Raw genomic sequence first — 55,892 nt, forward strand, 5'->3', positions numbered from 1 at the left:
GGGGTCAGCTCGGCGACGAGCAGGCGGATGGAGTTGGTCCCACAGTCGATCGCGGCAACACGAGGCATGCCGCCAGCGTAGTCAATGCGATCAAGGCGTCTTGGTGCCGCTGGTCGACGACGGCACCGTCGTCGTCGTTGTGGTCGTCGTCGGCGAAGAGCAGGTCGGCGCGGGAGTCGGTGTCGTGGTCGTCGGACTCGTGCTCGTGGTCGAAGTCGGTTGCGTCTCCGTCTCGGTGACCGTCGGGCACGGCGGCAGCTTCGGGGTCGTCGACGGCGATTTCGACGACGAGCCCGAATTGCTCGGCGGCAGCGAGCTCGACGGCGGCGGCGTCACCGAACCGGGTGGCGTCGACGGCACCGGAGGCGGCGGCACCGACACGGGCGGCGGCGCGGCACCGGCGTTCGGGGCGCCGATGGGCACCTTGCTGTCCGGCGTCGGCAGCACCCCCGTGCGGTAGGCCTCGGCCCAGATCAGCACGGTGTTCACGTAGGTGTCCGAGTTGTTGTAGCGGAACACGGCCGCGCGCAGCTGATCCGGCTTCGACAGATCGAGGCCGCCGGAGCACAGGTACCGGCCCGTACCCAGCGCCGCGTCGAAGATGTTGTTCGGATTGGACTCGCCGTCGCCGTTACCGTCGGAGGCGTAACGGGCCCAGGTCGACGGGATGAACTGCGTCGGGCCGACGGCGCGGTCCCAGACCGTGTCGCCGTCGAACTTCCCGCCGTCGGTGTCCGGGATGGCCGCGAACGGCCCGGCTCCGTTGAGCTGCGGGCCGAGGATCGGCTCCAGGGTGTTGCCCTTCGCGTCGACGTAGCCGCCGCGCGCGTGGTTGGACTCGATGCGGCCGATACTCGCGATCAGCGCCCAGTCGATGTGGCAGCCGGGCTGTTCGGCGATGAGGATGTCGGCCGCGTTGCGGTACGCGGCGAGCGCCGTGACCGGGATGCCGAGCGGTCCGTTGGGGAGTTCGTCCGCGGGGAGCGGGAGCGGGGTCGGCGCGTTCGGCAGGCTGCCGTCGACACCGATCTGCTGGACGAGCGGGTTCTTCGGGTCGTAGCCGCCGACGAGGGCGACGTTGTCGGTATGGATCGTGCTCGCCGTCGCGGCCCAGCTGCCGGCACCGACGACCGCGGCACCGGCCGGGACGATGGCGAGGACACCTCCGGTCACCGCGGCGATCGTGCGGTGCCGGAGACAGAGTCTCCGGACATGACCGGAGACCGCGCCTGGCACCTGCCTCACGCGCATACCTCTGAACCCTCCCGGCGGATCACGACTCGGCGATCCGGTACCCCCACCCCGACAACCCACGACTGGTACACAGCCTGCCGCATGCGGTGACCGGTTTCACCCCATTGAGGACGACCAGTTGGTCGACATCGGGTGAATTAACCCGCCTGGAGGAACTATCTGTACACCAGCGGCCGGTGTTACCCCTGGCAGTCGCCCGACGGCCACCCGTTCGACTTGAGCAACGCGAGGGTTTCGTCGCCGAACGGGTTCACCCCGGGACCGACCGCGAGCGTATGCGCGAGGTGGACGTGCAGGCATTTGACGCGGCCGGGCATCCCGCCCGCGCTGACCTCGTGGCCGAGCGAGTCGATGGCGTCGCGTTCGGCGAGGTAGCTCTCGTGGGTCCGCTGGTAGGCGGCCGCCAGCTCGGGATCCTCCGCGAGCCGGTCGGTCATCTCCTTCATCAGCCCGGACGCTTCGAGCGTGCCGACCATCGAAGTCAGCTTCGGGCAGGTCAAGTAGTAGAGCGTGGGGAACGGCGTGCCGTCGTCGAGGCGGGGGCTGGTCTGCACGACCGACGGGTGGCCGCTCGGGCAGCGCGCGGCGACGGCGCGCAGCGCACGGGGTGCCCGGCCGAGCTGTTCCGCGATGATCTCGCGGTCGGCGTCGGTCACAGGCTCGAATGAAGACTTTTCCGTGCTGTTCACACCCATAAGGCTAAAGGGAGCGCTTCAGCCGCCCGCGACCTGATCCCACAGCTTCTCGTACCAGGAGCCCGCGGGCACTGGCTGCTGACCTTGCGGCTGTCCCTGCTCGGGCGCCTTGTCCTCGGGGAGCTGCACGATGTACGGCGTCTCGCCGGGCTTCACGAAACCGAACCGCTTACGGGCCTCGGCCTCGATCTGCGCCGGGTCGCTCAGCTCGGCCTTGCGGCCTTCCAGCTGGGTGACACTGCGCTGTAGTTCGGACTGCAGCTGCTGCTGTTCGTTCACCTCGGACTTCTGGCTGAGGTACGTGCGCAGCGGGACGGCGATGGTGAACGCGAGCGCGCACACCACGATCGCCACCACCGCGGCCCGGCGGGTGGTGGACATGCCGAGCACCTTCGCGGCACCCGATGCCCGTTTCGCCGCCAGGCTGCGGCGCAGCCGGGTTCGGGCGCGGACCTCCGTCGTCGTCGTGCGACGGGCACGCTCCGGTCGGCGGCCCCTGCTGGAGCCGCCACCGCTCGCGCGCCCGCCGCTACGACGGGTCGTCGTCCGCGCCCTCCCCCGGTCCGCCATCATCTTTATCGCGCCGACCGCGATCGCGCTGCCGGGGCGCGGCGTTCCGCCTTGAAGCCCGCTGAGCACGTGAAGGGCGCCCCGCCATCGCGATAGCGGGGCCTTGCGGCCAAAAGGCGCGACTTCAAAAGATCAAAAGACACTTCCGGCTCACCCCTCCGGGCTGAACCGCGGGAACGCGAGGTCGCCGGCGTAGCGTGCCGCGTCGGCGAGGGTCTCCTCGATGCGGAGCAGCTGGTTGTACTTGGCGATCCGCTCACCGCGCGCCGGGGCGCCGGTCTTGATCTGGCCGACACCGGTCGCGACGGCGAGGTCGGCGATGAAGGTGTCCTCGGTCTCGCCGGACCGGTGGCTCATCATCGACTTGTAGCCGTAGGAGGTGGCCAGCGAGATCGCGTCGAGGGTCTCCGACAGGGTGCCGATCTGGTTGACCTTCACCAGCAGCGCGTTGGCGGCGCGACGGGTGATGCCCTCTTCGAGGCGATCCGGGTTGGTGACGAACAGGTCGTCGCCGACCAGCTGGACCTTCTCGCCGATCTCGGTGGTCAGCTGGACCCAGCCGTCCCAGTCGTCCTCGCTCAGCGGGTCCTCGATGGACACCAGCGGGTAGTCGCGGACGAGCTCGCCGTAGTAGGCGGACATCTGCTCGGCGCTCTTCTTCGCGCCTTCGAAGGTGTACGCGCCATCGGAGAAGAACTCCGTCGCGGCGACGTCGAGCGCGAGCGCGACGTCACGGCCCGGGGCGTACCCGGCCTTCTCGATCGCCTGAAGGATCAGGTCGAGCGCTTCGCGGTTGTTCTTCAGGCTGGGCGCGAAGCCGCCTTCGTCGCCGAGGCCGGTCGCCAGGCCGCGGCCCTTCAGGACCGACTTCAGCGAGTGGTAGACCTCGGTGCCCCAGCGCAGGGCCTCGCGGAACGACTCGGCGCCGATCGGCGCGATCATGAATTCCTGGATGTCGACATCGGTGTCGGCGTGCGCGCCGCCGTTGAGGATGTTCAGCATCGGCACCGGCAGCACGTGCGCGTTCGGCCCGCCGAGGTAGCGGAACAGCTCCAGCTCGGCCGACTCCGCGGCGGCCTTCGCGACGGCGAGCGAAACGCCGAGGATGGCGTTCGCGCCGAGGCGGGACTTCGCCGGCGTGCCGTCGAGGTCGACCAGCTTCTGGTCGACGATGCGCTGGTCGACGGCGTCGGTGCCGACCAGGTCCGGGCCGATCTCGTCCAGGACGGCCGCGACCGCGCGCTCGACACCCTTGCCGTTGTACCGGCCGGTGTCGCCGTCACGCAGCTCGACGGCTTCGTGTTCGCCGGTGGACGCACCCGAGGGGACCGCGGCCCGCGCCAGCGTGCCGTCGTCGAGAGCCACCTCCACTTCGACCGTCGGGTTGCCTCGCGAGTCCAGAATCTCGCGAGCGCCTACCTGCTCGATGAGCGCCACGCCATGCTCCTCATGTGGGTTGTGCCTGCGGTGACCGGGCCCAGCCTAGCCGTCACCGCAGTTCACCCGTTGGAGGCACGCGCCACACCACGCCCTGACCAGACCTTTCCGACCTTCCTCCCCACCACCACCCTCAACCGAGGAGCTGCGCTCCGCAGTACCTATTCGGTTGCTGGTTCGTCCGCCCGGACTTCCTTCCAGCCCGACGGAAGCTCGACCGTGTCGGAGAACTGCTGCCAGAAGGTCCAGCTGTTGCCGCCGATGTCGGAGACGGTGAACACGCGGGCTCCGTACGGCTGATCCTGGGGCGCGTCGATGTCGGCGTCGTCGCCCAGCGCGGCGCGGACCCGCTCGTACTGCGCGTCGACGTCGGGGACGTAAACGATGTTCAGCTGCCCGACCGGACCGTCGACGCCCTTGGCCTGCCAGTACTCGGGGCCGACCCCGGCGAGCTGGATCTTGGCCGGACCGGCGCACAGGGTGGCCTGGAACACCTCTCCCGAGCCGTCGGCGAAGCGCACTTCTTCGGTGAACCCGAACACTCTGACCAGCCACGCGACCGCCTCGGTGGCGTCGGCGTAGTAAAGGTATGGCGCGAGCCCGAGGTATCCGGGCTCGTTTTCGGGCCTATCCGCTTCGGCACTGCTCATGGCAGGACAGTCCACCATGACCGTTTCAGCAGTCGAGATCGGCCCTGCCCAGGCGTATCGTGGAGCGGACCATGATGGATGCCGAACCCGCCCCAGAACCCGGTCCGGACTCGTCCGGCGAGTCACGGTTCCGCGCCTTCCGACAGGCGGAGGCGCTGGTCGAAAGCCGCAGGCCGCTCGACGCGCTCAAGGCCCTCGAGCCCTTGCTGGAGCACGAAACCGACAAACCGAGTGTTCAGTTGCTGGCGGGCCGTGCGTACTTCCACTCCGCACAGTTGCGGCGGGCGGAGCGCGCCTTCACCCGGGTGCTGGAGCTGGACCCCACCGATCATTACGCGCGGTTCGTACTCGGACGGACCCTCCAGCGCCTCGGCCGGTTGACCGAGGCGCTCGCACAGATGCGGATCGCGTCGGCGATGCACCCGATCCCGGAGTATCTGGAAGCGATCAGCGAGGTCAACGCGCGGATCGCGTTGCGAGATTGATCGAGCGCCTCACTTGGACCTGGCCCGCAGGTGGGCGCGCTCACCCTGTTTGCCGAACAGCACCAGCAGCTCCACCGGCCCGGGCCCCGCACTGCCGAACCAGTGCGGCACCCGCGTGTCGAATTCCGCGGCCTCGCCGGGGCCCATCGTGAAATCGCGATCGCCGAGCAACGCCCGCAACCGTCCACTGAGGACGTACATCCATTCGTAGCCCTCGTGAGTGCGCTGCACCGGCTCGATGTCCTCGACCGGGATCAGCAGTTTGAACGCCTGCGGCTGGCCAGGCTGCGCGGTCAGCGCCCACGCGGTGAACCGGCCGAACTTCTGCGCCTTCATCCGGACCCGCGGATCGGCGGGTTCGGGTTCGCCGACCAGTTCGTCGAGCGGGACCTGGTGTGCCGCCGACAGCGTGAGCAACAGCTCCAGCGTGGCCTTCCGCGTGCCCGATTCGAGCCGCGAGAGCGTGCTGGCGGAGATCCCCGTCGCCTCCGAAAGCGCGGAGAGGGTGGTGCCGCGCTCCTTGCGAAGGGCCTTGAGCTTCGGGCCGACCTCGGCGAGCCGCCGTTCGATGTCCTCCATGCCCCCAGTTTGCCAAATCGGCAATGAACTTTGCCAGCTTTCGAAGAAGTCCGGATGCTCGGGACCATGAACGACGAATTCGACGTGGTGATCATCGGTGGCGGCGTCGCGGGTCTCAGCGCGGCCTTGGTACTGGGCAGGGCGCGGCGCAAGGTGGTCGTGATCGACGGCGGCACCCCGCGCAACGCGCCCGCCGCGCACGCCCACGGTTTCCTGACCAGGGACGGCATCCCACCCAAAGAACTACTGGAAATAGGCCGTGACGAAGTCCGCGCGTACGGCGTCGAGATCATCGACGACGTCGTCCACCGGCTGCGGCACGACAAGGCGGTGGAACTGGCGAGCGGGCGGGTCGTCAGCGGCCGCCGGATCGTGGTGACGACCGGGCTGGCCGACGAACTGCCGGACGTCCCCGGTGTCGCGGAGCGCTTCGGCGCCGACGTGCTGCACTGCCCGTACTGCCACGGCTGGGAGGTGCGCGATCAGCGGTTCGGCGTGCTCGCCACGTCCGACAAGTCGGTCCACCAGGCGCTGATCGTCTGGCAGTGGAGCAAGGACCTGACCTTCTTCACGCATACACAGCAGCTCTCGGCCGAAGACCGGGCGAAGCTGACCGGGCTGGGCATCCGGATCGTCGACGGGAAGGTGTCCGAACTCGCGGTCGAAAACGACCGGCTCACCGGCGTCCGGCTCGTCGACGGCGAATTCGTCGAACGTGACGTCGTGTTCGTCGGCCCGAAGTTCGTCCCGCACGACCGGCTGCTCGCCCAGGTCGGCTGCGCTCGCACCGAAAGCGGCTCGATCGCGGTGGACGCGCAGGGCCGCACGAACGTGGCCGGTGTCTGGGCGGCGGGGAACGTCGTCGATCCGATGGCGCAGCTCGTCGTCGCGGCAGGCGACGCCTACCGGATGGCGGCGGCGCTCAACTTCGATCTGGTGCTCGAAGATCAGGGCGCGACGCTGGCGTCCGCGTAGGTGTCGGCCGCGCTGAAGACTTCCTGGACGTAGGGCACCGCGGGGTTGAAGACCCGCATCGACTTCCACCAGCCGTCCGGGGTGGCGACGTCGTCGCCGGCGGCGCACAAGTAGCGAGCGGTGGCGAAGGCGGCATCGTCGAGGTCCTTCGGATCCGGCTGCTTGCCGTCGCTCCTGGCCCTGGCGGAGTGCTTGGCCCAGATTTCGGGCGCGAGCGTGATCGGGCCGGGCCTGCCCTGCGCCGTCTCGACGTGGGAGATGCCGGCGAGGGTCGCCCACGAGAGATGACAGCCCGGCTTCTGCCGCCGGAGCCACATCTCGGCCCGGCCGTAGGCGGACAGATCGGCGACGGAGAGCCGGGTCTTGGCGGCCACCCGTTTCGCCCAGGTCTCCAATTCGGCCGCGTCGGAAACGGTGGGCCGGTCGGGCGGCGCGGCGAGCCCGGCCCGCGGCGTCGCCACCCCCGGCTGCGGCTTCTGGTCGGGAACCGCGAGCGCGGGCTGGGGTTGAGGTGCCGGAGGCGGTTCCTCCCCGGCGGGCCGGTTCACCCCGACCGTCATGATCAGCACCACGCCCGTGAGCACGAGCCCGCCCGCGAAGGCGAGCCTGGGGACGTACGGCGGCAGAGGGCGCGCTGGATGCTCCGGGGCGTCGGTGCTCTGGGCGGTTTCGGCCACCCGGACAGGTTACTTCGCCACACTTCCGGGCGATGACCCATTCGGCTTACGAAGCCAACTGAGGGTAAAGCGAATCGGTAACCGGTCTTCGGCGGCCGATTCGTTATGTGCACCACCAAGGTCGCACTGACCTGGGGATGCTCACGAACCGCGCGTCCGATCAAGGTCCCTTCAAGCGTTTCGTCCATTTCGGGACCACGTCACTCCCCCTGGACTTTCAGGGAAGCCTTACCTAAAACCAGGAGGTTCAGTCGGCACGACCAGGGAGAACGACGTGTGGTTCGCGAGTGCGCTCATCGGCCTGCGTGAAGGCCTCGAAGCGGCCCTCGTCGTCAGCATCCTCGTCGCGTTCCTGGTCAAGACCAAGCGACGGCACGCGCTGCGCTGGGTCTGGCTCGGGGTCGGCGTCGCGGTCGTGCTGTCGGTCGGGGTCGGCGCGATCCTCACCTACTCCACCGCCCAGCTGACCTTCGAACAGCAGGAGCTGCTCGGCGGCACCCTGTCGATCGTCGCCGTCGGCTTCGTGACGGCGATGATCTTCTGGATGCGCAAGGCGTCGAGGACGATCGCCGCGGAGCTGCGCGGGAAGCTCGACGAAGCGCTCGACGTCGGTCCGGTCGCGGTCCTCGTCCTGTCGTTCTTCGCCGTCGGCCGCGAAGGCCTGGAGACGGCGGTGTTCTTCTATTCCACCGTGCAGACCGCGCAGGGCGGCACGACCGAGCCGTTGATCGGGTTCAGCGCCGGCATCCTCGTCGCGGTCGTGCTGGCGTACCTGATCTACCGCGGCGCCGTCCGGTTCGACCTCGGCAAGTTCTTCACGATCACCGGTGTCCTGCTGGTGTTCGTCGCGGCGGGCGTCCTCGGCTACGGCCTGCACGACCTGCAGGAGGCCGCCTTCCTGCCCGGGCTGACCACCCTCGCGTTCGACGCGTCGGCCGTCCTCCCGGAGGACAGCTGGTACGGCGCGCTGCTCAAGGGGATCTTCAACTACTCGCAGCAGACGACGGTCTTGCAGGCCGTCGCCTGGGTCGCGTACGTCGCGATCGTGCTGCCGCTGTTCCTCATGCCCAAGAAGAAGGCCACGGCGCCCGCCGCGGCCGCGATCAAGGAGTGACCTCGTGTCTCGTCGATTCCCGCTCGTCGCGCTCGCCGGCGTCGGCGCCATCGTGCTCACCGCCTGCGGTGGCGGCGAGGAAACGCCCACCGGGGCCGGCGGCCCGATCAAGGTCGAAGCCTCCGACACGGCCTGCGCGGTCTCGGTGACCACCGCGAACGCGGGCAACGTGACCTTCGAGATCACCAACAAGGGCAGCAAGGTCACCGAGTTCTACCTCTACGCCGAGGGCGACCGGATCATGGGCGAGGTCGAGAACATCGCGCCGGGGCTGAACCGGCGGCTCATCGTCGAGGTCGCCGAAGCGGGCAAGTACCAGACCGCGTGCAAACCCGGCATGACCGGCACCGGCATCCGCGGTGATTTCACCGTCACCGGCGGCGGCGCGAAGCAGAACGACCCGAACTCGCAGAAGGCCCAGGCGGTCAAGAGCTACGCGGAGTACGTCGCGAACAACACCAAGGCACTCGACGAGGAGACCACCAAGTTCGTCGCGCTGGTGAAGGCGGGCAAGGTCGACGAAGCGAAGGCCGCGTACGCCCGCACTCGCGTCTACTTCGAGCGGGTCGAGCCGGTGGCCGAGAAGTTCGGCGACCTCGACCCGAAGATCGACGCGCGCGAGGCCGACCTCGAACCGGGCCAGAAGTTCACCGGATTCCACCGGCTGGAGAAGGACCTGTGGGTGACCGGTCCGCAGGCCGACTCGCCGCAGATCGCCGATCAGCTGGCCGCCGACGTCAAGGAACTGGTGACCAAGTCGGCGTCGATCGAACTGAACGCGCTCGACCTGGCCAACGGTGCCAAGGAGCTCCTCGACGAGATCGCCACCGGCAAGATCACCGGCGAGGAGGAGGCGTTCTCGCACACCGACCTCTCGGACTTCCAGGGCAACCTCGACGGCTCGAAGGCCGCGATCGCCTCGCTGCGCCCGCTGCTGCAGGCGAAGGACCCGGCCCTGGTGTCCACTTTGGACAAGGAGTTCGGCAATGTGCAGGCACTGCTGGACAAGCAGCGTGAAGGCGACGGCTTCAAGCTGTACACCACGCTGAGCCAGGACCAGGTCAAGGAATTCGCGTCGGCGGTGGACGCGCTGAGCGAACCGCTGAGCAAGGTCGCCGAGGTGGCGGCGCAATGACCGGGGCGGAGCACACCCCGGTCACGCGCCGGAAGCTGTTCGGCATGGCGGGCGCGGGCGCCGCGCTGGTCGGGACCGGCGCCGCGGCGGGCTTCGGCGCGACACAGCTGCTCGGCGGGGACAGCCCGGCGCAGGCGGCGCAGAGCGTCGTCGAGTTCCATGGTGAACACCAGGCCGGGATCGTGACTCCCGTGCAGGAGAACCTGCATTTCGTCGCGCTGGACGTGACGACGAAGGATCGCGAAAAACTGGTCAAACTGCTGCGTACGTGGACGGACGCGGCGCGGCGGATGACCGCGGGCCAGGAGGTCGGGACGGGAGGCGCCGTCGGTGGCGCCCCCGCCGCCCCGCCGAGTGACACCGGCGAGGCACTCGACCTGGCGGCGTCCTCACTGACGCTGACGATCGGTTTCGGCCCTTCGCTGTTCGACGACCGGTTCGGGCTCGCCTCGAAACGGCCCGCCGCGCTGATCGATCTCCCCCTGTTCCCGCAGGACAAACTCGATCCCGCGCGCAGCGGTGGCGACATCTGCGTCCAGGCGTGCGCGGACGATCCTCAGGTGGCGGTGCACGCCATCCGGAACCTGGTACGGCTGGGTTTCGGCGTCACCGCGGTGCGCTGGTCGCAGCTCGGGTTCGGCCGCAGCTCGTCGACGTCGCGGGCGCAGTCCACGCCGCGGAACCTGTTCGGCTTCAAGGACGGGACGCGCAACATCAAGGCCGAGGAGACCGACGTCCTGCGCGACCAGGTGTGGGCGACGGCCGAAGACGGGCAACCCTGGATGGCGGGCGGGTCGTACCTGGTGGCCAGGCGGATCCGGATGCACATCGAGACCTGGGACCGGGAATCGTTGAAGGGCCAGGAAGGGATCGTCGGCCGGTCGAAGGGCGCGGGCGCGCCGCTGGGCCAGGCCGCCGAATTCGACACCCCCGATTTCGAGGTCGGCGGCGCCGGCGGCGAGAAGCTGATCCCGGAGGACTCCCACGTCCGGCTGGCCTCGCACGAGAACCTCAACGGGGCGCGGATCCTGCGTCGTGGCTACAACTTCGTCGACGGTTCCGACGGTGTCGGGCATCTCGAGGCAGGACTGTTCTTCCTCGCCTTCAACCGGGACACGCGCAAGCAGTTCGTGCCGATGCAGCAGGCGCTGTCGTCGAAAGACGCGATGATGGAGTATCTGCAGCACACCGGATCCGCTCATTTCGCCGTGCCGCCGGGTGTACGCGAAGGCGGTTTTTGGGGCGAGGGTCTGTTCTCTTGACCTCCAGTTAAGTGGAGGTCGCACACTGGGTTCCATGTTCAGTGAAGCGGAACTCGACTACCTCGCCACCCAAGGGCTCGGACGGCTCGCGACGGCTCAGCCGGACGGCACGCTGCAGGTCAGCCCCGTCGGCTACGCCTACAACACCGAGACCAAGACGATCGACATCACCGGCTACGAACTGGCGAAGAGCAAGAAGTTCCGGAACGTGGCCGCCAACGGGCAGGCCGCGTTCGTGGTGGACGACATGCCTTCACAGGACCCGCCGAGGATCCGGTGCCTGGAGATCCGCGGCCGGGCCGAGGCGCTGACCGGTGCCCGCACGCCCGACGGCCATCTCGACGGCGCGGTGATCCGGATCCACCCGTCGCGGATCATCAGCCTCGGCGTCGACGACCCGGACCACGACCCGCTCGATCTCGTGCCGCACAACCGGAACGTCTGAGTCCTCGGCTGCCAGGAAAGGGTCGTTCCTGACGGAAAACGTCAGGAACGACCCTTTCATGACACTTCAGCGGCGGTTACCGAAGACCGCGTAGATCCCGAGGCCCGCCACGGCCAGCACCACCGCGGTCCACGTCGCTTCCGCGACACCGGCGGGCTGGAAGAGCCAAGTGATCACCAGGTGCGCGCTCTCCGTGCTCGACGTGGTGGCCCAGACCACGAACGAGACCGCGAACCCGAGCAGCGGCAACGTCCACCCGAAAGCTCCACCGAACAGCACCGCGGCGATCCCGGCGAGACCGAGCAGCCCACCCGCGTTCCGCACGATGAACTCCACCGGGGCCCGCTCCACTTCCCACAGCCGCGGCAGCAGCGCCGCACCGAGGCCGAGTCCGCCGATCAGCAGGAGATGGAGGACACGGCGCGGCGCCCAGCGGATCGCGGCGGTCCGGTCGAGATCGGTGTCCTGCCCGCTGAGGCCGATGGCGGTCACCGCGATCGCCACCAGGAGCGCCAGGGAGACCGGGATCTCCGACCAGCGGTCCCGCGCCAGGAACCAGATCACGGCCATGCTCACCGCCAGCCCCGCGAAGGACGCGGGCATGGCACGGGAGCGGGCATACAGCACCGCCCATCTCATCGGGCGCCTCCGAGCAGGATGCCGAGCTGACTGCCCTGGCAGGTCAAGCCGGCCCGCCGCTGCGCGACGATCCGCTCTCGCTGCACATCGGGCGGAAGGGCACGGAAGGTCTCCCACTTCCGCGCGACCTCGTTCCTCGTGTCATCGCTCAGCCAGGAAGCCCCGGACACCTTCCACTCACCGAGGAACCAGCTCGCCGAGATCGACCGCGCGGTGAGTTCGTCCAAAAAGGACCGGTTGACGCCCTGGAGGGTGTAACAGGTCGGCGTCCCGGCGCCGGCGACCAGCGTCCGTGTCATGTCGTCCGAGTTCAAGACCGAACGGATGGACCAATCCACCAGGTCCACGTAGACGGTGTCGGCGGCACGCGGTGGCACCTCGTCGTAGCCCAGCCGACGGTCCAGTACCGCGACCTTGACCGGCGCGTCCGGCAAGGTTCCCAGCAGCCGCAACGCTTCCTTGCCCGGCCCGGCGAGGCGAGGCAGTTCGGCTTCGAGCATGCGGGGGACGCAGACCGGGCCGTCGCAGACCATCTCCGTCGCGGCCGGGTCGGACACCTCGGCTTCGGCCGTGCTGCCGGGAAGAACGGGCAAGGCGATCACGACCGCCACCAGCGCGGGGACGACGGCGAACCCCTTCGCCCGCTTGGAGCGAGCCGCCAGCAAGAGGAATCCGGTCAAGGCCAGTCCGGCGAGCCAGACCCCCTGCCCGAGATCCATCGAGCCCGCGGTGGTGTTGAACGGATCCCTGACGACGTCCATCGCGGGAGAGAGCAAGGAGAACCGGAACGGCACGATCCCGGCCAGCGCGCTGCCCTCCGCCCCGGCGAACTGGAACAGGAGCACGACCACGAACGCGGCGACGGCCACCGCGGGCGCGGTCAACGGATGGGGCAGCAACCGGCCGATCCCGAGGCCGATCCAGGCGCCCGCGAGCATCGCGAGCACACCGACCACGACGATCGGCAGCCAGCCGAAGGTGAAGAACCCGCCGTTGAAAGCGGCTTGGACGGCACCGACGGCGAAGATCAGCAGGAAGCCCAACGCCAGGAGGCCGCCCAGCGCCCCGGCGAGTTTCGCGGCCCGGTGCCAGCCGGGACGCGGCATGGTGGTCATGAGTTCGACCGTGCCGGACCGCTTGTCGCGCATGCCTTGGATGACACCGGCGCCGATCGCGATCGGCCACAGGAACACCAGCAGGAACCGGCTCCACTCCGCGGCGTGCGTCCAGTGCTCGTCCCAGGCGAGCGGCGCCTTCGTCCACGGACCGCTGAACGAATAGAGGAAACCGAACGCGACGACGAGGATCGCGAGCGTGGCCCAAGGGGCGATGGAACGGCGGACTTCGGCCCGCAGGACGCGTGTGTTCACCAGTTCCCCTTCCCCGGCTCGTGCCCCAGCAGCGCCGAATAGCCGCGCTCGATCGGGCTGTCGCCGACGTGTTCCTCGCTCCCGGCCGCGGCCAGTTCGTCCGGAGTGCCCTGGAAGACGAGCTTCCCGTTCTCGAACAGGACGACGTCGGTGCAGGCCGTCGCGACGTCCTCGACGAGATGCGTCGAGACGACGACACAGGCGTCCCGGCCCAGTTCCTGCATGAGCTCGCGGAAGCGCACCCGTTGCGCCGGATCGAGTCCGGCGGTCGGCTCGTCCAGCAGGAGGATGTCCGGATCGTTCACGATCGCCTGGGCGATCCCGGCCCGCCGCACCATGCCGCCGGACAAGGTCTTCATCTTCTCGTCGGCGCGATCGGCGAGGCCGACCCGTTCGATCGACCGCTGCACCGCTCCGGGGATGTCCTCTTTGGACATTTCCTTGAGCCACGCGATGTACTCGACGAACTCTCGGACGGTGAATCGCTTGTAGAAACCGAAATTCTGCGGCAGATAGCCGATACGGCGGCGCAGGCGACGCTGATCGGTGAACCCCCCGACGGATTCACCGAGCAGCGCCAGCCCTCCCTCCGCCGGCCGGAGCACCGTCGCCAGTGCCCGGATCAGCGTGGTCTTCCCCGCCCCGTTCGGGCCGAGCAGACCGTGCACCCCCGTGCCCAGTTCCAGGTCGAGCCCGTTCACGGCGAACTTGCGTTTGCCGACCCGGACCTTCAGTCCCTCCGCCTTGATCTGCCACGCGTAGGTCGTCGGCGCGACCTCCGCGGCCCCGACAGCACGCATCATGATCTCCCCTTCGTTCATCGTTCGGATCCGGTGAGCAGGCCGAAGACGCTCCGCCGGAGCACCACCACGACCGCGGTCAGCGCGAAGATCGCGCCCCACACCGGGAGCAGCCGGGGTTCGAGCGCGGTGGCACGCCCTTGCGAAGCCACCGCGGGCGCCAAGATCACCGCCATCCAGACCCCGGCGAGGACATAGGCCGCCCGCACCACCCCGATCAGCCCGCCGAGCGCGAGCGTCCCGGTGGTGAAGGCCAGGCTCGGCAGGAGACCGAGGCCGAATCCGCCGCCGCCGAGCCAGCTCGAGAGACCCTGGACCGGCAAGACGACGGCGAGGACCGCCGTCGTCCGGCGAAGCAGCAGGTAGAGCCCCGCCCTCGGCGTCGAAGTGACGAGTTCGTACGCGGGATCGAGCCCCTTCGCCCACGACACCGCCACCCCGAGCACCGGCAGTACCGGTGAGAAGAGCTGGACGAACGAGTAGCCCTTGCTCCCGGTGAACCCGACCTCATCCAGCAGGAAGCCGATGGCCGGGATCAAGAGGATCATCACCAGCCACGGCAGCATCACCGGCGTCACCCAGGTGTGCAGCCGTCCGGCCCACCGCCTCCGCATCGGACTCGGCCCCGCTTCGGCGAGTTTCGGTCCCAGCCCGGCCCAGACGTCGTCCACCAGCGCCGACACCGACGGCAGGCTGAGGGCGGACAGCCTCCCCCGGCATTCAGCGCACGATTCGAGATGGGCTTCGACCGCCCAGACCTCGTCACCGGCCAAGCCGTCGTCGCCGAGGACGTAACCGGCGAGGAGCTGTTCGGACACGTGTTCCTTGTTCACGACAGCGCCTCCCGCATCGCGATCCGAGCCCGCCTGGCGCGGGTTTTGACGGTTCCTTCCGGCACGCCGAGCAGGACCGCGGTCTCGCGGACGGTCAGCCCGTCGAGCACCATGGCCTGCAGGACCTGACGGAGTTCGGGAGCGAGCCGTCGCAGCGCGTCACCGACATGGTCACCGACCGCACCGGCCAGCGCCTCGTCTTCGGCCGCGGGTGAACTGGCCGTTTCCGCGACGGGCAGCGGCTGCGCGAATTTCGCCCGGCGGCGGAAGGCGTCGACCAGCCGCCTCGCGGCGATCGTCCACAGCCAGCCGACGGCGCTTCCGCCGACGGCCGAACCGGCGAACGCGCCGGCCGCACGCCAGACCGCGAGGTAGGTCTCCTGCATCACCTCGGCGACGATCTGTTCGTCGGCGCAGCGACGGCGCAGGCGTACGGCCAGCCACGGCGACGTGCGGCGGTAGAGCTCCTCGAACGCCGCGCGGTCACCTTTGGCCGTGCGGCGGACGAGCTGCTCTTCGTCCGGTTCCGTTCCCTTCACATCCGGCAAGACGCCGAGATCATCGAAACGGTTCTCACCCGATTGTGTTCCGCGTCACAAGGCATCCGGAGACGATGTCGCGAAAGCCACTTTCGGGACATCAGGCGTCTCGAAAGTGGCTTTCGCGACGCCCGCCGGCGTCCTTCAAGCGCTCGGCCAGAACTTGCGCCAGCCGTCGGCTTCGAGCGTCGTCGGTTCCAGACCGGCGTCCCGCGCGGCCTGTTCGGCGTCCCGGATGTCGCGCGCGAACCGCTTCGCGACGGCGCGGAGCTCACCTTCGGGATCGATCCCCGCCCGGCGCGCGGCCGCGGCCACCCGGAACAACTGGGCCGCCGCCTCGGCGCCGTCGGGGAACAGATCGAGCGGGATCCCGGCCCGGCCGCTGCGCTGACCGAGCTTCCCGGCCAGGGCCACGGCGGGCTGCCCGAGCGCGACACCATCCACAATGGACTGACGGCTCTTCTCGGCCTGCTTCAGTTCTTCCCATTTGAGGTTCTGGTCGCTGACGGTCTCGACCCGGGGAGCGTCGGCGAAGACGTGCGGATGACGTCCGACGAGTTTCGCGACCAGATCGGACGCGACCTCGTCGATCCCGAACGGATCGGCCGCGTCCTCAGCGGCGACGCGCGCGTGGAACAGCACCTGGAGCAGGACGTCGCCGAGTTCCTCGCGCAAGGCGCCCCTGTCGCCCTCCTCGATCGCGTCGAGCAGCTCGTAGGTCTCCTCGACCAGATACTGGCGCAGCGACTCATGCGTCTGGACGGCGTCCCACGGACACCCACCCGGCGACCGCAGGCGGTCCATCACCTCGGCGGCCTCGACCAACGGCGGAACGGGCGCTTCGATCACTCGCGCACCCGACCTGATCAGCGCCGCGGCCTTGGCTTCCCGGCGCGAATCCGCGATGAGCACGAGGTCGCGCACCTGCGTGTCACCGAGCGCGGGCACCCCGAAAACCTCGGGATCGACATCGGAAGCCGCGTACACGGCGGCGCTGCTTCGCAGGATCGGGAGTGCCGCGGCGGGCAGTGTCGCCCCGCGGGCGATCACGACGACGGCAGCGGTCACGGGTTTTGCGGAGCGGCACCGTGCACAGGCAGCACGATGCCCTTCTTCGAAGCTTCGTTGGGCGCGAGGTCCATGCCCACAACATCCCACACGCCGTAGCGCGGGTTCACCTTGAGGTCGACCTGGTCGAGGTACGGCTGGAGGAGCCGGATACCCACCCCTGCCAGCTGCTGAGCGCTCGGCTGCGCGGCCTGATCCGACGCGACGGGCTTGTCGGCGGCCCGCTCACGCACCACGACGACGACCCAAAGCGGCTGCTGCGGTGTCGGCTGGAAAGCGGCGACGGTGTTGGGTTCGAGGCCGAACAGGACGGTGGCCGCGGTCGCGGGCGACTGCATCGCCGGCAGCTTCTGGCCGGTGCCCGCCTGCGTGTCGGCGGTCTGCTGGTCCTGCGCGATCAGCTCGGCGGCCGCGTTCGGCGACGCGGCGAACTTCTTGGCCTTCTCGATGGCCTGCTCGCGCAGCTTGTCCGCGTCGGAACCGGTGGCGTCGGTCGAGGAGACCGAGCTGAAATCGAACGTGACGGTGAGCTTGTCCAGGTACTTCATCGCGAGCTGGGTCTGCAGCGCCGCGTCGACCAGGGCATCGCGATGGTCCCGCACCCGCGCCACGAGCTGCTGGACACTCAGCGCGGGGTCGTTCTGCGGGTTGGCCTCCATCGGCTTGGCCAGCGGGTCGTTCTGCAGCGCGTTCACGACGAGGGACTCGTCGACCCGGACGCCTTCCCGCTGAGCGGCACGCTCGGTGAGGTCGTGCAGGATCTCCTGCCGGACGATCTCTCGGCCGACGAGGTCGAGCTTGTGCTCGCTGGCGAGCTGCTGCCCGTACGGGTGTTCGCGGACGGCCTTGTCGATCAGCTGCTGCACGCGATCCACCGAAACGGTCTTGCCGTCGATGATCACCGCGGCACCGACCTGTCCGGGACCGGCGTTGCATCCGGCGAGAAGGAGAGAACCGGCAAGAACCCCGACCAGCGCGCGACGGCGCCCCATGATCCGCATCACAGGGCCTACCCTCTCATACCGGCCCCGGCGAGAGAACCAGGTCATAAGTCGCGATTCGGCTTCTCGCGAGCCGAAGCCGGGACATTGTGCCGGTTCCCTGCCCAGGAAAGCCGGATCACGCGTGATTGGAGCCGGATCACGCGTGATCAGGGGCGGAACTCCCACGGTGCGAGAGTTCCGCCTCCAATCACGCGAGTTCCGTCTTCGATCACGCGAGTTCGCCTGTCCCGCACACCGCCTACGCGACGGGCGCCGGCGACTTCATCAGATTCGTCAGCAGCTTCGCGCACCAGTCCAGCAGCTCCTCGTCACGCAGCGCAGGAGCGCCCATGCGACCACCCGCCGGGCCCTCCGTCGGCTTCGGCACGGAAACCGTGTTCGTCACCGCCTTGTAGAGAGCCTTGGGGTACAAGCGCTTCAGCCGCACCATTTGCGAATCCGCCAGCGGCAGCGGCGCGAACCGGATCGACGTGCCCTGGACGGCGACCTCGGTGACCCCCGCCGCCCGGCAGGTGTGCCGGAACGCGGCGACCGCGAGCAGCCTCCGCACCGGGGCGGGCGGCTGACCGTAGCGGTCGATCAGTTCCTCGCGGACGGCGTCGAGCCCGGCCTGGTCGGGAGCGGCCGCGATCTTGCGGTACGCCTCCAGCCGCAGCCGCTCGCCCGGCACGTAGTCGTGCGGGATATGCGCGTCCACCGGGAGATCCACGCGGACCTCGGCGAGCTCCTCCTCTTCGGAGGTTTCCGCGCCCGCGTGCCGGCGGAACGCGTCGACCGCTTCGCCGACAAGCCGCACGTACAGATCGAACCCGACTCCCGCGATGTGCCCGGACTGCTCCGCGCCGAGGATGTTGCCCGCGCCGCGGATCTCCAGGTCCTTCATCGCGACGGCCATACCCGCGCCCAGTTCGGTGTTCTGGGCGATGGTCGCGAGCCGGTCGTGCGCCGTCTCGGTGAGCGGTGCCTCCGGCGGATACAGGAAGTACGCGTACCCGCGCTCCCGCCCGCGCCCGACCCGGCCGCGCAACTGGTGCAGCTGCGCGAGCCCCAGCAGGTCACCGCGTTCCACCAGCAGCGTGTTGGCGTTCGAGATGTCCAGCCCGGTCTCGACGATCGTGGTGCAGACGAGCACGTCGTACTCGTTCTCCCAGAAACCCTGGATGATCTTCTCGAGTTTCTCCTCGTTCATCTGCCCGTGCGCGGTGACCACCCGCGCCTCCGGCACCAGCTCGCGAATGCGCTTCGCGGCCTTCTCGATCGAAGAAACCCTGTTGTGCACGTAGAAGACCTGGCCGTCACGCAGCAGCTCGCGCCGGATCGCGGCGCCGACCTGCTTGTCGTCGTACGCGCCGACGTAGGTCAGGATCGGGTGCCTGTCCTCCGGCGGGGTCAGGATCGTGGACATCTCGCGGATGCCGGCGAGCGACATCTCCAGCGTCCGCGGGATCGGCGTCGCCGACATGGTCAGCACGTCGACGTGCGTCCGCAGCGCCTTGATGTGCTCCTTGTGCTCGACACCGAACCGCTGCTCCTCGTCGACGATCACCAGGCCGAGATCCTTGTACCGGATCCCGGTCTGCAGCAGACGATGCGTGCCGATCACGATGTCGACGTCACCCGCGGCCAGCTGCTCCAGGATCGCGTCGGACTCGGCCTTGTTCGTGAACCGGGACAGCCCCTTGATCTTCACCGGGAACGAGCTCATCCGTTCGGTGAAGGTGTTGAGGTGCTGCTGGGCGAGCAGCGTCGTCGGCACCAGCACCGCGACCTGCTTGCCGTCCTGCACGGCCTTGAACGCCGCGCGCACCGCGATCTCGGTCTTGCCGTAGCCCACGTCGCCGCAGATGACGCGGTCCATCGGGACGCCGCGTTCCATGTCGGACTTGACCTCGTCGATCGCGGCGAGCTGGTCGTTGGTCTCGGTGAACGGGAAGGCGTCCTCGAGTTCGCCCTGCCACGGCGTGTCCTGCGCGAACGCGTGCCCCGGCGCGGCCTGCCGCGCGGCATAGAGCTGCACGAGTTCGGCGGCGATCTCCTTGACCGCCTTCTTCGCCTTGGCCTTGGTGTTCTTCCAGTCCGATCCGCCGAGCTTGTTCAGCGTGGGCAGCTCGCCGCCGACGTAACGCGAAACCTCGTCGAGCTGGTCGGTCGGGACGAACAGCCGGTCCCCCGGATGCCCGCGTTTGGAGGAGGCGTACTCCAGCAGCAGATATTCGCGAGTCGCGCCCGCGACGGTGCGCTGCACCATCTCGACGAACCGGCCGATTCCGTGCTGGTCGTGCACGACGTAGTCGCCGGCCTTGAGGGCGAGCGGGTCGACGGCGTTGCGGCGCCGCGACGGCATCTTGGTGCTGAAGTCCTTTGTGGACGTTCCGGCGCCGGAGCCGCGGCCGGTGAGGTCCGATTCGGACAGCACCACGAGGGCGCGCTCCGGCGAGACGAAACCGTCCGACAGGCCGCCGCACGTCACCGTCACGACGCCCGGCGTCAGCGGACCGGTGATGCCTTCGGCGAGCGAGGCGGGCACGTCTCCCGCCGACAGCTGCTCGACGGCCCGGGCCGCGGTGCCGTGCCCGGCGACGACGAGCACGGCCGTCCCGCCCGCGGCCGTGTGGGCGCGCAGATCGGTCGTCGCGCGCTCGACCTCGCCGCGGTAGTTCGGCGCGGCCTCGATCGCGACGCGGTAGACGTCGGGATCGTCGCTGGCCAGCTGTGTCAGCGTCCACCAAGGACGCTTCGTCTCCTGAGCGTGCTTCGCGATCTCCGCGAGGTCCCGGTACGCGGACGCGCCGAGGTCGATCGGTGCCTGACCGCCCGCGGCGGCCGTGGTCCAGGACGCTTCGAGGAATTCCTGCCCGGTGCGGACCAGGTCGGCCGCGCGGGCGCGGATCTTCTCCGGATCGGCCAGCAGTACGTGCGTGCCCTGGGGCATCGCGTCGGTCAGCAGGTCCAGCTCGCCCTCGCACAGCACGGGGATGAGCGCCTCCATGCCCTCGACGGGGACCCCGCCGGAGAGTTTGGTGAGCATCTCGGTGAGCTGCGCGTCCGCCTCGTACGTCGTCGCCAGCTCGGCGGCCTTCGCACGGACCGGCTCGGTGAGCAGCAGCTCACGGCACGGCGGTGCGCTCACGTGCTGGATCTCCCCCGGCAGCGACCGCTGGTCGGACACCGCGAACGCGCGGATCTCGCTGACCTCGTCGCCCCAGAACTCGACCCGCACCGGATGCTGCGCCGTCGGCCCGAACAGGTCGAGGATGCCGCCGCGCACGGCGAACTCGCCGCGCTTCTCGACCATGTCCACCCGCGTGTACGCGAGCTCGACCAGCCGCTCCAGCAGCCCTTCGAAACTCTGCTCCTCGCCGACCACCAGGTCGATCGGCGCGAGCGAACCGAGCCCGGGCGCCATCGGCTGGATCAGGCTGCGAACGGTCGCGACGACGACGCGCAGCCCGTCCGAGCCCGTCTTGAGCCGGTGCAGCACCTCCAGCCGCCGCCCGACGGTGTCCGCCCGCGGAGACAGCCGCTCGTGCGGCAGCGTCTCCCAGGACGGGAAGTCGACGACGGCGCCTTCGCCGAGGAACGACTTCAGGGAAGCGGTCAATTCGTCCGCCTCGCGGCCGGTGGCGGTCACCGCGAGCACGGGGCGGCCGGCGCCCTCGTCCGCGGCGAGGGCACCGGCGACCAGCTGGCGGGTGGCGATCGCGCCCTGGAGTTCGAGCACCGGGGCACCGGCCCGCTCTACGACCCCGCGAAGGGCCGGATCGGGAAGGATGGAATGAAGGAGTCCGGACAATGGAGCGTTTGTCACCGTCCCAGCCTACGTGGGGGCACCGACAGTCCGCCGCGCGATTACCTGGGCAGGGCGTCGAAGACCTTCGGGAGCTGCTCGTCGAACTCGGCGGGCTCCTGTGTCGCGATGCGGATCAGCACGTGTTCCGCGCCCGCGTCCTGGTATTCGCGCAACCTGGCGGCGACCTGCTCCGGGCTGCCCGCGATCAGCATCTGGATCTTCTCGACGAAGTCCAGCGGAACGCCGTAGTTCCGCCGCGCGTAGTCCTCCAGCCGCTCGCGTGCCCTGATCGGGTCATCCTCGATGAGCACTGTCGCGAACAACGCCGGTGTCACAGGGCGTACGGCCGCTTCGCGAATCTTCGCGAGTCCGTCGACGTAGTCCGCGACGTCGGGCGGGTACGGCAGCCAGCCGTCATACAGCCGTCCCGCACGCTTCAGCGCGCCCGGGGTGAAGGCGGCCAGCCACACCGGCGGGCCACCGGGACGGTGCGGTTCCGGGTACTCCGGCAGGGTGTCGTAGCGCAGCACGTCGCCGTGGAACGGACCGCTCTTCCCGCTCCAGACGTGCCGCCACAACGCGACGATGTCGTCGAGACGGGCACGGCGGCGTTCCCACGGGACCCGGGTGAAAGCGAACTCGGGTTCGCTGCGCCCCGCGAATCCCGCACCGACGGCGAGGGTGACGCGGCCTCGGCTGAGCAGGTCGAGCGAGAGGATCGCGTTCGCGGAAAGGAGCGGATCCCGCAACGCGGGCAGCAGCGCGGCGGTGCCGAGGGTGACCCGCTCGGTTCTGGCGGCGAACGCGCCGAGCAACGTCAAGGAATCGATGGGTGCCTTCGCGAGAGTGTCCCCGACCCAGACCGAATCGAAGCCGAGGCGTTCGGCTTCGACGGCGATGGCGACCATTTCCGGCGCGGTGCGCCCGGCGTCGAGGATGGACCGATAAGTGGGGACGACCAGACCGAATTTCATGCCGGAAGCATCTCCGCGGCAGGGAATCGTCTCAATTCCTTCGAGGGAATGGCGACGCCGGCGGCGTCTCGGCCAAGATGACGACCATGGTTTCCGGATTCGGCCCCGCGCTCCGGGGCTGGCGCGAACGACGGCGGCTTTCCCAGCTGGAACTGGCGCTCCGGGCCGGGACCACCCAACGGCACGTGAGCTTCCTGGAAGGCGGCCGGTCGATCCCCGGCCGCGGCCTGGTGCTGCGCGTCGCCGAATCGCTCGAACTGCCCCTGCGTGAACGCAACGGCCTGCTGCTCGCCGCCGGGTTCGCCCCCGGTTTCCCCGAGACGGAACTGGACGATCCGAGTCTGCGGCCGGTCCTCGACGGCATGCGGCGGCTGCTCGACGGGCACCGCCCGTATCCGGCCATCGTGGTCGACCGCTACGGCGTGCTCGTCGCCCGCAACGACGCGCTCGACCTGCTGTTCGAGGACGTGGCACCGGAACTGCTGGAGGAACCGGTCAACACCCTGCGGCTCGCGCTGCACCCGAAGGGGATGGCGCCGAGGGTGCGCAACCTCGCGGACTGGGCAAGGCACATCCTGGAACGGTTGACGCAGGAGATCGCGCACGCGCCCGACGAGCGGCTCACCGCGCTGCTGGCCGAACTCGAAGGTTACGTTCCGGCGCCCGGCCCGCCCGGGCCCGATCACCTCGGTTTCGCGGTGCCGATGCGCTTGTCCACTTCGGCGGGCGAACTGCGGCTGATCACGGCCATCACGACGTTCGCGACCGCGGCCGACGTCACGGTTTCGGAATTGAAACTGGAGACGTTCCTCCCCGCCGACGCCGAGACGGCGGCGATCCTCACCCGTTAACCCAGTGCGGCGCCCGCGTGGCCCAGGAACAGCTCGGCGCAGGCCCACACCACGGCCGCGCAGACGCTACCGGGCACGAACCGCCGGTACGGCATCTCGGCCGCTCCCGCGATCCGCGGCACCACGGTCCGCACCCCGGCGAGGCAGCGGCCGGCGATCACGGCCGGGACGCCGTACCGGGCGACGGCCCGCTCCACCCGCTCCCACCGATCCCGGCCGAATCGCCGCCCGAACCGCGTGGTCCGCAGCCGCGGGCCCAGCCTCCGCCCCTCCAGGAAGGCGATCTGGTCGCCGGCCACGGCGGCACCGATCGCGACCGTCAACGCCAGTGGCAGGTCGAGCGTGCCTCGTCCGGCGAGGAACCCCATCAGCAGCAGGCTGGACAACGTCGGCAGCACGATTCCCGGCAGCAGCGCGGTTTCCAGGAAGATCAGGGCGCCGCAGACGAGGTAGACGAGTACGGGCGGCGCCTCAAGAAGCGGCCGTAACAGGCTGTCCAAGACGCCTCCCCGTCTTCTGCGGCAAAGCCGCGCGGTGCACGAAGGCGGGCGGCAGGTTCGGCCAGACCAACGGGGTCCGGCCGGTCACCGCGAACCGGTCCCGCAGCGCCGCGGCGAACCGGCGGGCAGGCGTCGTCCAGGCCGCGTGCGCGTAGGCGAACGTCGTGAACCGTCCGTGCGGGGCGAGGATCTCCGTCACCTGGTCGAGGATCCGCAGCCGCCGTTCGCCGGGCATGACCGTCCACGGCAGCCCGGAGACCACGACGTCGGCGGCTCCGTCCACGTACGAGAGCAGATCCTCGGCGGAGCCCTCGACGACCTCGACGTCCCTGTGCCGGGACCGCAGTTCCCGCGCCAGCCGCGGATTGATCTCGACCGCGATCAGCCGCGCGCCCGGTGGCAGGCGGCGGACGACGGCGCCGGTGAACACACCGGTCCCGGGGCCGAGCTCGACGACGAGCCTGGCGCTTTCCAGCCCGAGGCCCGCGGTCATGGCCTCCGCGAGTTTCGGGGAGCTGGCCGCGACAGCTCCGGTCAGGACGGGATGGCGGAGGAATTCCCTGGTGATCGACATGTTCCCGACGCTAGGAACGGGCTTTGTGGCTCCGCGTCGGCCACGTCGGCCGGTCTCGTCCTCCTGTGGGAGGACCCCGGGAGTACCCCAGGACGACGCGCTCCCGTGCCGGGCGGCGTTACGTTCGAACGGTGCCAATGCTGCTCGACCGGCTCCGCGCCCACCCGTGGGTGACCGACCTTCCCCTCTACGCGTGGTTCGTCTTCCTCGCGCCGACCGGATCGTCGTCCGTCCCCAAGGCCGTCCTGCTGGTGCCGTACCTCTTCCTCGTCCCGCTGCTCTGGCGGCGCCGCCACCCCGAGCTCGTCGCGGTGCTGATCGTCGCCGGGGTGACCGCGCAGTACTCCACGGAACTCTGGGCCTACGACCGCGGCCGGGGCGAACTGGCGATGGCCGTCGCGCTCTACACGCTGGTCCGCGCGGGAAACCGCCGCTTCGCCGCGCTGATCGCCGTCGCGATCGTCGCACTGGACATCACGTGGGGTCTCGCCTGGGGAGGCGCCACCGAACAGGGCACCTGGCTCGCCATCGGCGCGACGCTCCCGCTGCATGTCGCGGCTTGGGCGCTCGGCGAGTTCTTCCGTGCGAGGCAACGGCTTTCCGCGGAGGAAGAGACGAAGGCGGAGCTGGCCGCATCCGAACAGGAGGCCCGTGCCCGGGCCGCCGTCGCCGAGGAACGCACCCGCATCGCCCGCGAACTGCACGACGTCCTCGCACACAGTGTGAGCGTCATCGTGATCAACGCCGAAGGCGCGAAACTCATGCGCGACAAGGATCCCGACGTCGTCGACCGGACACTCGACACGATCGGCAAGGCGGGCCGCGACGCGCTCGCCGAGCTACGCCGTCTGCTGGAAGTCCTCCATGCCGGCGAAACGGCCCGAAGCCCGCAGCCGACCGTCGCGGAGCTTCGTGACCTGGTCGCGCAGGTCAGCGCGAGCGGACGGGACGTGGATCTCCAGGTCACCGGGGACGCCGAGGGGTTGCCGCCGAGCGCCGCGCTGCAGGCGTACCGCATCGTCCAGGAATCGCTGACCAACATGATCAAACACGCACCGGGAGACGCGAGCGGCCAGGTCGAGATCGATTTCGGCCATGGTGGTCAACGCCGGAACGTACGGATCGAGGTGACGAACACGGGCGGGAGCGAACCGATCGCGCCGCGGCTCCCGTCGTCCGGCAGGGGGATCGCCGGCATGACCCAGCGCGTCGAGATGTTCCACGGCACCCTCGACACCGGACCGACACGTGACGGCGGCTACCGGGTCGCCGCGAACCTGGTGGTGGAGGCGGGATGACGGCCGTGAAGGTGCTGATCTGCGACGATCAGGAACTGGTCCGGGTCGGGATGGGGATGATCGTCACCAGCCAGGACGACCTGACCGTCGCGGGCGAAGCCACCAACGGCGCGGAAGCGATCGAAGCCGCCGAGAAACTGCGGCCGGATCTGGTCCTGATGGACGTCCGGATGCCCGTGCTCGACGGAGTCGCGGCGACCGAGCGGATCTGCCGGTCGCTTCCGGACACCCGGGTCCTCATGATCACCACGTTCGACCTCGACGAATACGCGTATGCCGCGTTGCGTGCCGGTGCCAGCGGCTTCCTCGTCAAGGACGCGCCCGCCGACGAAATCCTCGTGGCGATCCGGGGCGTCCTCCGCGGCGACTCGATGGTCTCCCCCTCGGTGACGAAACGGCTGCTCGACCGCTACCTGGCCGACGAACGGGACTCCGGTGAGAGCGCGCGGCTCGAGACGCTGACCGAACGCGAGAAGGACGTCCTCTCCCTTATCGCGCGCGGTCTGGCGAACGCCGAAATCGCCGCGAAGCTCTACATCGGGGAAACGACCGTGAAGACCCACGTCGGCCGGATCCTCGCGAAGCTCTCGCTGCGCGACCGTGTGCACGCGGTCGTGTTCGCCTACGAAAGCGGTTTGGTTCGCGCGGGCGGTTGAGCACGGTGGCATGCTGATGTCATGCGCACTTCCGCCGTCGTCGCGTTCGCTTCCCTGTCCTTGCTGGTCACGGCCTGTTCCGGAGCGTCGAGCGAGACGGTGCAGAGCGCGCCGCCGGTCACCTCGAAGCCCGCGGTGTCGAAGCTGAAGGTCGAGCAGGTGACGGCCGGGCTCGAGCACGGCTGGGATGTCGGTTTCCTGCCGGACGGGAAGTTCCTCGTCACCCAGCGCCCCGGGAAGCTGGCCCTGATCGACGGCGGCGCCAAGCGTGACGTCGCCGCCGACTTCTCCGACGTCCACGTACGCGGCGAAGGCGGCCTGATGGGGATGGTGGTCAGCAAGGACTTCGCGACGTCGCGCGAATTCATCACCTGCCAGACCCACAAGGAAGGCGACAAGGCCGTCGACATCCGGCTGGTCACCTGGCGGCTTTCGGAAGACGGCGCGAACGCCACGAAGGTCAAGGACCTGCTGACCGGGCTGCCGGTGAACCCCAGCGGCAGGCATTCCGGCTGCCGTCCCGCGTTCGGCGCGGACGGCGCGCTCCTCGTCGGCACCGGCGACACCGCCCGCCCGCAGCACCCGCAGGACCGGACGAGCCTCGGTGGCAAGGTGCTGCGCGTCGACGCGAAGACCGGGAACGCGTTGCCGGACAACCCGTTCGCGAAATCCGCGAACCCGAACGAACAACGCGTGTTCACCTACGGGCACCGCAACGTCCAAGGCGTCACGGTCCGCCCGGGCACCGGGCAGGTGTTCACCGCGGAGCACGGGCCGACCATCGACGACGAGGTCAACCTGGAGACCTCAGGCGGGAACTACGGCTGGGACCCGTCCAAGGGCGGCACCGAGACCAGCTACGACGAAAGCGTCCCGATGACCGACAAGCAGCGCTTCCCGGACGCCGTAAGTCCTTTGTGGACGACCGGCGAGATCACCGAGGCGATCTGCGGCGCCGAGTTCCTCACCGGATCGCACTGGGGCGCGCTGGAAGGTTCGCTCGCCGTGACCGCGTTGAAGGGACAGAAACTCCTGCTGTTCCGCCTCGACGACGCCGGCAAGGTCACCGAAGTGACGCTGCCGCCCGAGTTCGACGACAAGTTCGGCAGGCTGCGCGCCGTCCGCAGCGGTCCGGACGGCGCCCTCTACATCACGACTTCGGAAGGCCAGGACGACAAACTGCTGAAGGTCACGCCCGAGGCTCAATGACCGAGGTGCGCGCCGCCACCGCGTAGCCGATTCCCGTTCCGCCGCCGGTGACCACTACTTCCCTGTGCTGCCCCATGTCCGCAGCATAGGGCCACTAGGCTTCCCCCATGACGAAGATCGACCCGGCGACGACGGCGCTCGTCCTGATCGACCTCCAGACCCGGATCGTCTCGCTGGAGACCGTCCCGATCGAAGGCACCGAAGTGGTGTCGAACGCCGTCCTGCTGCGAGACGCCTTCAGCGCGGCCGGCTCGCCGATCGTCCACGTGCGCGCGCATCGGCCGAACGTCGACGAGCAGCCGCCCGGCAGTGAACTGGTCGCCGAACTGACACCTCGCGAAGGCGAGCACTTGATCACCAAGAACACGATCGGCGCGTTCTACGGCACCGGACTCGACGAACTCCTGCGCGGGCTCGGCGTGAAGACGCTGGTGCTCGCCGGGATCGCCACGGAGTACGGCGTCGAATCGACGCTGCGGGCCGCGATCGACCACGGCTACGAGAGCATCGCCGTTTCGGACGCGATGGCGGGCATCGCCGCGATCTCCCACGAATCGGCGATCACGCAGGTGTTCCCGCGGCTGGGCGAAGTGCTCACGACCGCCGAGACCGCCGCGGCGCTGGGCTGAACCATGATCGACAAGATCGCTTGGCTGCACCTGGTCGACGGCCGGATCCTCAGCACCCGCTCACGTGGCAAATCCGTGTTCTATCTGCCCGGTGGCAAACGCGAACCAGGTGAAACCGACGCCGAGACCCTGGTACGGGAGATCCGCGAGGAACTGACCGTCGAGATCGATCCGGCGGACATCGCACCCGCCGGAGTCTTCGAAGCGCAGGCCGACGGGCACGTGTCCGGGCTTCTGGTCCGGATGACCTGCTACACGGCCGGATTCAGCGGAACACTCGCGGCCAGCAGCGAAATCGAGGAAGTCGCGTGGCTGGGCTATCAGGACAGGGACCGGGTCTCCGCGGTGGACAAGATCATCTTCGACCACTTGCGGGAGACCTGCCTCCTACGCTGACCGCTATTTCAGCTCATCGAGGCACAGCACCCGTTCGCGCGGGATCAGCCCGCCGTCACCCTTCGTGTCCGTCGACGGCACCGCGGCGCACGCCGGGTCGGCGAGCTCGGCATGCCTTTCGATCGCGAGCACCTTGTAGTGCGCTCCCGCGCAGTCCACCTTCTCGATCTTCTTCGCCGCGAAGACGTCCCCGGGCAGGCAATCTCCGACGGCAGGCAACCGTGCGCCCGGATTCTTGAGGTTTTCCAGACAGAGCAGGGTGCCGTCGGCAGCCGTCTGCTTCCCCTGGAAGTAGTACAGGTCGGCAGTGGGGTACTCGTCGCATTCGGACGCACCCGAAAGCAGTACCCCGACTTCCGACTTTCCACCCTGTTTCCCGACGACCTTGAAGTTCGCTTCCGGCGTCCCGCACTCGACGTTCTTGATACTTTCCGCGTTGTCGACGTTGCCCTTGAGACAGGCGCCGACCTCGGTACGCGACGCCGTCAACGGATTCTCGGCGAAGATCCCGAGCAGGACGATGGCACCGAAGACTCCCACGATGATGACCGGCTTCAGCCACGGTCTCTTCTTCTGCGGCGCCATCTGCCCGACGGCAAGCGCGGAAAAGTTCTCCACGGTGTTCCCCCAGTTTGATGATCTCTTTGGGGAACCCAGCGCTCATCGGCCGGGAAACGTTACTACCGCGCGACGCTATCAGTGCAGCCGCAGCTTGGGCTTGTGCTCCAAATTGGACAGACCGTTCCACGCCAGGTTGACCAGATGCGCGGCGACCTCGTCGCGTTTCGGCTTCCGGGCGTCGAGCCACCACTGTCCGGTGAGCGCCACCATCCCGACGAGCGCCTGCGCGTACAGCGCGGCCAGCTTCTCGTCGTAGCCCCGGGCGGCGAACTGCTGCGCGAGGATGTGCTCGACCTGGCTGGCGATGTCGTTCAGCACCGTCGAGAACGTGCCCGTCGAACTCGCGACGGGCGAATCCCGCACCAGGATGCGGAAGCCGTCGTGCGAATCCTCGACGTAGGAGAGCAACGCGATCGCCGCCTGCTCCAGCATCACCCTCGGATGTCCACCGTGGAGGGTGGAGACCATCCGGTCGAGCAGCAGCTGCGTCTCACGGTCGACGACGACGGCGTAGATGCCTTCCTTGCCGCCGAAGTGCTCGTACACCACCGGTTTGGAGACGTTCGCGCGGTGCGCGATCTCCTCGATGGACGTTCCTTCGAAACCCTTCTCCGCGAAAAGGGCCCTGGCGACGTTGAGCAGCTGCTGCCTGCGCTCAGTCCCCGTCATCCGCACCCTGGCCACCGGAGCGACAGGACGCGCCCCGGTGACCGCTTCACGCTTGGTCCGCCTTCTCCCCGCCATCGCAGAAGACTAACGCGACCTCGCTATTTGCTTTCAGCGGCGATGCGCGCGAGGCGCTGCGGGGTCGGCCAGCGCACGTCGTAGGCCCAGCCGAACTTCTCGAAGATCCAAATGAGCCGCGCGGAAAGGTCGATCTGACCGCGCTGCACACCGTGCCGCGCCGAGGTCGGGTCGGCGTGGTGCAGGTTGTGCCACGACTCGCCGAAGGAGAAGATCGCCAGCGGCCAGAAGTTGGCCGACTTGTCGCGGGCGGCGAACGGGCGCTCGCCGATCATGTGGCAGACCGAGTTGACCGACCAGGTCACGTGGTGCAGCACGCAGACCCGCACCAGCCCGGCCCAGAAGAACGCGGTCACCGCGCCCCAGAACGACCAGGTGATCAGTCCGCCCAGGATCGCGGGCAGCACCAGGGTGAGCAGGCTCCACAGCCAGAACAGGTCGTCGACCTTCTTGATGGCCGGATCCTTCACCAGGTCCGGCGCGAAACGCTCCGCGTTGGTCTGATCGCGCTCGAACAGCCAGCCCATGTGCGCGTGCCAGAACCCCTTGGCGATGGCGAGCGGCGAGGTGCCGAACAGCCACGGCGAATGCGGGTCGCCGTCGCGGTCGGAGAAGGCGTGGTGGCGCCGGTGGTCGGCGACCCAGGTGATGACGGGGCCCTGGACGGCCATGCTGCCGGCGATCGCCATCGCGACGCGCAGCCACGGCTTGGCCTTGAACGAGCCGTGCGTGAAGTAGCGGTGATAAGAGACGGTGATCCCGAGGCCGCTGATCGCGTAGAAGACCACGAACAGGCCGACGTCGACCCAGGTCAGTCCCCAGCCCCAGGCGAACGGGACGGCCGCGAGCAGCGCGGCGAGCGGGAAGACGACCCCGAGGTAGACCGAGAGCTGCACGGCGCCCGATCGTTGTCCGTCGATTACCGGTTTGGGGCCCTTCGCGGGCTTCTGGGAACGGTCGAGGGTAGCCGTCATGCAGTCACTTCTTTTCTACGCGCAACCCTGAGGGTTTCCCTAAGGGTGACCTTACCTACGATGCCGTAAGTTACGGTACAGGAGGTTTCGTCCCCTGTGGAGTGCCCGCGACGGTGAGGCCACCCCCGGGCGCACGAGGACGTCCCCGACATGGCTATCCTGACCAGGATCGATCCGCCGTAGTGTAATCGGCAGCACTTCAGATTTTGGTTCTGACAGTTCAGGTTCGAATCCTGGCGGCGGAGCAGACGAACAGATGACCAGCGGCGTTTTCAACGGTGGGGGTGTGTGCGGCTGACCGAGGACGCGACGACCAGTGGCAGGCGGCCGGCGCTTGCGGAGATGTCCGACGCCTGGCTACACGGTCGCGCGCGCGAACTCGGGGCGGCCATCCAACGCGTCAGCTTCGCCGAGCAGCTGGACATCGTCACCAGTCTCGACGAACTCCTCGACGAGACGCAGCGCCGCGGCGAACCGCTGCTGGTCGCCCAGCTGCTGCGGTACTCCGCGATGGCCAGGCTGGTCACCCGCGGGCTCGCCGCCGAAGCCGAACCCAGGCTCGACGAGATGCTCGCGCACACCCGGCGGCACGGTCTCGCGCTGATGCGGGCCGACGCGCACGCCATGCGCGGCCGACGGCTGGTGATCGCCAAACAGGAGGACGCCGCCCTCACCGAGATCGCCAGGGCACTGGCCATCCTCGACGATTCCGCGGTCCCGGACCGGCAGGTCGGCAGGCGCAACTGGGACCGGATGCTGTCCACGACCCTGGTCGACTGCTGGCTGGTGCTGAACCAGCTGGGTGTCTACGAGGCGGCCGAGGAGGCCATCGCCCGCGCCGCGCAGGCGATCCGCGACAGCGCGAGCCCGCACGAGATCGCGCTCCAGCTGATCAACCGGGTCAAGATGCTGCTGGGCTGGGGCCTGCGCCTCGAACGCATCGAACGGTACGACGAGGGAGCGGACAAGTTCCGCACCGCGGCGTCGATGGCCCAGGCCGCCGAGGGCCCGTTCACCGAATCGCTGTTCCCGCGCAAGGCGGGCGTGCCCGCGATCGACCAGGTCGGCGTACTCGCCGCCGCGGCCGCGCTGGCGTCGCCCGATTCGTCGCATATCGACCGGCTGACCTCACTGCTGCATCCGGAGCTGGTGTTCCCGCACGAACGCGAGATCATCGCCATCGCGCTGGCCCGCTGCCTGGACAACGACGGCCGCCGCGAGGACGCGCTGCAGGTCCTCAAAGAGGTCCGCGAGGACAACGAAGAGGGCTCGCTGCCGTCGATGCGGCTGAACCTCGCCCGCGAGCTGGCCAGGCTCGACACCACGCCGGACTACGCGTCCGGGGCGAGCCAGTCGCTGATCGACTACGCGACCATCCTGGAAACGGAGATGTGGTCGCTGCGGGAATCGCAGATCGCCACGCTCAACGCGCGGCGGGAGCACGAACGGCTCTCCGCCGAGCACGGCGCCATCACCCAGCAGGCGTTGCAGGACCCGCTCACCGGGCTGCCGAACCGGCGCGCGCTCGACGAAAAGCTGCGTTCGCTGGCGTCGTCCGCCGATGCCCAGCCGCTCGCGGTCGCACTGGTCGACCTCGACGGATTCAAGGACGTCAACGACAAGCAGTCGCACGCCGAAGGTGACAACGTGCTCCGTGTCATCGCGAGCACGCTGCGCGACGCCCTGCGCGGCGACGACGTCGTCGCCCGTTACGGCGGAGACGAGTTCATCGTGCTTCTACCTGGGGCTCCGGCGTCCGCGGCGAAGCAGGCGCTGGGTCGTTCTGTGAATGCCGTCGCATCTCTGCCGCACCATCTTTCGCACGGCGTCACGCTCTCCGTCGGCCTTGTCTCGCTCCGCCCGCAGGAACGGGCCGAGCAGGTCCTCGCGCGTGCCGATGCGGCCATGTACCAGGCGAAACGCGGCGGCGGGAACCAGGTTTCGTCGGTGAACTCGATGGCCATCGATCCGGTGACCGGATGGCCCGGCGAGGATGCTCCGACCGACCCCGCGTGGGACGCCGAGCAGCCCACGTAGGATCAATGCCCGACAACCACCGTTGGTGAAATGTTGGGAGTGCCGTGACCGGCCCGCTGAGCACGTTGATCCTCGCCGCGGGTGAGGGCACCCGCATGCGCTCGTCCACCCCGAAGGTGCTGCACCCGATCGCCGGCCGCCCGTTGGTCGAGCACGCGGTGCGGGCCGCCGCGGGACTGAACCCGGAGCACCTGGTCGTGGTCATCGGCCACGGCCGCGACTCGGTCGGCGCCCGGCTGGCGAAGGTCGGCGAGGCGCTCGGCCGCGAGGTCGTCACGGCCGTCCAGGAGGAGCAGAAGGGCACCGGGCACGCCGTCTCGTGCGCGCTCTCGGCGCTGCCCGCCGGACTGACCGGCACCGTCGTCGTCAGCTACGGCGACGTTCCGCTGCTCGACACCGAAACGCTCGCTTCCCTGGTCGCCGAGCACACCTCCACCGGTAACGCGGTCACCGTGCTGACCGCGGTCGTCGAGAACCCGACCGGCTACGGCCGGATCATCCGCGACGGAAACGGCGTCGTCACCTCGATCGTCGAGCAGAAGGACGCCACCCCCGAACAGCACGAAATCGCCGAAATCAATTCCGGCGTCTACGCCTTCGACGCCTCGGTCCTGGTCGACGGGCTTTCGAAGCTTTCGACCGACAACGCGCAGGGCGAGCTCTACCTCACCGACGTCCTCGGCATCGCCCGCGGCGACGGCAAGGGCGTCGGCGCGCTGGTCATCGACGACCCGTGGGTGACCGAAGGCGTCAACGACCGCGTCCAGCTCTCCGTCCTCGGCGCCGAGCTGAACCGCCGGATCGTGCGCGGCTGGCAGCGGGCGGGTGTCACCGTCGTCGACCCGGCGAGCACCTGGATCGACGCGGGCGTGACCTTGTCGCGCGACGTCGTCATCGAACCCGGCGTTCAGCTGAAGGGCTCGACGTCGATCGGCGAGGGCTCGCAGATCGGCCCGGACAGCACCCTGGAGAACGTCTCCGTCGGCGCGGGCGCGTCGGTGGTGCGGACGCACGGTTCCGATTCGGAATTGGGCGACGGCGTGAAGGTCGGCCCGTTCACCTACCTCCGTCCCGGCTCCAAACTGGGGACCAAGGGCAAACTCGGCGCTTTCGTCGAGACGAAGAACGCCGACATCGGCGCCGGGACGAAGGTTCCGCACCTGACCTACGTCGGCGACGCGACCATCGGCGAGAACAGCAACATCGGGTGTTCCAGCGTCTTCGTCAACTACGACGGCGTGAACAAGCACCACACCACGATCGGCTCCCATGTGCGGCTCGGCGCGGACAACACGTTCGTCGCCCCGGTGACCATCGGCGATGGCGCCTACAGTGGGGCAGGCACCGTGATCAGGCAAGACGTGCCCCCGGGCGCGCTCGCCGTGTCCACCGGGCCGCAGCGCAACATCGAAGACTGGGTGTCCCGGCGCAGGCCGGGCACACCCGCGGCGGAAGCAGCTTCCGCCGCGAAGCAGGACACCACCGCCGTGTCCGATTCAAATAAGGGAAACGACGGGGAGTCGCCAGCATGAGCTCGAAGTCCGGAACACCGAAGAAGAACCTGATGCTGTTCTCCGGGCGCGCACACCCGGAACTCGCCGAAGAGGTCGCCAAGCACCTCAACATCGCGATCGTTCCGCAGACCGCGCACAACTTCGCCAACGGAGAGATCTTCGTCCGGTTCAACGAGTCGGTGCGAGGGGCCGACGCGTTCGTGATCCAGAGCCACCCGGCGCCCATCAACGAATGGGTGATGGAGCAGCTGATCATGGTGGACGCGCTCAAGCGCGCGAGCGCCAAGCGGATCACCGTGATCATGCCGTTCTACCCGTACGCGCGGCAGGACAAGAAGCACAAGGGCCGCGAGCCGATCTCCGCGCGCCTGATCGCGGACCTGTTCAAGACCGCCGGCGCCGACCGGATCATGACGGTCGACCTGCACACCGCGCAGATCCAGGGCTTCTTCGACGGCCCCGTCGACCACCTGCTCGCGCAGAACGTGCTGGCCGCGCACATCAACAAGACCTACCAGGACGAGAACATCACCGTCGTCTCGCCGGACTCGGGCCGGGTGCGGCTCGCCGAGAAGTGGGCGGCGCAGCTGGGTGACCGGCCGATCGCCTTCATCCACAAGACCCGCGACCCGGACAAGCCGAACCAGGCCGTCGCCAACCGCGTCGTCGGCAAGGTCCGCGGTCAGCTGTGCGTGCTGATCGACGACATGATCGACACCGGCGGCACGATCGTGAAGGCCACCGAGGCCCTGCTCGACGAAGGCGCGGCCGACGTCGTCATCGCCTCGACGCACGGCATCCTGTCCGACCCCGCCACCGAGCGGCTGTCGAACTGCAAGGCGCGCGAGGTGATCGTCACCAACACGCTGCCGATCCCGGAGGAGAAGCGATTCCCCGGGCTGACCGTGCTGTCCATCGCGCCGCTGCTGGCGCAGGCGATCCAGCAGGTCTTCGAGGACGGGTCGGTCACGTCCCTCTTCGACGGCAACGCCTGATCCCCAAGGAAGCAGGGGACCTTTGCTACCACTCTCCGACGAGAGCGGTAGCAAAGGTCCCCTGCTTCGTTTTCGGCTCCTCGCGAAACGGCGCGCGCCCGGCCTCCCCACCTGGCTAGGTTTCCGGCATGGGGAAATTCAAGTTCGGCGTGAACCTGTGGGGCGCCGAGAACCGCGAAAACTGGGTCGCGAAGTGCCGCCGCGTCGAGGCCCTCGGATACGACGTCATCTCTGTGCCGGATCACCTCGGCTCAGGACGGAACGCGCCTTTCCCGGCACTGACCATGGCCGCCGCGGTGACCCAGCGGCCCCGCCTCGGCACTCTCGTCTCCAACGTGCCTTTTTACAACTTCGCGCTCTTCGCGCGCGACGTCGTCACGACGGTGAAGATGACCGGCGACCGGCTGGACCTCGGTCTCGGCTCCGGTCACATGAAATCGGAATTCGACGATGCCGGCCTGCCGTGGATCCCGGCCAAGGAACGTATCGAGTACCTCACCGAGGGCCTTGACCACCTGCGCGAACACTTCGCCGCCGAAGGGATAACGCCCCCGCCGCTGCTCCTCGCGGGCAACAGCGACGGCGTACTCTCCCTCGCCGCCCGCGAAGCCGACATCGCCGGCTTCGCGGGCCTTCGTCAAGCACCGGGAAAGTCGCCGGGCACCTTCCGGCTCGACGATGCGGAACGCATGGACGAACGCGTCGCCTTCTTCCGCTCACACGCGGATGGCCGGGATCCCGAACTGAACATGCTCGTCCAGCGGGTCGTGGTCACGGACGACCGGCGCGCGGCCGCCGAGTCCTGGCGCGAAGAGCTGAAGGACCAGGACAGCCTCGACGTCGACGCTCTGCTCGAAACGCCCCAATTGCTGTTCGGGACCACCGGCGAGATGGTCCGGCAGCTTCAGGAGCGTCGCGAACGGTACGGCTTCTCCTACATCACGGTGTTCGAGCCGATGCTGGAAACGTTCGCGCCGGTCGTGAAGGAACTGTCCGGTCAGTAAGCGACGCAGAAACGCTGACGGCGGCGCTCCGGCTTGTCGATCTCGTCGACGAACGCGATCGCGTAGTCGGCGCCGCTGATCTTCGATCCACCGTTCTCGTCGGTCAGGAGCACGTCTCCGCCGAGCCGGAACTCACCGGTCCGCTCGCCCTCGGCCCACGCGCCGAACTCCGCGGCCGGGCTGAGGTAGAACCAGTCGACGTCCTCGGGAAGCTTCCGGAACGCCTCCAGCACCTCGGCGTGCGCACCCGCCTCGCCCTTGTACTCGTCCGGGAACTCGGGGGTGTCGATCAGGCGCGGCCCACCCTCGGCGACGTTCAGGCTGCCCGCCCCGCCGACGACCCCGATCCGCGCACCGTTGTCCTTCGCGACCTGGGCGATCGAGGGCACCGCTTCGAGCAGACCGCTCTGCCCGTGAACCGCGATGACCAGAACGTCCGCACCCTTGGCGACGTCGGCCAGGAAGGCCTCGTCGTAGAGCGAGCCCGCCCTGGTCCCCTCGCCTTCCGCGTTCCTCGACACCGCCAGAACCTCGTGACCGCGGCCGCGCGCCTCCGCGGCGATCTTTCCGCCCGCGTACCCGGTTCCTCCGAACACAACCAACTTCGCCATCGCGTTTCTCCTTTTTCATCGGCGACCACGCCGATGCTAAGAACGCAAGATCGGCTACTTCAACGTATGCAACGCACCCCGAGGTGTGTGTGCAGGTCAGCCACCCAGCGCGGCGAACTCGGACTTGAGCTTCTCTCGGACGACGTTGACGTCGACCGCGGCCCGGACCTCGCCGCGCGCCGAAGGCTTCGCCTGCACCTGATAGCTGGCGTTCCGATTCGGCAGCTTGAACTTGACCTCACAGGTCATGCTCGTCGTGGCGCCGGGTGCCGCGTCGGCGCCGGCGGTGCAGCTCTGCGCGCCGAGGGACTGCGCGGTGAAATCGACGGTCAGCGTCAGACGCACGGGCGCCCCGCTCACGCCGCCGATGACGGTGTTGGCGACGTCGATGGTCGCCCGGCAGGTTCCGACGAAGTCCGTGCAGTCCAGCTTGTCGTTGACGACGCTGACGCTCACCTGGGTGAGCGCGTCGAACGGCTGCCCGATTCCTCCGACCGCGCCGTCCAGATCGGTCTGGAGCTTCTTGAGCGCGTCCCCGGTGAGCGGTTCGACCCGCATCTCGGCACCGAGCGTCTTACCGCCCGCCGCGGCGACGAGGGAAGGCGCGAAACTGACGACGCGATGCGGCGCGGCGGTGGTCACGCGTAGTGCTCCGAGCCCACCGCCGACGTCGTAGACCTCGGTCCCGTCGGGCAACTTCGACCGGACCGGATCGGTCAGCGGGTTCATCGCGGCCACCGCGGTCCTCAGAGTCGACGCGGCCTTGCGCGGGCTGAGCACCTCGACGGCGTTCACCGGCAGGTCGGAGCCGTCCGTACGGACCCAGCTGGTGCCGTACTGCTCGCTGTTACCGAGCCCATGCGCCTTCCAGTACTCCGGCGTCGCCGAGAGGTACAGCTGGTTGTCCGCGGCCACGATCTGGACGGCCTGGCCGTCGACCGGCAACGCGCCATGCGCGCTGCCGCTGCGGGTGATCCGGAACTGCAGTTCGGCGGGTTTGCCGGAAGCGTCCTTGATTGTCGACTTGTAGACAACGGCTGGAGCCTGCTCAAGCGCCTTCAGCGCACTTTCGACCGCGCCGCGCTGCTCGGCGCGCCGGTCCACCCGCTGCTGCTCGGCGGGCGAGATCCCCGCCGCCCCGTCGATCGCGACGTCGCAACCGGCCACGAGGCAGCACAATGCGGCGATCGCGCCGATCCTCGACCGTCGTGCCGCCATTCCGCCCCCTCTGGTCTCGTGTGCGAGGAGATCACACCTTAGAAAAGGGGTCGCGCACCACCGCATTCGCGGGTTCCCGAAGCAGCTGTCACCGACTTGTCACCTGAACGAGCCACCCGGCGGGACCCCGGCACGACCGCTTGGTCTACACTTTCCCGGTCTCGGCGAGGCGGGTTCCGTGAGCACCTGGTGCCCGACGTGATCGACGCGGCGGCTTGAGTGGCCACACGCGGTCGAGCACGCCTGTGGAATTCGCCGCCGAACACCCGAACCGCCCGAACCATCCCCACCTCAGCATGCTTTCGCTGAACATGTTGGTGAATTGAAGGAGTGCTACACCGTGTCCGAGGTAAGCCTGTCCGTCGAGCCCCGCACCGAATTCGGCAAGGGTGCCGCGCGTCGCACGCGTCGTGCCGGCAAGATCCCCGCGGTGCTGTACGGGCACGGCTCGGACCCGCGCCACTACGCCCTGCCCGCCCTCGAGTTCGCCCGCGTCGTGCGTGAGAACGGCAGCAACGCCGTCATCACCCTCGAGCTCGAAGGCAAGAGCGAGCTGGCGCTGACGAAGACCATCGTCGTCCACCCGCTGAAGAACTACATCGAGCACGTCGACCTGCTGGTCGTCCGCCGCGGCGAGAAGGTCACCGTCGACGTCCCGGTCGTCGTCACCGGCACCGCGGGCCCGGGCACCCTGGTCACCACCGACCTCGACACCCTTCAGATCGAGGTCGAGGCGCTGCACATCCCCGAGCAGGTCGAGGTCTCGGTCGAGGGCGTCGAAGCCGGCACCCAGATCCTCGCCTCGCAGGTCACCCTGCCGCAGGGCGCCACCCTGGTCACCGACGCCGAGGCGCTGGTCGTCGCCGTGAACGAGGCGCCGTCCGAGTCGTCGCTCGAGGGCGAAGAGGCCGAGGCTGCGGCCGCCCCCGCCGAGGACGCCGAATAAAGTCACCGGTGTGACCGAAGCAGTACTTCCCGGGGCCGGCGAGCAGATCCTGCTCGTCGGCCTCGGCAATCCCGGCCCCCAATACGCGGGCAACAGGCACAACGTCGGCTTCATGGTGCTCGACGAACTGGCCGGCCGCGTCGGCGGCAAGTTCAAAGCACACAAGAGCGGCGCCGAGATCCTCGAAGGCAGGCTGGCGGGCCTGCGCGTGGTCTTGGCCAAGCCGCGTTCGTACATGAACCTCTCGGGCGGCCCTGTCGTGGGCGCGGCCCGGTTCTACAAGATCCCCCCGGCCGGTGTCGTGGTCGTCCACGACGAGCTGGACGTCGACTTCGGCGCGCTCAAGATGAAGCTGGGCGGCGGCGACAACGGCCACAACGGTCTCCGCTCGATCACCAAATCCCTGGGCACGAAGGACTACTACCGTGTCCGTTTCGGCGTCGGGCGCCCTCCGGGGCGGCAAGATCCGGCTGATTTCGTGCTGAAAGACTTCTCGACGGTCGAACGCAAAGAGCTCGCTTTCGAGATCGATCGTTGCGCCGACGCAGTTGAAGCGCTTATCAGCACCGGTCTCGCGGCTGCCCAGAACACCTTCCACGCTGGGTGAATCCGCTCACATGGCGGTGCGTTACACCCCGTCACTCGAAGGCGTTTCACCACGCCCCTGATCGAGTCGTGGAATAGCGCGAGCCTTCCGGGGAACTCTCAAAACCGTTAGGACGGAATGCGGAGATCGCATTCCCCACCGAAACCGGAGAGAGTTTCATGTCGTTTACGGCCGAAGACATCACCGGCGCCACTTTTCCGAACGCCCCGATCGGGCGGCGCGGATACGCCAAACACGAGGTCGACGCGTTCCTGGAACGGATCGCGGACACGATCTCGGATCGGGACGACCTGACGGCCGCCGAGGTCCACCACGTCATGTTCTCGCGTCCGTTGATCGGGAAGCGCGGCTACGACGAACGCGAAGTCGACGATTTCCTCGACAAGGTCGAGGGGCAACTCGCCCAGCGGACCGGCCAGCACGCACTCCGCGTGCCCGGTGCCCGTGAAGAGGACGAGGCCACCGCCGAACGCGCCGTTCCGGACCGCGGTCCCGCCGAGTCCCTGCGGGAGCGCTAGTGCCCGTCACCGCGTTCGAGGCCAGAACCCGGCAGTTCGACAGGGCACCGATCGGCGCCCGTGGCTACCACGAACCCGCCGTCGACGCCTTCCTCGAACGGGTCGCGGCGACTCTCGACGGCGACGACGACCTGTCGGTTTCGGACGTCCACAACGTGGCGTTCGCCAAAGCGCCGCTCTCGAAACGAGGCTACGACCCGGCAGCCGTCGACGCGTTCCTGCGAGACGTCGAGGGCACGCTCGCCGGGTTGTCCCAGTCCTCCGGCTACTACATTGCGCCTGCTCTGGAGCACACCCATAGCCGCAAGCCGCTGTGGCGACGCCGCTGACCAACGGGAGGTGCCGCGAAAGGGCCGGGGCCGCGCTACTCGCGGCCCCGGCCCTTTCGTGTCAGCTGGTCGCCGCGTTCTTGGCGATCTTGTCCGCGAACTGGACGGCGGTCGCGGCCCGCTTCACCTTGCCCGAGGGCGTCTTCGGCAGGCTCCCCGCGGGGAGCACCACAACGGCGAAGGGCCGCATGTCGACGGCGCCACGTACCTTGGCCGCGACCTCCTTCGCCAGAGCCTTCTCCGTTTCCGGGTCACCGGCGAGTTTCGATTCGACGACGACGGCGAACCGCTCCCGTCGGCTGCCGGCGTCGAGCCGCACGGCCACGGCGTTCCCCGCCCGCACCCCTTCGACCGAGGTCGCCGCCCGTTCGATGTCGGTCGGGTACAGGTTCCGCCCGCCCATGATGATGACGTCCTTGCGACGGCCGCAGATCACGATCATGCCGTCGACCAGGTAACCGAGGTCGCCGGTGAGCAGCCAGCCGTCCTCGTCCTGTGTCGCGAGCGGACCTTCCATGGTCAGGTACCCCGGCGTCACGGCCTCGCCACGCAGGCGGATCTCCCCGACCTCGCGTTCCCCGAGCACGGTTCCCTTGTCGTCGACGATCTCGGCCTCGAGCCCGTCGAGCGGCGGGCCGAGCACCGCGAAGGACCGGACCGCGTCGGTTCCGCGGCGCGGATCGCTTTCAGGGACCGGCACCGCACGGTTGTCCACCTCGAGCGCTTCGGCTTCGACGACGTCCAGCGTCAAGCCGGTGAACAACGGCGCGAACGAAACCGCGAGAGTCGCCTCCGCCATGCCGTACGCCGGGAAGACGCATTCGGCGGGCATCTTGAAGCGTGCCCCGGCATCGACGAACGTCTGCACGGCCGTTTCGTCGATCGGCTCGGCGCCGTTCAACGCGATCCGAAGCTTCGAGAGGTCGTACGCGTTGTCGTCCTCGACACGGGCCATCCGCCTGCCCACGATCGCGTACGCGAAGTTCGGGGCGGCCGTGGTCGTCCCGTTGTACTTGCTGATCAGCTGCGGCCAGATCAACGGTCCCGACAGGAACTCGAGCGGCGTGATCTTGACGAGTTCGACACCGAACGTCATCGGGACCGTCAGGAAGCCGACCATCCCCATGTCGTGGAAGGTGGGCAGCCACGAGACCATCACGTCGACATCGAAGTCGAACTCGGCCCGATCGACCATCGCCTTGACGTTCGAATACAGGTTTCCGTAGGTGATCCGAACGGCCTTCGGGTCGGCCGTCGACCCGCTGGTCAGTTGCAGGAGCGCCGTATCCGATTCGGCCGTCGGCACGGACTCCGCCAGCGGCTCCGCCTCGAGCAGCTCGGTGATGACCTGGAAGTCGATGCCGTGCTCGGTGAGCACCGGCGCCAGCTGGTCGAACGGCTCGCCGAGCAGCACCAGGCCGGAACCGATCATCCGCAGCACGCGAACGGTGTCCTCGGCCCACTCCGCGAGGTCGGTGCGCTGCGTCGGCTGGTGCAGCATCGTCACGCTGCCGCCGGCGAGCCAAACCGCCTGAACCGTCGGCGCGATCAGCGACGGCGCCGCCGCCAGGACCGCGACCGCTTTGCCGGGCTCCAGCCCAGCCGCCACCAGACCCCCGGCGACCCGTTTGGCCTGCTCGTGGATCTCGGCCCATGTCCGCCGAACCGGCTCCTTGGGCTCCCCGGTGACCATTCCCCGCTGCTGACCTCGCCCCGCCGCGGTGGCGACGAGCGTGTCCACGAACCGACTCATGCGCGTCACACTACTGTCCGAGCTGGAAGACCCGCGCGCCGTCAAGTGAACTCATTCGATCGCTTCGGAGGTCTCGAGCCACTGAGCTTCGACCTCCTCTTTCTCCGTTTCGACGGCTTTCAGTTCGGTGTTCAGCTCGATGAGCTTCGTCGGATCGGTCGCCGCGGCGAGCAGCGCCGCATGCAGCTTCTCTTCCTTCGTGTGCAGCTGGTCGAGCTTGCGTTCGAGACGCGACAGCTCCTTCTGCGCCGCCCGTTGTTCCGCGGCGCTCTTCTTGGGCGCGGAGGCCTGCGCGTTGCCCGTCTTCCGGTCAATGCCGGCTTTTTCGAGGCTCTTGGCGCGCCGGTCCAGGTACTCCTCGATCCCGCCAGGCAAGTGGGTCACCTGCCCGTCCCCGAACAAGGCCACGATCGTGTCGCAGACGCGTTCCACCAGGTACCGGTCGTGCGAGACGACGACGAGGCTGCCCGGCCAGGAATCCAGCAGGTCTTCGAGCTGCTGCAAGGTATCGATATCGAGATCGTTCGTCGGCTCGTCGAGCAACAGCACGTTGGGCTCGGCCATCAGAAGGCGGCACAGCTGCAGGCGGCGCCGTTCGCCACCGGAAAGGTCTTCGACCGGCGTCCATTGCCTCGCCGCGGGGAACCCCAGCTTTTCGGCGAGCTGGGAAGCGGTGAGCTCCTGCTTGCCGAACACGACCCGGCCGGACACCTCTTCGATCGCCTGCAGCACGCGCAGATCACCCGGCAGGTCGTCGAGCTCCTGCCGCAGGTGCGCGAGGCTGACCGTCTTGCCCTGGATGCGTCGCCCCGTCTCGGGCTCCTTGTCGCCACCGAGCAGCTTGAGGAGCGTCGTCTTACCCGACCCGTTGACGCCGACCAGACCGACCCGGTCACCGGGCCCGATCCGCCAAGTGACGTGATCGAGCAGGGTGCGGTCGCCGACGGTCAACGTGGCGTCTTCGATCTCCAGGACGGTCTTCCCCAGCCGCCGACGCGCGAACGCCTGCAGCTCGACCGAATCACGCGGCTCCGGTACATCGGAGATCAGGGCCTCCGCCGCCTCTACGCGGTAGCGCGGCTTCGAGGTCCTGGCCTGCGGCCCACGGCGCAGCCACGCGAGCTCTTTACGCGCCAGGTTCTGCCGCTTTTCCTCGGCCGTCGCCGCCAGCCGCGCCCGTTCGGCCCGCGCGAAGATCCAGTCCGCGTACCCACCTTCGTACTGCTCGACGCGACCGTTGGTGACCTCCCAGGTCAGGCTCGCGACCGTGTCGAGGAACCACCGGTCGTGAGTGACGACCACGACCGCGATCTTGCGGTTCAGCAGGTGATCCGCGAGCCAGCGCACGCCTTCGACGTCCAGGTGGTTGGTCGGCTCGTCGAGGACCACGAGGTCCAGTTCGCCGGTGAGAGCGGCCGCCAGCGCCACCCGGCGGCGTTCGCCACCGGACAGGTTCGCCGTTTCCTTCTCGACGCCGAGAGCGGTGATCCCCAGACCGTCCATAATGGACCGGACTCGAGCGTCAGCGGCCCACTCGTGCTCCGCGCCGTAGCGCTCCAGCACGACATCTCCGACCGTGCTGCCGACCGGGAGCTCGGTCCGCTGGGTGACCACGGCCATCCGCAGGTCACGGACCTGACTGACCCGACCCGTATCCGGCTCGCTGATCCCCGCCAGAACCTCCAGCAGCGTCGTCTTCCCGCCCCCGTTGAGACCGACGACACCGATACGCTGCCCCTCCGCCACACCGAGCGAAACACCGTCGAGCAGCGGGCGCACCCCGAAGGACTTGCTCACCGACTCCAGGTTGACCAAGTTGGCCATGCCTCAGCCGATCCTTTCCGAAAAGCTTGCACCACAACGAATTAGTCGGTGTCCATTTCGGACACCCTTACGCGTGCACCCGCGGCGGCGACGGCCGCGGCGCGTCGTCGCCGCCGACCAGCCGGGCCCCGGGCACCGGCCCGTGCGCGACGCGCACCGTGCGGCAGACACCCGCTCCGGACAGCTCCGCGGCGACCTCGACGGCCGACTGGGCATCCGCGCACAGAAAGGCACAGGTCGGTCCGGATCCGGAGACGGTGCCGGCGAGCGCACCCGCGTTGACCCCCGCACGCAGTGTGCGACGCAATCCCGGCCGCAACGAGACGGCGGCCGCCTGCAGGTCATTGCCGAGAAGCAGCGCCAACTGCCGCGGGTCACCGGACGCGAGCGCCTCGACCACCGGAGTGTGCGAACCGATCCGAGGCGGGCTGCCCTCTTCACGCAACTTGTCCAGTTCGCCGAACACCCTAGGAGTCGAAAGACCACGCTGGTCGAAGGCCAGAACCCAATGGAAGGTGTGCCGCGACAAGACCGGCACCAGCTGCTCACCTCGGCCGGTGCCCAACGCGGTCCCACCGTAGAGCGCGAACGGGACATCACTGCCGAGCTTCGCGGCGATACCCGCCAGTTCGTCTCGGGAGATGTCGAGCTTCCACAGCGACGCGAGCCCCACCAGGGTCGCGGCCGCGTCGGCACTGCCTCCGGCCATCCCGCCCGCTACCGGAATGCCCTTGCGCAGCACCACCCTGACCTTGGACTCACCGTCCGCCTTGCCGACGTGGGCTGCCAGCGCCTGCGCCGCCTTCCAGGCGAGGTTGTTGGCCCCAGTAGGCACGGTGCCTTCGCCTTCGCCGTAGACCTCGACGCCGGGCTCCTCGGTGACCGCGACGGTCACCTCGTCCGTCAAGGAAAGCGCCTGGAACACGGTCACCAGCTCGTGGTAACCGTCCGGGCGTACGTCACCGACCGACAGGTGCAGGTTGACCTTGGCGGGAACCCTGACGGTTACTGGGGGCGGTACGACGGCGAGCACCCGTCAAGCCTACGTGGCCGCTCCGCTTGCGCCGTCACCAGGAGAAAGAGAACAGGACGAGTCGGACACGAACGGGCCGCCCCGGACGGATTTCGTCCTGAACGGCCCGTTCGCGGAGGAATCAGGCAGCGACACCCTGCGGTCCGCGGACCGGGTGGGTCACGTGGCCGCCACGTTCGGAGATCCAGGCGAGCGCCGCGTCCGCGCGCTCACCGCGCACACCGAGACGGAAACGGCCGACCGGCGTGTCGCCGATCCGGGTCAGGCCGCCGCCGATCGTGGCGAGTTCGACGTCGAAACGACCGGCGGCCTCCGGGAGCAGCGCACCGACCGAGGCGAAGCCGACGAGCACGACGTCCACCGCGCGGTCGTATTTCGAGGCCTGCGCCCGCCCGGTCTCGATCGCGGGAAGCAGCGCCTGCGCGGTACGGCTGTTCGGGTCGGAGACCAGGTCGAGCACGGTTCCGCGTTCGACGATCGCGCCGGCCTCCAGAACCGCGACGTCGTCGCAGACACGGCGAACGACGCTGGCGTCGGGAGTGGTGAGCAGCACGGTGACGCCAAGCTCGGCACGTGCCCGGTCGAGCACGGTCAGGACCGCGCCGGACTCCTCGGACTGCACGCCCGCGGTCGGGTCGTCGGCCAAGAGCACGGACGGCCCGGCGGCCAGCGCCTTGGCGATGGCCACTCGGCGCAGCTGCCCTTCGGAGAGGTCGCCCGGTCGCTGCCCCGCCCGAGGGGTGAGGCCGACCAGGTCGAGCAGATTGCCGACCCGGTTGCGACGCTGCGGCCCGTCGAGACCGAGCTGTTCGAGCGGCGAAGCGATGTTGCCGGCGATGGTGCGCTCGGCGAGCAGCTCCGGTTTGGTGCTCACGACACCGACCTGCCGCCGGATTTCGCGCAGACGGCGTCCGTCGAGGGTCCCCGTGTTGAGGCCGTCGAGGCGGACGACGCCACGGTCGGGCCGCTCCTGAAGGCCGATGCAACGAGCGAGGGTCGACTTGCCGGAGCCGGTCGGGCCGACGACTCCGAACAGCGAGCCCGCCTGGATGTCCACGCTCACATCGCGCAACGCGACGACGGGATTTCCGTTGAGAGGAAAGGATTTGGACAGATTTTCGACAGTGATCACGAGAGGCTCCATGCAAATGGGGCGCTGCTTCTTTCGAGCGCGCCGACCGTCACCGAGTGACCGTCCGTGAACGGACGGTCTTCAGAGGTAAGGGAGAAAGGACTCAGGCAGTAACGGTGGAGCGTCGACACGCACTTACCGTGCGGCGACCTTCATCGACGACACGTCGCCTGGTCAGCAGGAGCGGGTGGGTGACCCTGTTCATTAGGCACAGCCTCCATCGGTCCTGGCTGTAGCACCTGCCCTGTGGAGGGTGGTTGCTGCGACTTCGGCGAGCCAGGTCTCTCAGTCGCTCGGGATGGCTCACTGAGTAAAACCGATCCCACTGGATGAAAGCAAGCACGTAGGCGCAGATCACACGTCTGGTCGCGTCCATTATACAGGATCAGCGGTCCATATAATGGAACAAGGCGCGCGCCTCCGACTTGCGTCAGGCGCACTACCTGCTAAGACAACGCAGGCTCACACAGATCGAGAAGAAGCCTTACGCACTCGTGCTGACCTGGCCCGGCGGGCGTCCGAGCGTTGCCGGTCACACCTGAAGCAGGCGGTCAGCCGACGGCCGCGGCGATCCGCGCGAACTGGTGAACGTCCAGCTGCTCACCGCGGGTCTTGGGGTCGATACCCGCCTTCTCGAGCAGTTCCCCCGCGCGTTCGGCGGAACCGGCCCATGACGCCAACGCGGCACGCAAAGTCTTCCGCCGCTGGGAGAAGGCGGCGTCGACCACCGCGAACAATCGCTCCCGGTCCACGGACCACACCACATCGCCCCGCTCGAAAGCGACCAGCGCGGAGTCCACGTTCGGAACGGGCCAGAACACCGCGCGAGGCACCGCGGCGACCTTACGCGCCTTTCCGTACCACGCGAGCTTGACGCTTGGCACGCCATAAGTCCGGCTCCCCGGGCCGGCCGCCATCCGGTCCGCGACCTCGGTCTGGACCATCACGAGGCCACTGGTCAGCGACGGCAGTTCGGCAAGCAGGTGAAGCACGACCGGAACCGCGACGTTGTACGGCAGATTCGCGACGAGCGCCGTCGGACGCGCGGGCAGGTCGTCCGCCGTGATCCGCAACGCGTCCGCACCGACGACCGTCAGTCGTTCGGCCCCGCCCCGTTCGGCCACAGTGTCAGGCAATCGTCCCGCCAGGACGGGATCGATTTCGACCGCGACGACCTCGGCGCCGGTCGCGAGCAGTCCGAGGGTCAACGAGCCGAGGCCCGGCCCGACCTCCAGCACGACGTCGCCTTCGCCGACCCCCGAAAGGTCGACGATACGTCGCACCGTGTTCGGATCGTGCACGAAGTTCTGGCCGAGCTTCTTGGTCGGACGTACGTCCAGCTCGGCCGCCAGCGCCCTGATCTCCGCAGGACCGAGCAGTTCAGTCACCCGACGATCGTAGCCAGCCCCGGTAGGCCACGATTGGCCGGTGGACGACGTCGTACTCGAAGGCGAAAAAGTCCGGCTGCGCGACTGGAGGCCGGACGACCTCCGACCGCTTCGCGACCTACTCGATCCCATGCGGCCTTGGCACGAAACGAACGGCCCCTACTTCGGCACCCCGAGCGCGGCGGTCGCCGACTCGGCGGCACGCGAACTCACCACCACCAAGGCCGAGCCCTCCGATCCCCGCACCAGTCTCGCCGTATGCGCTCTGAGGGACGGCAGGTTGATCGGCAGGGTCAGCTGGTACTGGGAAAGCAGAGAGACCGACTGGCGACGGATGGGTCTGGTGATCTACGACGAGCGGTACTGGGGCGGCGGGTACGGCACTGAGGCCTTACGCATGTGGACGACCTACTTGTTCGCTCGTACCGACACACTCCGCCTGGACTTCGCCACATTCTCGGGGAACCCCGGAATGATCGCCGTCGGCCGGAGGCTGGGATTCACCGAAGAAGGCCGGTTCCGACGCGCGCGACGCTGGGCCGGGGGTGTGCACGACGCCGTCGTCTACGGGGTGCTCCGCGAGGAGTGGGGCCGGATGAACGACTCAGGCAAGGAGCCGTGATCGCGCCGCCACCATCCGTATGGCGTTTTCGATCCGACACGTATCCCACTCCCGTGTGATCGGCGCAGGTCAGCGCAGCCGGAGCGTAATGATCATCCACCCGATCGATACCGTGCATTCGTTCGAATCTGCCTCGACAATCGAGGGATGACCAGCACAAACACTCCAAAGGCCTTCCCGCTCAACCTGCCGGAAGGTGACGCCGAACTGCTTCTCGACGAGTTGCAGACGCGGCTACGCGAAGGGCGACGTCTGTTCGCCGAGGTCGGCCAGATTCTGGCCGAGATCGAGTCCCGTGGTGTCCAGGACCTCTACGGATACAACTCGATCGCCGTCTTCTACGAGCATGTGGCTCGAGTGCCTCGAGCGGAGGCCCAGAAGGTGACCGGTAGAGCGCTCGCGCTCAATTCGAGACGGGCGCGCGACGGCACGCCGATCGACCCCGTCGCGCCCTTGACCGGTATCTCGGCCGGCACCGGCGCATTGGCCGAGGCCGGTATCGACCGGATCGTCACCGTCATGAAGCGGCTGCCGGACCACATCGACCCGGACGAACGGCTCGAGGCGGAAAGGGGCCTTGTAGAACTCGCGGGCGTGGCAAGACCGCGTGACGTCACGGTGGCAGGCACAGAACTGCTCGCACGACACGACCCGGATGGAAAGCCCAAAGAGGATCCCGGGCCGAAACGTCAGCGAAGCGAATTCTGGTTGCGTCAGAAACGGACCGGTAGTTGGGACATGCGCGGCAATCTCGATCCCGAGACAGGCGCCCGCCTGAACGCGCTCTTGGTGCCGAGAGCGTATCCGGCTCCCGGCGGAGAAGCCGACGACCGTACGCCGGCGGAGAGACGTGGCGACGCGTTCGCTGAGATCGTCGATCTCGCGGAAGCAGGGCCGGACATCCCCGCGCCCCGGCAAACCTCGGAACGGCTCGCTGAGGCGCCTCAGCCCGCACAGCCCGGCGAGGAACCCGCAAGCCGCCCTAAGCCCACCCAGGCGCCGCCACAGGGCCGCCAAAGCCCCCAAGGCCGCGGCGGCGAAGGCGTTCGAGAGGGCACCGCGGGTGAACGATCCCGGAATGTCGCCCATATGCGTCCCGCTCGGTGGTGGGCCCGACTGTCGAGACCGAGGTCCGGGAACGCGACACAGCCTCAGAGGCCCCTAACGGCCTGAAGGCCACCTTGCGGGCAAACCCACATGGCGACCTTCAGGAAAGGAGGGTGATCTGGCCGTCAGGCCCGCTTGCCGCAGTGCGGCCAAGCGCCGTAGCCACCACGCGCGTCGCGGACCTTCTCAGCGACAGCGATCTGCTGGGCCTTGCTGGCCTGGTGCGGATACGCGGCGTACTGCTCGCCACCGTAGGCATCCCAGGTGCTCTTGTTGAACTGCAGGCCACCGTAGTAGCCGTTGCCGGTGTTGGCGGCCCAGTTGCCGGTCGACTCGCACTGCGCGATGCGGTCCCAGGCTCCGGCGTCTCCGATGACCGGGTCGGCGGGCTTCTTGGTACCGACCTTGATGATCTTGGGCTTGGCCTCGGTGATGACCTCTTCCGAGACCTTCTCGCGGCCGACCTCTTTGCCGTTGCGCTTGGTGACCTTGTAGGTCACGGTCTTCTGGCCCGGGGTGCCCGGGTCCTCGACCTTGGTCTTGCCCTTTTCGAGCTCCGGGTCGTCGACCTTCTGCTCGGGCGGCGCGATCTCCTCGTTCTGCTTGACCATGGTGACGCCGGTCCGGCTGATGTGGACCTCGGCACCGTCGACCAGCTTGACGTCGAGACCACCGACGGCCTCGTCGTCCGGGCCGAGGGTCATCCGGAGCTCACCGAGGAATTCCTTGGTGGTCACCGAGTTGGTCTGGACCTTGCGGGGCTCGTTCGCGCCGTCGTAGACCGTGACGTTCTTGAGGGTCTTGACCTCGACGGTGGCACCCTCGAGCGGCAGCTCACCGTTCTGCGGGAGCGAAGTCCAGGTGCCCGCCTTGGCGAGGTCGGCGCGACCGAGCTGGTTCAACGCCTCGCCGAGGTTGGTCGCGCGGACCCAGGACTCCTGCTGCGGTGCGCCGTCGACGATCAGGTTCAGCTTGCGGCCGCGCTCCAGCTTGATGACGCCGCCGTCGCCCACCTCGGCCTGAGGCGAGGGCGAAAGAGAGTCGTGCGCGCCGACCGAGAGACCGGCGTCTTCGAGGACCTCACCGACGGTGTCGCCGAAGCTGTGGACGGTCTGCTGCTTGCCGTCGACGTCGAGCGTGACGCTCTTGTTCATCGCCATCGCGGCCGCGCCGCCACCGCCGAGGGTGAGCAGCACCGCCATGACGGTCCCCTTGAGGAACCGCTTCTTCCAGACGCGGGTCGCGCTCGAAATGACCTCGTCCTTGGTCGCGGCCTTCATCGGCGCGCCCGCGGTGCGGTCCTCGGCCATCTCGTCCGGAATGACGATCGGCGGGAGCATGGTGGTCTCGGCGCTGATGAGGCGGATCAGCTCGTCGACGTCGACGTCGATCTCGGCCATCAGGGCGTCGGCGTCGGGGCCGAGCGCGGCCAGGACGTCCTGGTGCGTGATGCGCGGATCGTCGGAGTAGTCGAGCTCGCCGTAGTGGGTGTCGCGGTCGAGCACGGCGACCGAGCCGGCGGAAGCGAAGGTGTTCGTCTCTGCGCCGAGGCGCGAGCCATCCTGCCTACTGCTACCAGTCACTGGGTCGTTCCCTTTCCCAAGACGTCGAGGAGCTCGACAGCCGCTCCACTACGTCCTTCGTCTCGATGCGCTCTTCGGCACACCTCTAGAAGTCCGACACCCGCAGCCAGCGCCATCGTCACGGTTCCAGGCCGTACCGCTCCTGGTTCCGCTTCCCCGACGTGCACTGACGTGACTGTGGGCGTAACAGCCGGAAACCGCATGAGCGGGTACCGACCGGCACGATCACGGGACAGTAACGAACCTCGCCGGGTTGCGCAAACACCGCCCGGAGTGTCGTGACGTTGGTCACTCATCAGAGTGGACCATTGCTGATCACTAATGTCGCAATCCGTTCATCCGGCGGTGACTGTAGGCAAACGGAAGACCCGCTCAGCGGTCTTTCGCACCGATTCGGCCACCTCGTGCACCGCCTCGCCCCTGAGGGAGGCGAGGTGCCGAACCGTGTAGGCGGCGCAGTAGGGCTCGTTCGGCCGTCCACGGAACGGATGCGGGGTCAGGAACGGAGCGTCCGTTTCGACGAGGTACTGGTCCGCCGGAACGATCCGCGCCGCCTCGTGGAGCCCCCGGGCGTTGCGGAAGCTGACCGTCCCGGCGAAGGACAGCACGTATCCCGCGTCGACGCAGCGGCGAGCGACCTGCTCGTCCCCTGAGAAACAGTGGAAGACGACCTGCTCGGGCGCTCCCTCTTCCGCGAGGATCCGGAGGACGTCGTCGTGGGCGTCTCGATCATGGATCATCAGCGGCTTGCCGATGCGTTTGGCGAGATCGATGTGCCACCGGAAGGCATCCTGCTGGGCGTCGTGGGGCGAATAGTCCCAGTAGTAGTCGAGGCCGGTTTCGCCGACCGCGACCACTCTGGACTCTTTCGCGAGACTCTCCACTTCGGATTTCTCGGCTTCGCCGAACTCCTTGGTGCGCGTGGGATGGATCGCGACGGCGGCCCATACCCGAGGGTCCCAAGTGGACGCTTGCGCGGCCCAGCGAGCGGCCGCGAGATCGTCCGCGACGGTGATCACCCGCGACACGCCCGCGCGTTCGGCGCGGTCGACCATGGCTGTCACATCAGCCGCGGTGACCGCGCCGCACGCGTCGAGGTGGGTATGCGCGTCCACCACCGAAACCGGCAACCTGTCCGGGATCGGCGGCGGCTCCTTCTTCTCCGCACCCATCAGCTGCTCATTTCGAGATCGGCGCCCATTCGGGACCGGTCTCGCCGAGCTCCGGGTCGAGCTTGGCGAACAGCGGAGTCGGCTTCTCCAGCGGCTTGCCGACCTCGATCGGCACGGACTTCCATCGCGCCTGCTCGGCCTTGTAATCCCCGGTGATGATGGGGTTGATCCGGCCGGGGATGTCGAGGTCCTCGACTTCCTGAAGCTCGGGCTGAGCCGCCCAGACGCCGGTGCCGCCGAGGGCCTCGTGCACCTTCTGCGCCGAGTGGGGCAGGAAGGGGGTCAGCAGCGTGTTGGCGTCGGAGACGACCTGCAAGGCGGTGTGGAGAACGCTGTCGCGCCGCGCCGGGTCGTCCTTGAGCTTCCACGGCTCCTGGTCCGAGAGGTACCGGTTGGCGGCGGTGACGACGCGCATGGCCTCGCTCGCCGCCGCCTTGAACCGAGACCGCTGCAGGTGGGCACCGGCGGTGTCGAACGCCTTGCGGGAAAGCTCCTTGAGCTCCTCGTCGGCGGCCGTAGGGGCGTCGGGACGCGGGATGGCTCCGACGTTCTTGTGCGCCATCGAGATGGACCGGTTGACGAGGTTGCCCCACTCGTTGGCCAGCTCGAAGTTGGTCCGGCGGACGAACTCGTCCCAGGTGAAGTCGGTGTCCTGGGTCTCGGGACCCGCGACGGAGATGAAGTACCGCAGCGTGTCCGGACCGAAGTCGCGCAGGAAATCGTGGACGTAGATGACCGTGCCGCGCGAGGTGGAGAACTTCGAGCCGCTCATCGTGAGGAACTCGCTGGAAACGATCTCGTCGGGCAGGTGCAGCTTGCCGTACTTGCCGGGCACGCCGCCTCGGTCGCCCTCACCGTTGTGGCCGAAGAGCAGAGCGGGCCAGATCTGGGCGTGGAAGGTGATGTTGTCCTTGCCCATGAAGTAGTAGGAGCGGGCGTCCGGGTTGCTCCACCACTCCTGCCAGGCGTCCGGGTTGCCGGTTCGGCGCGCCCACTCGACGCTCGCCGAGAAGTAGCCGATGACCGCGTCGAACCAGACGTAGAAGCGCTTGAGCGGCTGGTCGCGCCAGCCGTCCAGCGGGATCTTCACGCCCCAGTCGAGATCGCGGGTGATCGGCCGCGGCCGCATGTCGTCGATCAGGTTCTTCGTGAAGTTGAGGACGTTCGGGCGCCAGTCGGTCTTGCTGGACAGCCACTTGCCCAGGGTGTCGACGAACGCGGTCAGGTCGAGGAAGTAGTGCTCGGTCTCGACGAACTTCGGGGTTTCACCGTTGATCCGGGACTTCGGGTTGATCAGCTCGGCCGCGTCGAGCTGATTGCCGCAGTTGTCGCACTGGTCACCGCGCGCGCCGTCGTAACCGCAGATCGGGCAGGTGCCCTCGATGTAGCGGTCGGGCAGGGTGCGGCCGGTCGAGGGGCTGATCGCTCCCCGGGTCGTCTTGGGGACGACGTAGCCGTTGCGGTGCAGCGCGAGGAAGATCTGCTGCGTGACCTCGGCGTGGTTACCCGTCGTGGTGCGGGTGAACAGGTCGTAGGTGAGACCGAGCCCTTGCAGGTCCTGGCCGATCTGACGGGTGTACTTGTCCGCCGTCTGCTGCGAGGTCATGCCTTCTTTGTCGGCCTGGACGGTGATCGGGGTGCCGTGTTCGTCGGTACCGGACACCATGAGCACCCGGTTGCCGGCCATTCGCTGGTAGCGGGAGAAGACGTCGGACGGGACGCCGAATCCGGACACGTGGCCGATGTGGCGGGGGCCGTTGGCGTAGGGCCAGGCCACCGCAGTCAACACTGGGGTGCTCATGCTTGTTTAGCCTACGGACGTCGTCTAAGGCATTGTTGTCCGGGAGAGGATCGGAGGCCTCGGTGTCCGCCACGCGTCTGCTGGTGCTGGGTGTCGTGCGCATGTACGGCAAGGCACACGGCTACCAGGTCCGGCGCGAACTTCTCTCGTGGGCGGCCGACAAGTGGGGCAATGTCCAGCCGGGTTCGATTTATCACGCGCTGAGAAAGATGACCACCGAAGGCCTTCTGGAACAGGTCGAGGACGTCGAAGCGGGTGGCGGGCCGGACAGGATCGCGTACAGGCTGACCGAAGACGGAGAGACCGAGTTCCTCGTGCAACTCGGCAGGGCGCTGTCGAGCGACGACGCCACGGGGTACTCCCTGTCCGCGGCCGTCATTTTCATGCCGACGCTGCCCCGCGCGCAGGTGCTGGCTTTGCTGAAACAGCAGCTGGCGAACATGGAAGCGCACGCCCAATCGACCCATTACGCCCGCGAACACGCCGTCGATCTGGGGAAACCTCCCCACGTGAGCGAGCTGTACCGCCTCTGGAGCGCGCACGCGGAAGCGAACGTGACCTGGATGCGGGATCTGATCGGCCGTCTTGAAGCCGGCGAGTACGTGATGGCGGGCGAAGGCGCGGACGACGAAGCCGTGTTCGGCGCGCCACCCAAGTAATCAAATTTGACTACGGAACGACTCCTAGGGCACAGTGCGTCCAGCCACTAGTCAAACTTGACTAGCTGGGCACCGAAAGGAGTAGACATGATCAAGGCACGCGGCCTTGAGCGGCGGTTCCGCCGCAAGGGCCGCAATGGGGGCGAGGTCCACGCCGTCAAGGGCGTCGATCTCGATGTGTCGGCCGGGGAACTGGTCGGCTTCCTCGGACCGAACGGCGCGGGGAAGACCACGACCCTGCGCATGCTGACCACACTGCTCAAGCCCACCGCCGGTGAGGCGACGGTCGGCGGCTGCGACCTGCTCACCGACCCACTGGGGGTGCGCCGGCGAATCGGCTACGTCGCCCAGGGCGGCGGTACCGCGCCGGCGAGCAAGGTCGTCGAGGAGATCGAGTTCCAGGGCAGGTTGTACCGGATGAGCAAGGAGGACGCGCTCGCCCGCGGAGCCGTCCTCGCCGAGCAACTGGATCTGGCCGGGCTCGACCAGCGGACGACCGCGACGCTGTCGGGCGGGCAACGCCGCCGGCTCGACATCGCGCTCGGGCTGATCCACTCGCCCGGGCTCGTCTTCCTCGACGAACCCTCGACAGGGCTCGACCCGCAGAGCCGGGCGAACCTGTGGGACCACATCCGCAGGCTGCGCGACGAGCAGGGGGTCACGGTCTTCCTGACCACCCACTACCTCGACGAGGCAGACGCGCTCTCCGACCGGCTGATCGTCATCGATGACGGGAAGATCGTCGCCGAGGGCACACCGGACTCGTTGAAAGCGAGGGTTTCCGGCGACGGTGTCGTCATCGGCGTCTCACCGGAGTCGGCGGCCGAGACCGCGGAGATCGCAGGCCGTCTCGAAGGCGCACACGAAATGACCGTCGCCGACGGGACCGTGCGTTTCCGGGTGCCGCGCGGGGACACCGCGATGCCCGAATTGCTGCGGGCGCTCGACGCGCGTGGCATCGCGATGACGTCCATGCAGGTGCACCGGCCGACGCTCGACGACGTGTTCCTGACCCTGACGGGCCGGAGCCTCCGCGACGCCGAAGAGGGCGCGCCGACCGACGCCGCGGCGGAGAAGGAGGCCACCCATGTTGCATGACACCTGGTTGATCTTCCGCCGTGACATGCTCGCGGCGTTGCGCAACCCGACGTGGCTCGCCATCGGCATCATGCAGCCGCTCCTCTATTTGTTCTTCTTCGGGCCGCTTCTGGTGAAGGCGCTCAACGCGCAAGGCTTGTCCGATGTGGACGGATGGATGATCTTCACCCCGGCGATCATCGCGCAACTCGCCT

At 68.4% G+C, this 55,892-nt stretch carries 58 protein-coding genes, 1 tRNA gene and 1 riboswitch (2 of these 60 cut by a window edge); of the genes, 27 read left to right on the plus strand and 32 right to left on the minus strand.

The annotated features are described in order from the left end of the window. The 4 genes from ACIBTM_RS04395 to ACIBTM_RS04410 all read right to left on the minus strand — a co-directional run. On the minus strand, nt 1-68 hold the 5' portion of the coding sequence (locus ACIBTM_RS04395; RefSeq protein ID WP_360960499.1) for a Ppx/GppA phosphatase family protein. Its footprint begins 886 nt before the window's first position; the window shows 68 of its 954 coding nt (coding positions 1-68); it begins with the start codon at nt 66-68; its stop codon lies beyond the left edge, outside the window. Nucleotides 69-90: 22 nt separating this feature from the next. Further along, nucleotides 91-1,251, minus strand: a complete 1,161-nt coding sequence (locus ACIBTM_RS04400) for a lytic transglycosylase domain-containing protein (RefSeq protein WP_395875134.1) — start codon at nt 1,249-1,251, stop codon at nt 91-93. Between the two features lie 182 nt (nt 1,252-1,433). After that, nucleotides 1,434-1,949: a DUF501 domain-containing protein gene (locus ACIBTM_RS04405; protein ID WP_395875135.1), complete on the minus strand. Its 516-nt coding sequence runs from the start codon at nt 1,947-1,949 to the stop codon at nt 1,434-1,436. 18 nt (nt 1,950-1,967) lie between these two features. Then, the gene (locus ACIBTM_RS04410) at nt 1,968-2,330 is read right to left on the minus strand and encodes a septum formation initiator family protein (RefSeq protein ID WP_123799156.1); all 363 of its coding nucleotides are present in this window, start codon (nt 2,328-2,330) and stop codon (nt 1,968-1,970) included. Here ACIBTM_RS04410 and ACIBTM_RS04415 point away from each other — a divergent pair. Continuing rightward, a complete protein-coding gene (locus ACIBTM_RS04415; RefSeq protein WP_125694144.1) occupies nt 2,329-2,574 on the plus strand; it encodes a hypothetical protein in 246 nt (81 codons plus the stop codon). The two genes, ACIBTM_RS04410 and ACIBTM_RS04415, sit on opposite strands and share 2 nt — an antisense overlap. Before the next feature lie 95 nt (nt 2,575-2,669). Here the strand turns inward: ACIBTM_RS04415 and eno are convergent, their stop codons facing one another. Together eno and ACIBTM_RS04425 are read right to left on the minus strand one after the other, a co-directional pair. Continuing rightward, a complete protein-coding gene (eno, locus tag ACIBTM_RS04420; protein ID WP_016337276.1) occupies nt 2,670-3,956 on the minus strand; it encodes a phosphopyruvate hydratase in 1,287 nt (428 codons plus the stop codon). Between the two features lie 161 nt (nt 3,957-4,117). Further along, nucleotides 4,118-4,606 (minus strand): VOC family protein, encoded by a 489-nt coding sequence (locus tag ACIBTM_RS04425; protein WP_395875136.1) that lies wholly within the window; start codon nt 4,604-4,606, stop codon nt 4,118-4,120. Nucleotides 4,607-4,677: 71 nt separating this feature from the next. Between ACIBTM_RS04425 and ACIBTM_RS04430 the strand changes: the two genes are divergently transcribed. Further along, on the plus strand, nt 4,678-5,091 hold the full coding sequence (locus tag ACIBTM_RS04430; protein WP_395875137.1) for a tetratricopeptide repeat protein: 414 nt from the start codon (nt 4,678-4,680) through the stop codon (nt 5,089-5,091). Between the two features lie 9 nt (nt 5,092-5,100). Here ACIBTM_RS04430 and ACIBTM_RS04435 read toward each other — a convergent pair whose 3' ends face one another. Beyond that, nucleotides 5,101-5,670 (minus strand): helix-turn-helix domain-containing protein, encoded by a 570-nt coding sequence (locus ACIBTM_RS04435; RefSeq protein WP_007028810.1) that lies wholly within the window; start codon nt 5,668-5,670, stop codon nt 5,101-5,103. 54 nt (nt 5,671-5,724) lie between these two features. Between ACIBTM_RS04435 and ACIBTM_RS04440 the strand changes: the two genes are divergently transcribed. Continuing rightward, the gene (locus ACIBTM_RS04440; protein WP_395875138.1) at nt 5,725-6,645 is read left to right on the plus strand and encodes an NAD(P)/FAD-dependent oxidoreductase; all 921 of its coding nucleotides are present in this window, start codon (nt 5,725-5,727) and stop codon (nt 6,643-6,645) included. Here ACIBTM_RS04440 and ACIBTM_RS04445 read toward each other — a convergent pair. Continuing rightward, nucleotides 6,618-7,322, minus strand: a complete 705-nt coding sequence (locus tag ACIBTM_RS04445; RefSeq protein WP_395875139.1) for a murein transglycosylase — start codon at nt 7,320-7,322, stop codon at nt 6,618-6,620. The genes ACIBTM_RS04440 and ACIBTM_RS04445 overlap by 28 nt on opposite strands. Before the next feature lie 274 nt (nt 7,323-7,596). Here ACIBTM_RS04445 and efeU point away from each other — a divergent pair, with 274 nt between their 5' ends. Genes efeU through ACIBTM_RS04465 form a run of 4 tightly spaced genes read left to right on the plus strand, consistent with a single transcriptional unit; the run spans nt 7,597 to nt 11,278 of the window. Then, entirely contained in the window at nt 7,597-8,436 is an 840-nt protein-coding gene (efeU, locus tag ACIBTM_RS04450; protein WP_395875140.1) for an iron uptake transporter permease EfeU, read from the plus strand. 4 nt (nt 8,437-8,440) lie between these two features. Beyond that, nucleotides 8,441-9,571 carry an iron uptake system protein EfeO gene (gene efeO / locus ACIBTM_RS04455; protein WP_395875141.1) on the plus strand — a complete coding sequence of 377 codons (1,131 nt, stop codon included), beginning with the start codon at nt 8,441-8,443 and terminating at the stop codon, nt 9,569-9,571. Next, on the plus strand, nt 9,568-10,833 hold the full coding sequence (gene efeB, locus ACIBTM_RS04460; RefSeq protein WP_395875142.1) for an iron uptake transporter deferrochelatase/peroxidase subunit: 1,266 nt from the start codon (nt 9,568-9,570) through the stop codon (nt 10,831-10,833). Before efeO ends, efeB begins: the two co-directional genes overlap by 4 nt. A gap of 34 nt (nt 10,834-10,867) precedes the next feature. Next, nucleotides 10,868-11,278 carry a PPOX class F420-dependent oxidoreductase gene (locus ACIBTM_RS04465; RefSeq protein ID WP_257484348.1) on the plus strand — a complete coding sequence of 137 codons (411 nt, stop codon included), beginning with the start codon at nt 10,868-10,870 and terminating at the stop codon, nt 11,276-11,278. A 66-nt stretch (nt 11,279-11,344) separates the two neighbouring features. Here the strand turns inward: ACIBTM_RS04465 and ACIBTM_RS04470 are convergent, their stop codons facing one another. The 9 genes from ACIBTM_RS04470 to ACIBTM_RS04510 all read right to left on the minus strand — a co-directional run bounded on the left by ACIBTM_RS04470 (nt 11,345) and on the right by ACIBTM_RS04510 (nt 22,295). Next, nucleotides 11,345-11,917 carry a hypothetical protein gene (locus ACIBTM_RS04470; protein ID WP_395875143.1) on the minus strand — a complete coding sequence of 191 codons (573 nt, stop codon included), beginning with the start codon at nt 11,915-11,917 and terminating at the stop codon, nt 11,345-11,347. Beyond that, on the minus strand, nt 11,914-13,287 hold the full coding sequence (locus ACIBTM_RS04475; RefSeq protein ID WP_395875144.1) for a hypothetical protein: 1,374 nt from the start codon (nt 13,285-13,287) through the stop codon (nt 11,914-11,916). Before ACIBTM_RS04475 ends, ACIBTM_RS04470 begins: the two co-directional genes overlap by 4 nt. Beyond that, nucleotides 13,284-14,087 carry an ABC transporter ATP-binding protein gene (locus ACIBTM_RS04480; RefSeq protein WP_395875788.1) on the minus strand — a complete coding sequence of 268 codons (804 nt, stop codon included), beginning with the start codon at nt 14,085-14,087 and terminating at the stop codon, nt 13,284-13,286. Before ACIBTM_RS04480 ends, ACIBTM_RS04475 begins: the two co-directional genes overlap by 4 nt. A 17-nt stretch (nt 14,088-14,104) precedes the next feature. Continuing rightward, nucleotides 14,105-14,920 (minus strand): anti-sigma factor family protein, encoded by an 816-nt coding sequence (locus ACIBTM_RS04485; protein ID WP_395875145.1) that lies wholly within the window; start codon nt 14,918-14,920, stop codon nt 14,105-14,107. Next, the gene (locus ACIBTM_RS04490; RefSeq protein WP_395875789.1) at nt 14,917-15,459 is read right to left on the minus strand and encodes an RNA polymerase sigma factor; all 543 of its coding nucleotides are present in this window, start codon (nt 15,457-15,459) and stop codon (nt 14,917-14,919) included. Before ACIBTM_RS04490 ends, ACIBTM_RS04485 begins: the two co-directional genes overlap by 4 nt. A 144-nt stretch (nt 15,460-15,603) precedes the next feature. Then, nucleotides 15,604-16,527 (minus strand): MazG family protein, encoded by a 924-nt coding sequence (locus ACIBTM_RS04495; protein WP_395875146.1) that lies wholly within the window; start codon nt 16,525-16,527, stop codon nt 15,604-15,606. Next, the gene (locus tag ACIBTM_RS04500; protein ID WP_125733513.1) at nt 16,524-17,528 is read right to left on the minus strand and encodes a hypothetical protein; all 1,005 of its coding nucleotides are present in this window, start codon (nt 17,526-17,528) and stop codon (nt 16,524-16,526) included. The genes ACIBTM_RS04495 and ACIBTM_RS04500 overlap by 4 nt, the downstream gene beginning before the upstream one ends. Before the next feature lie 241 nt (nt 17,529-17,769). After that, nucleotides 17,770-21,324 (minus strand): transcription-repair coupling factor, encoded by a 3,555-nt coding sequence (gene mfd, locus ACIBTM_RS04505; RefSeq protein WP_395875790.1) that lies wholly within the window; start codon nt 21,322-21,324, stop codon nt 17,770-17,772. Nucleotides 21,325-21,380: 56 nt separating this feature from the next. After that, nucleotides 21,381-22,295, minus strand: coding sequence for an LLM class flavin-dependent oxidoreductase (locus tag ACIBTM_RS04510; RefSeq protein ID WP_395875147.1), 915 nt, complete (start codon nt 22,293-22,295; stop codon nt 21,381-21,383). Nucleotides 22,296-22,381: 86 nt separating this feature from the next. Here ACIBTM_RS04510 and ACIBTM_RS04515 point away from each other — a divergent pair, with 86 nt between their 5' ends. After that, nucleotides 22,382-23,146, plus strand: coding sequence for a helix-turn-helix domain-containing protein (locus ACIBTM_RS04515; RefSeq protein ID WP_395875148.1), 765 nt, complete (start codon nt 22,382-22,384; stop codon nt 23,144-23,146). On the opposite strand, the gene ACIBTM_RS04520 is transcribed toward ACIBTM_RS04515, so the two are convergent. Further along, nucleotides 23,143-23,646 carry a DedA family protein gene (locus ACIBTM_RS04520; protein WP_395875149.1) on the minus strand — a complete coding sequence of 168 codons (504 nt, stop codon included), beginning with the start codon at nt 23,644-23,646 and terminating at the stop codon, nt 23,143-23,145. The genes ACIBTM_RS04515 and ACIBTM_RS04520 overlap by 4 nt on opposite strands. Continuing rightward, on the minus strand, nt 23,618-24,220 hold the full coding sequence (locus tag ACIBTM_RS04525; protein ID WP_395875150.1) for a class I SAM-dependent methyltransferase: 603 nt from the start codon (nt 24,218-24,220) through the stop codon (nt 23,618-23,620). The genes ACIBTM_RS04520 and ACIBTM_RS04525 overlap by 29 nt, the downstream gene beginning before the upstream one ends. A 137-nt stretch (nt 24,221-24,357) precedes the next feature. Between ACIBTM_RS04525 and ACIBTM_RS04530 the strand changes: the two genes are divergently transcribed. From ACIBTM_RS04530 to ACIBTM_RS04550, 5 genes are all read left to right on the plus strand, one after another. Beyond that, complete coding sequence (locus ACIBTM_RS04530; RefSeq protein ID WP_395875791.1) at nt 24,358-25,518, plus strand: sensor histidine kinase; 1,161 nt, start codon at nt 24,358-24,360, stop codon at nt 25,516-25,518. After that, complete coding sequence (locus tag ACIBTM_RS04535) at nt 25,515-26,174, plus strand: response regulator (RefSeq protein ID WP_395875151.1); 660 nt, start codon at nt 25,515-25,517, stop codon at nt 26,172-26,174. Before ACIBTM_RS04530 ends, ACIBTM_RS04535 begins: the two co-directional genes overlap by 4 nt. A 21-nt stretch (nt 26,175-26,195) precedes the next feature. Beyond that, a complete protein-coding gene (locus ACIBTM_RS04540) occupies nt 26,196-27,383 on the plus strand; it encodes a PQQ-dependent sugar dehydrogenase (RefSeq protein ID WP_395875152.1) in 1,188 nt (395 codons plus the stop codon). Nucleotides 27,384-27,490: 107 nt separating this feature from the next. Next, nucleotides 27,491-28,012, plus strand: coding sequence for an isochorismatase family protein (locus ACIBTM_RS04545; protein ID WP_395875153.1), 522 nt, complete (start codon nt 27,491-27,493; stop codon nt 28,010-28,012). Nucleotides 28,013-28,015: 3 nt separating this feature from the next. Next, on the plus strand, nt 28,016-28,408 hold the full coding sequence (locus ACIBTM_RS04550) for an NUDIX domain-containing protein (protein ID WP_395875154.1): 393 nt from the start codon (nt 28,016-28,018) through the stop codon (nt 28,406-28,408). Nucleotides 28,409-28,411: 3 nt separating this feature from the next. Here ACIBTM_RS04550 and ACIBTM_RS04555 read toward each other — a convergent pair whose 3' ends face one another. The 3 genes from ACIBTM_RS04555 to ACIBTM_RS04565 all read right to left on the minus strand — a co-directional run bounded on the left by ACIBTM_RS04555 (nt 28,412) and on the right by ACIBTM_RS04565 (nt 30,747). After that, nucleotides 28,412-29,026, minus strand: coding sequence for a hypothetical protein (locus ACIBTM_RS04555; RefSeq protein WP_395875155.1), 615 nt, complete (start codon nt 29,024-29,026; stop codon nt 28,412-28,414). 78 nt (nt 29,027-29,104) lie between these two features. Next, entirely contained in the window at nt 29,105-29,698 is a 594-nt protein-coding gene (locus ACIBTM_RS04560; protein ID WP_037342446.1) for a TetR/AcrR family transcriptional regulator, read from the minus strand. 98 nt (nt 29,699-29,796) lie between these two features. After that, nucleotides 29,797-30,747 (minus strand): acyl-CoA desaturase, encoded by a 951-nt coding sequence (locus ACIBTM_RS04565; RefSeq protein WP_395875156.1) that lies wholly within the window; start codon nt 30,745-30,747, stop codon nt 29,797-29,799. Between the two features lie 173 nt (nt 30,748-30,920). On the opposite strand from ACIBTM_RS04565, the gene ACIBTM_RS04570 reads away from it, so the two are divergent. The 5 genes from ACIBTM_RS04570 to ACIBTM_RS04590 all read left to right on the plus strand — a co-directional run bounded on the left by ACIBTM_RS04570 (nt 30,921) and on the right by ACIBTM_RS04590 (nt 36,297). Then, a tRNA-Gln gene (locus tag ACIBTM_RS04570) sits at nt 30,921-30,992 on the plus strand. Nucleotides 30,993-31,035: 43 nt separating this feature from the next. Further along, nucleotides 31,036-32,784, plus strand: coding sequence for a diguanylate cyclase domain-containing protein (locus ACIBTM_RS04575; RefSeq protein WP_395875157.1), 1,749 nt, complete (start codon nt 31,036-31,038; stop codon nt 32,782-32,784). A 44-nt stretch (nt 32,785-32,828) separates the two neighbouring features. Next, a complete protein-coding gene (gene glmU / locus ACIBTM_RS04580; protein ID WP_395875158.1) occupies nt 32,829-34,316 on the plus strand; it encodes a bifunctional UDP-N-acetylglucosamine diphosphorylase/glucosamine-1-phosphate N-acetyltransferase GlmU in 1,488 nt (495 codons plus the stop codon). Further along, complete coding sequence (locus tag ACIBTM_RS04585; RefSeq protein WP_063270941.1) at nt 34,313-35,293, plus strand: ribose-phosphate diphosphokinase; 981 nt, start codon at nt 34,313-34,315, stop codon at nt 35,291-35,293. The genes glmU and ACIBTM_RS04585 overlap by 4 nt, the downstream gene beginning before the upstream one ends. Before the next feature lie 128 nt (nt 35,294-35,421). After that, entirely contained in the window at nt 35,422-36,297 is an 876-nt protein-coding gene (locus tag ACIBTM_RS04590; RefSeq protein ID WP_395875159.1) for a TIGR03621 family F420-dependent LLM class oxidoreductase, read from the plus strand. Here ACIBTM_RS04590 and ACIBTM_RS04595 read toward each other — a convergent pair. Both ACIBTM_RS04595 and ACIBTM_RS04600 read right to left on the minus strand, forming a co-directional pair. Beyond that, a complete protein-coding gene (locus ACIBTM_RS04595; RefSeq protein ID WP_016337307.1) occupies nt 36,291-36,908 on the minus strand; it encodes an NAD(P)-dependent oxidoreductase in 618 nt (205 codons plus the stop codon). The two genes, ACIBTM_RS04590 and ACIBTM_RS04595, sit on opposite strands and share 7 nt — an antisense overlap. A 96-nt stretch (nt 36,909-37,004) precedes the next feature. Next, nucleotides 37,005-38,126 (minus strand): hypothetical protein, encoded by a 1,122-nt coding sequence (locus ACIBTM_RS04600; RefSeq protein WP_395875160.1) that lies wholly within the window; start codon nt 38,124-38,126, stop codon nt 37,005-37,007. 340 nt (nt 38,127-38,466) lie between these two features. On the opposite strand from ACIBTM_RS04600, the gene ACIBTM_RS04605 reads away from it, so the two are divergent. From ACIBTM_RS04605 to ACIBTM_RS04620, 4 genes are all read left to right on the plus strand, one after another. Beyond that, entirely contained in the window at nt 38,467-39,072 is a 606-nt protein-coding gene (locus ACIBTM_RS04605) for a 50S ribosomal protein L25/general stress protein Ctc (RefSeq protein WP_395875161.1), read from the plus strand. Nucleotides 39,073-39,082: 10 nt separating this feature from the next. Continuing rightward, nucleotides 39,083-39,679, plus strand: a complete 597-nt coding sequence (gene pth / locus ACIBTM_RS04610) for an aminoacyl-tRNA hydrolase (RefSeq protein WP_395875162.1) — start codon at nt 39,083-39,085, stop codon at nt 39,677-39,679. A gap of 158 nt (nt 39,680-39,837) precedes the next feature. Beyond that, nucleotides 39,838-40,197, plus strand: coding sequence for a DivIVA domain-containing protein (locus ACIBTM_RS04615; RefSeq protein ID WP_395875163.1), 360 nt, complete (start codon nt 39,838-39,840; stop codon nt 40,195-40,197). Continuing rightward, the gene (locus tag ACIBTM_RS04620) at nt 40,197-40,526 is read left to right on the plus strand and encodes a DivIVA domain-containing protein (protein ID WP_395875164.1); all 330 of its coding nucleotides are present in this window, start codon (nt 40,197-40,199) and stop codon (nt 40,524-40,526) included. Before ACIBTM_RS04615 ends, ACIBTM_RS04620 begins: the two co-directional genes overlap by 1 nt. Nucleotides 40,527-40,587: 61 nt before the next feature. Here the strand turns inward: ACIBTM_RS04620 and ACIBTM_RS04625 are convergent, their stop codons facing one another. From ACIBTM_RS04625 to rsmA, 5 genes are all read right to left on the minus strand, one after another. Next, the gene (locus ACIBTM_RS04625) at nt 40,588-42,279 is read right to left on the minus strand and encodes a fatty acyl-AMP ligase (protein WP_395875165.1); all 1,692 of its coding nucleotides are present in this window, start codon (nt 42,277-42,279) and stop codon (nt 40,588-40,590) included. Nucleotides 42,280-42,330: 51 nt separating this feature from the next. Then, a complete protein-coding gene (locus ACIBTM_RS04630) occupies nt 42,331-44,103 on the minus strand; it encodes an ATP-binding cassette domain-containing protein (RefSeq protein WP_395875166.1) in 1,773 nt (590 codons plus the stop codon). Nucleotides 44,104-44,170: 67 nt separating this feature from the next. Further along, nucleotides 44,171-45,136, minus strand: a complete 966-nt coding sequence (locus tag ACIBTM_RS04635) for a 4-(cytidine 5'-diphospho)-2-C-methyl-D-erythritol kinase (RefSeq protein WP_395875167.1) — start codon at nt 45,134-45,136, stop codon at nt 44,171-44,173. Nucleotides 45,137-45,257: 121 nt separating this feature from the next. Then, the gene (locus ACIBTM_RS04640; protein WP_395875168.1) at nt 45,258-46,268 is read right to left on the minus strand and encodes a methionine ABC transporter ATP-binding protein; all 1,011 of its coding nucleotides are present in this window, start codon (nt 46,266-46,268) and stop codon (nt 45,258-45,260) included. 214 nt (nt 46,269-46,482) lie between these two features. Next, a riboswitch (SAM riboswitch) is annotated at nt 46,483-46,573 on the minus strand. Between the two features lie 246 nt (nt 46,574-46,819). Further along, complete coding sequence (gene rsmA / locus ACIBTM_RS04645) at nt 46,820-47,656, minus strand: 16S rRNA (adenine(1518)-N(6)/adenine(1519)-N(6))-dimethyltransferase RsmA (RefSeq protein ID WP_395875169.1); 837 nt, start codon at nt 47,654-47,656, stop codon at nt 46,820-46,822. Between the two features lie 40 nt (nt 47,657-47,696). Between rsmA and ACIBTM_RS04650 the strand changes: the two genes are divergently transcribed. Next, nucleotides 47,697-48,278: a GNAT family N-acetyltransferase gene (locus ACIBTM_RS04650; RefSeq protein ID WP_395875171.1), complete on the plus strand. Its 582-nt coding sequence runs from the start codon at nt 47,697-47,699 to the stop codon at nt 48,276-48,278. A 147-nt stretch (nt 48,279-48,425) separates the two neighbouring features. Then, on the plus strand, nt 48,426-49,451 hold the full coding sequence (locus ACIBTM_RS04655) for a DUF222 domain-containing protein (RefSeq protein WP_395875173.1): 1,026 nt from the start codon (nt 48,426-48,428) through the stop codon (nt 49,449-49,451). Between the two features lie 59 nt (nt 49,452-49,510). Here ACIBTM_RS04655 and ACIBTM_RS04660 read toward each other — a convergent pair whose 3' ends face one another. From ACIBTM_RS04660 to metG, 3 genes are all read right to left on the minus strand, one after another. After that, nucleotides 49,511-50,890, minus strand: coding sequence for a transglycosylase family protein (locus ACIBTM_RS04660; RefSeq protein WP_395875792.1), 1,380 nt, complete (start codon nt 50,888-50,890; stop codon nt 49,511-49,513). A gap of 413 nt (nt 50,891-51,303) precedes the next feature. Then, entirely contained in the window at nt 51,304-52,140 is an 837-nt protein-coding gene (locus ACIBTM_RS04665; protein WP_395875175.1) for a TatD family hydrolase, read from the minus strand. Between the two features lie 7 nt (nt 52,141-52,147). Continuing rightward, a complete protein-coding gene (metG, locus tag ACIBTM_RS04670) occupies nt 52,148-53,941 on the minus strand; it encodes a methionine--tRNA ligase (RefSeq protein ID WP_395875177.1) in 1,794 nt (597 codons plus the stop codon). Between the two features lie 62 nt (nt 53,942-54,003). On the opposite strand from metG, the gene ACIBTM_RS04675 reads away from it, so the two are divergent. The 3 genes from ACIBTM_RS04675 to ACIBTM_RS04685 all read left to right on the plus strand — a co-directional run. After that, a complete protein-coding gene (locus ACIBTM_RS04675; RefSeq protein ID WP_395875178.1) occupies nt 54,004-54,600 on the plus strand; it encodes a PadR family transcriptional regulator in 597 nt (198 codons plus the stop codon). A gap of 87 nt (nt 54,601-54,687) precedes the next feature. After that, nucleotides 54,688-55,698, plus strand: coding sequence for an ATP-binding cassette domain-containing protein (locus ACIBTM_RS04680; RefSeq protein WP_395875179.1), 1,011 nt, complete (start codon nt 54,688-54,690; stop codon nt 55,696-55,698). Then, nucleotides 55,688-55,892: the start of an ABC transporter permease gene (locus ACIBTM_RS04685; protein WP_395875180.1), read on the plus strand. Its footprint extends 560 nt past the window's final position; only the first 205 of its 765 coding nucleotides appear in the window; the start codon lies at nt 55,688-55,690; the stop codon falls past the right edge of the window. Before ACIBTM_RS04680 ends, ACIBTM_RS04685 begins: the two co-directional genes overlap by 11 nt.

This window comes from Amycolatopsis sp. NPDC049868, assembly GCF_044461365.1.
In the GTDB taxonomy this organism is placed as follows: domain Bacteria; phylum Actinomycetota; class Actinomycetes; order Mycobacteriales; family Pseudonocardiaceae; genus Amycolatopsis.

Coding starts and splice junctions, on each gene's coding strand:
- ACIBTM_RS04410 (WP_123799156.1), bottom strand. CDS start 2,330: ATGTCCACCACCCGCCGGGCCGCGGTGGTGGCGATCGTGGTGTGCGCG.
- ACIBTM_RS04550 (WP_395875154.1), top strand. CDS start 28,016: ATGATCGACAAGATCGCTTGGCTGCACCTGGTCGACGGCCGGATCCTC.
- ACIBTM_RS04600 (WP_395875160.1), bottom strand. CDS start 38,126: ATGGCGGCACGACGGTCGAGGATCGGCGCGATCGCCGCATTGTGCTGC.
- ACIBTM_RS04400 (WP_395875134.1), bottom strand. CDS start 1,251: ATGCGCGTGAGGCAGGTGCCAGGCGCGGTCTCCGGTCATGTCCGGAGA.
- ACIBTM_RS04440 (WP_395875138.1), top strand. CDS start 5,725: ATGCTCGGGACCATGAACGACGAATTCGACGTGGTGATCATCGGTGGC.
- ACIBTM_RS04405 (WP_395875135.1), bottom strand. CDS start 1,949: ATGGGTGTGAACAGCACGGAAAAGTCTTCATTCGAGCCTGTGACCGAC.
- ACIBTM_RS04500 (WP_125733513.1), bottom strand. CDS start 17,528: ATGCGGATCATGGGGCGCCGTCGCGCGCTGGTCGGGGTTCTTGCCGGT.
- ACIBTM_RS04415 (WP_125694144.1), top strand. CDS start 2,329: ATGCCGAGCACCTTCGCGGCACCCGATGCCCGTTTCGCCGCCAGGCTG.
- ACIBTM_RS04655 (WP_395875173.1), top strand. CDS start 48,426: ATGACCAGCACAAACACTCCAAAGGCCTTCCCGCTCAACCTGCCGGAA.
- ACIBTM_RS04480 (WP_395875788.1), bottom strand. CDS start 14,087: ATGCGTGCTGTCGGGGCCGCGGAGGTCGCGCCGACGACCTACGCGTGG.
- ACIBTM_RS04665 (WP_395875175.1), bottom strand. CDS start 52,140: ATGGGTGCGGAGAAGAAGGAGCCGCCGCCGATCCCGGACAGGTTGCCG.
- ACIBTM_RS04590 (WP_395875159.1), top strand. CDS start 35,422: ATGGGGAAATTCAAGTTCGGCGTGAACCTGTGGGGCGCCGAGAACCGC.
- ACIBTM_RS04510 (WP_395875147.1), bottom strand. CDS start 22,295: ATGAAATTCGGTCTGGTCGTCCCCACTTATCGGTCCATCCTCGACGCC.
- ACIBTM_RS04465 (WP_257484348.1), top strand. CDS start 10,868: ATGTTCAGTGAAGCGGAACTCGACTACCTCGCCACCCAAGGGCTCGGA.
- ACIBTM_RS04615 (WP_395875163.1), top strand. CDS start 39,838: ATGTCGTTTACGGCCGAAGACATCACCGGCGCCACTTTTCCGAACGCC.
- metG (WP_395875177.1), bottom strand. CDS start 53,941: ATGAGCACCCCAGTGTTGACTGCGGTGGCCTGGCCCTACGCCAACGGC.
- ACIBTM_RS04625 (WP_395875165.1), bottom strand. CDS start 42,279: ATGAGTCGGTTCGTGGACACGCTCGTCGCCACCGCGGCGGGGCGAGGT.
- ACIBTM_RS04630 (WP_395875166.1), bottom strand. CDS start 44,103: ATGGCCAACTTGGTCAACCTGGAGTCGGTGAGCAAGTCCTTCGGGGTG.
- ACIBTM_RS04425 (WP_395875136.1), bottom strand. CDS start 4,606: ATGAGCAGTGCCGAAGCGGATAGGCCCGAAAACGAGCCCGGATACCTC.
- ACIBTM_RS04470 (WP_395875143.1), bottom strand. CDS start 11,917: ATGAGATGGGCGGTGCTGTATGCCCGCTCCCGTGCCATGCCCGCGTCC.
- ACIBTM_RS04545 (WP_395875153.1), top strand. CDS start 27,491: ATGACGAAGATCGACCCGGCGACGACGGCGCTCGTCCTGATCGACCTC.
- ACIBTM_RS04530 (WP_395875791.1), top strand. CDS start 24,358: ATGCTGCTCGACCGGCTCCGCGCCCACCCGTGGGTGACCGACCTTCCC.
- ACIBTM_RS04595 (WP_016337307.1), bottom strand. CDS start 36,908: ATGGCGAAGTTGGTTGTGTTCGGAGGAACCGGGTACGCGGGCGGAAAG.
- ACIBTM_RS04435 (WP_007028810.1), bottom strand. CDS start 5,670: ATGGAGGACATCGAACGGCGGCTCGCCGAGGTCGGCCCGAAGCTCAAG.
- ACIBTM_RS04515 (WP_395875148.1), top strand. CDS start 22,382: ATGGTTTCCGGATTCGGCCCCGCGCTCCGGGGCTGGCGCGAACGACGG.
- ACIBTM_RS04565 (WP_395875156.1), bottom strand. CDS start 30,747: ATGACGGCTACCCTCGACCGTTCCCAGAAGCCCGCGAAGGGCCCCAAA.
- ACIBTM_RS04680 (WP_395875179.1), top strand. CDS start 54,688: ATGATCAAGGCACGCGGCCTTGAGCGGCGGTTCCGCCGCAAGGGCCGC.
- ACIBTM_RS04535 (WP_395875151.1), top strand. CDS start 25,515: ATGACGGCCGTGAAGGTGCTGATCTGCGACGATCAGGAACTGGTCCGG.
- ACIBTM_RS04430 (WP_395875137.1), top strand. CDS start 4,678: ATGATGGATGCCGAACCCGCCCCAGAACCCGGTCCGGACTCGTCCGGC.
- efeB (WP_395875142.1), top strand. CDS start 9,568: ATGACCGGGGCGGAGCACACCCCGGTCACGCGCCGGAAGCTGTTCGGC.
- ACIBTM_RS04525 (WP_395875150.1), bottom strand. CDS start 24,220: ATGTCGATCACCAGGGAATTCCTCCGCCATCCCGTCCTGACCGGAGCT.
- ACIBTM_RS04540 (WP_395875152.1), top strand. CDS start 26,196: ATGCGCACTTCCGCCGTCGTCGCGTTCGCTTCCCTGTCCTTGCTGGTC.
- ACIBTM_RS04560 (WP_037342446.1), bottom strand. CDS start 29,698: ATGACGGGGACTGAGCGCAGGCAGCAGCTGCTCAACGTCGCCAGGGCC.
- ACIBTM_RS04585 (WP_063270941.1), top strand. CDS start 34,313: ATGAGCTCGAAGTCCGGAACACCGAAGAAGAACCTGATGCTGTTCTCC.